Source organism: Azospirillum sp. TSO35-2 (assembly GCF_003116095.1).
Classification (GTDB): Bacteria; Pseudomonadota; Alphaproteobacteria; order Azospirillales; family Azospirillaceae; genus Azospirillum.
This window is the reverse complement of the sequence record NZ_LGRA01000013.1, coordinates 356,545-413,970: the sequence shown is the minus strand read 5'-3', so window position 1 is coordinate 413,970 and position 57,426 is coordinate 356,545. Positions and strand designations below refer to the sequence as shown.

Genomic DNA, 57,426 nt, shown 5'->3' with positions numbered 1-57,426 from the left:
GTTCCGGCCGATACTGTTCCCGGACGATCCGCTCGTGAAATATTTTGTTCCTTGCAACAAAAGACGTTCCACGTCTTAATAGGGTTATGGAACTCCGGCACATCCGCTATTTCATCGCCGTGGCTGAGGAACTCAACTTCACCCGCGCCGCCGAGCGGCTCCGCACGGCCCAGCCGTCCCTGAGCCAACAAATCCGCGATCTTGAAGAGGAGATCGGCACGCCGCTTCTGGAGCGAACCAAGCGCCGGGTCGCCCTGACCGCCGCCGGACGGGCCTTCCTGGACGAGGCGCGTCTGGTCATGGCGCAGACCCAGCGGGCGCTGACCATGGCGCGCCGCGCCGCCGAGGCGGAGCAGACGAAGCTGACCATCGGCTTCCTGCCGTCGGCGGAGGTGAAGATCTTTCCCAGCGTCCTGTCCGCCATGCGCGCGCAATATCCCGACGTGACGGTCGAACTGCGCCACATGACCACCGCCGAACAGCGCGAGGCGCTGGAGAACGGAACGATTGACGTCGCGTTCATGCGGCTGCCAGTCGATGGCGCCGCCATGATCCATGACGTTGTTCTGACGGAGAAACTGGTCGTCGTTCTGCCGGAGCGCCACCCGCTGACGGCGCTCGACCGGGTGCCGCTGGCGGATCTGGCGCCCTTTCCCTACCTGCGGGTGGCGCCGAACCACGCCGGCAATCTCCACGACATCACCGAGGGGCATTGCCGGGTCATGGGCGTCCAACTGCGGCCGGTCCAGGACGTCGAGAATGTGCTGACGCTGCTGACCCTGGTCGGCATGGGCATCGGTTTCGCGCTGTTGCCCGACTACGCCGAGCATCTGCTGTTCAAGAACGTCACGACCCGGCCGCTGGCCGACGCCTCCCCCCTGGTCGGGCTGGCGATGGCGCGCCGGGCCGACCGCGATTTCCCCGCCCTGGCCGGATTCGTGGCGCTGGCGAAGCGGGTGACCGACGTCAAATAAGACGTTCTGCGTCTGAATAAGCAAGTGATTATGTATTGGCGCCCACGCGCCGTCCTTCCCCATTCTGGCGCCGTCCCCAAAAACGCCCATGGGAGGAAGGTTCATGTCCCATTCCGCGACCGGATCGTCCGCCGCGACACAACCGGAACTGCGTTCGCTTTGGTCGGCCGTTGCCGGTGGTGAAATGAGGTTGCGCTACGTCGACGCCGGGGGTGTGCGCACCCGCGTGCTGGAGGCGGGCAGCGGCCGGCGCACGCTCATCCTGCTGCACGGCATCGCCGGGCATCTGGAAGCCTACATGCGCAACATCCTGCCGCACGCCGACCATTTCCGCGTGATGGCGATCGACATGCTGGGCCACGGCTTCACCGACAAGCCCGACCGCAATTACGAAATCGACGATTACGTCGAGCATCTGAAGGACTTCATCGACGCCATCGGCGAGGAGCGGGTCCATCTCTCCGGCGAATCGCTGGGCGGCTGGGTGGCCGCCCGCTTCGCCGCCCGCTATCCCGAGCGCATCGACCGGCTGGTCCTGAACACCGCCGGTGGCATGATCGCCGACCCCAACGTCATGGAGCGCCTGCGCACGCTCAGCCTCGCCGCCGTCCGCGCCCCCGACCGCGAGGCGACGCGCAAGCGGCTGGAGTTCCTGATGCTCGACCCGTCGATCGTCACCGAGGACCTGGTGGAGGCCCGGTTCGGCGTCTACCGCCTGCCCGGCATGGCCAAGGCGATGGAGCGCATCATGTGCCTTCAGGACCTGGACACCCGGCTGCGCAACCTGCTGACCGAGGACGAGCTTGGCCGCATCGCGGCGGAGACGCTGGTGCTGTGGACCACGCACGATCCGACGGCCTCGGTGGCGGTGGGGCGGCGGCTGGCCGATCTGGTGCCGAACAGCCGCTTCGTGGTGATGGAGAATTGCGGCCACTGGCCGCAGCACGAGGATCCGGACACCTTCAACCGCCTCCACATCGATTTCCTGAAGGGCTGACGTCATCATGAGCGAAACCCTTGATGCCGCCTCCCCCGACGCCCTCGCCCTCGGGGAGCGGGTGACGGCGGCGGCCGACCGGCTGCTGGCCGCCCAGTCCGCCGGGACGCCCTGCCCGCCGCTCGACGATCTGCTGGCGGCCGGCGATCTGGCCGCGGCCTACGCGGTGCAGGAGGTCAACACGCGGCGCGCGCTGGAGCGCGGCCGGGTTCTGGCCGGCCGCAAGATCGGCCTGACCGCGCCGGCGGTGCAGAGGCAGTTGGGCGTCGACCAGCCCGACTACGGCATGCTGTTCGCCGACATGGCGGTGCCGGACGGGATCGAGATCGCCCGCTCCCGCCTGATCCAGCCGAAGGTTGAGGCGGAGGTGGCGTTCATCCTGGGCCGCGACCTGGCGTCGGAGCACATCACCGTGGCCGACGTGATCCGCGCCGTGGATTTCGCGCTGCCGGCGATCGAGATGGTGGACTCGCGGGTCCGCGACTGGAAGATCGCCATCACCGACACGATCGCCGACAACGCCTCCTCCGGCCTCTATGTGCTGGGCGGGCCGCCCCGGCGCCTGGACGGGCTGGACCTGCACGGCTGCGCCATGGAGATGACCAGCGGCGACACCCTGCTGTCCGCCGGCCGCGGCAGCGCCTGCCTGGGGCATCCGCTGAACGCGGTGCTGTGGCTTGCGCGGACCATGGCGCGCGCCGGCCGGCCGCTGAAGGCCGGCGACACGGTGCTGTCGGGGGCGCTGGGGCCGATGGTTCCGGTGCAATGGGGATCGGTCGTGGAGGCGCGCATCGCCGGCCTCGGCTCCGTCCGCGCCGCCTTCGCCGCCGATTCCGCCGCCGATGCCGCCAGGAAATGAGAACGAAGATGACCAAAGCGAAAATCGCCATCCTCGGTTCCGGCAACATCGGCACCGACCTGATGATCAAGGTGATGCGTCACGCCCGGCATCTGGCGATGGGCGTCATGGTCGGCGTCGATCCCGACTCCGATGGCCTGGCCCGCGCCCGCCGGATGGGCGTCGCCACCACCCACGAGGGGCTGGACGGCCTGATGCGGATGCCGGAATGGGCCGACATCAAGGTGGTGTTCGACGCCACCTCGGCCTACGCCCACAAAAAGCACAGCGCCGCCTGCATCGCGGCCGGCAAGCAGGTGATCGACCTCACCCCGGCGGCCATCGGCCCCTATGTCGTGCCGCCGGTCAACCTCGACATCCATCTCGACCAGCCCAACGTCAACATGGTGACCTGCGGCGGGCAAGCGACCATTCCGATGGTCCATGCGGTCCGGCGCGTCGCCAGGGCGGTGCCCTACGCCGAGATCGTCGCCTCGATCTCCTCGCGTTCGGCCGGCCCCGGCACGCGGGCCAACATCGACGAGTTCACCGAGACCACGGCCCGCGCCATCGAACAGGTCGGCGGCGCGGCGCGCGGCAAGGCGATCATCGTGCTGAACCCGGCGGAGCCGCCGCTGATCATGCGCGACACCGTCTTCGTGCTGTCGCAAGGCGCCGAGCCGGAGGAGATCGAAGCCTCGGTCGAGGCGATGGCCAGGGACGTGCAGAGCTATGTGCCCGGCTACCGCCTGAAACAGAGGGTGCAGTTCGAGCGGTTCGGCAACAATGATCCGGTGCGGATTCCCGGTTACGGCGAATTTTCCGGCATCAAATCCTCGATCTTCCTGGAGGTCGAAGGCGCCGCCCATTACCTGCCGGCCTATGCCGGCAATCTCGACATCATGACCTCCGCCGCCATGGCGACGGCCGACCGCTGGGTCGAACGCCGCACCGCCGGCTGAAGGGAACCCCGGACCATGAGCAAGCTCTACATTCAGGACGTCACGCTGCGCGACGGCATGCACGCCCTGCGGCACCAGTATGACCTGTCGACCGTGGTCGCCGTCGCCAAGGCGCTCGACGCCGCCCGGGTGGACGCCATCGAGATCACCCACGGCGACGGGCTGGCCGGCGGCTCCTTCAACTACGGCTTCGGCAGCCACACCGACCTGACCTGGATCGAGACGGTGGCCGGCGCCGTCTCGCACGCCAAGGTGACGGTGCTGCTGCTGCCCGGCATCGGCACGCGCGACGATCTGAACGCCGCCTTTGCCTCGGGCGCCCGATCCGTTCGCGTTGCCACCCATTGCACCGAAGCCGACGTGTCCCGCCAGCACATCGAACACGCCCGCAAGCTGGGCATGGACACCGTTGGCTTCCTGATGATGTCCCACATGATCCCGGTGGACCGTCTGGCCGAACAGGCCCGATTGATGGAATCCTACGGCGCCGAATGCGTCTATGTCGTGGATTCGGCGGGGGCCCTGCTGCCCGAACAGGTGAGCGAGCGGGTGCGCGCCTTCCGCGCCGTGCTGAAGCCGGAAACGCAGATCGGCGTTCACACCCACCACAACCTGACGCTTGGTGTCGCCAACGCCATCGCCGGGGCGCAGGCCGGTGCCGTGCGCATCGATGCCTCATTGGCGGGCATGGGCGCCGGGGCCGGCAACGCGCCGCTGGAGGCCCTGGTCGCGGTGCTCGACCGCATGGGGCTGGATCACGGCTGCGATCTGTTCGCCCTGATGGACGCCGCCGATGATCTGGTTCGTCCGCTTCAGGACCGGCCGGTGCGGGTGGACCGTGAAAGCCTGTCGCTCGGCTATGCCGGGGTCTATTCCAGTTTCCTGCGTCACGCGGAACGGGCCGCCAGGACCTACGGCCTCGACACCCGCAAGATCCTGGTGGAACTCGGGCGCCGCAAGATGGTCGGCGGGCAGGAGGACATGATCGTCGACGTCGCCCTCGACCTGTCGAGGAGCCAGGAGGCGGGCGCGGCGTAAAGGGGCGGCCGGGAGGCCCGAGCGCCCGGGTTCTTTCGAACCGGGGCGCTCCGCAGGCTTGGTCGCGCGGGCCCGCCGCCACCGGGAGCCGGACTCTAGGCTCTTGGTCTTCCGTGTGATTCACGCTTCAAGCAGTCCCGCTTGAAGCGATCACGCCCTAACACTCCGGCAGGTTGACGGCCAAGCCCCCGAGGCTGGTCTCCTTGAACTTCGTGCTCATCTCCTCGCCGGTCTGGCGCATCGCCTCGATGCAGTTGTCGAGCGGCATGACATGCGTGCCGTCGCCGCGCAGGGCCAGCGACGCGGCGGCCACCGCCTTCATCGCCCCGATGGCGTTGCGTTCGATGCAGGGCACCTGGACAAGCCCGGCGACCGGATCGCAGGTCATGCCGAGATGGTGTTCGAGCGCGATCTCGGCCGCGTTCTCCACCTGCTCGGGCGTGCCGCCCAGCACGGCGCAGAGCCCGGCCGCGGCCATGGCGGCGGCGGAGCCGACCTCGCCCTGGCAGCCCGCCTCGGCGCCGGAGATCGAGGCGTTGTGCTTGATCAGCCCGCCGATCGCCGCGGCGGTCAGCAGGAAATCCGGAACCATCCCCCGTTCGGCACCGGCGCAATGGTCGAGGTAGTAGCGCAGCACCGCCGGTATGACGCCGGCCGCGCCGTTGGTGGGGGCGGTCACCACCGTTCCACCGGCGGCGTTCTCCTCGTTGACGGCCATCGCGTAGACGCTCAGCCAGTCGGAGACGACATGCGGCTGGCCGGTGTTGGCCCTGCGTTCGCGCAGCAATTGCTGGTGGATGCTCCTCGCCCGCCGCTTCACCTTCAGCCGGCCCGGCAACTCGCCCTCCGCGGCGAGGCCGCGCTCGATGCAGCCGTTCATCACCGCCCAGATGCGGTCGAGCTTTTCCGCCACCTCCCCCGCCGGACGCACCTCGTCCTCGTTCGCCCTCTTCATCGCGGCGATCGACAGGCCGCTGTCCCTGGCCATGCTCAGCATCCGGGCGGCGCTCTCGAACGGATAGGGCCAGCCGGCGACCACCGCCTTGGACGCCGCCGGCACCGTTTCCCGATCGGCCGCCGTGACGACGAAGCCGCCGCCGATCGAATAGAACGTCTCCGCGACGAGAACGGCGCCCGCCCCGTCCAGCGCCTGGAACACCAGCCCGTTGGCATGCCCCGGCAGCGGCGGCCCATAGTCGAAGATCACGTCCGCCTCCGGGTCGAAGGACAGCGCCGGCAGGCCGGCGGGGCGCAGCGTCCTGGTCTGCCGCAGTTCGGCCAGCTGCGCCTCGGCGACACCGACGTCGAGGTCCTCGGGCCGGTGGCCGAGCAGCCCGAGCACCACGGCGCGGTCCGTCGCATGCCCCTTGCCGGTGAAGGCGAGCGAACCGTGCAGCCGGACCCGAACCGCCGTGGGCACGGTTTCCGCCCGCGCCCGCAGCAGGTCGAGGAACCGCGCCGCCGCCACCATCGGCCCCATCGTGTGCGACGAGGACGGGCCGATGCCGATCTTGAACACATCGAAAACGCTGAGGAACATCGCGCGCCTCGTCGGGACACAGGAAGGGACGCGGTATGCCCGGCCGCCGCGTCAGCCGTAGATCGGGAAGCGCTCGCACAACTCCCGAACCTCGCCATGCACACGCCGCTCGACCTCGGCGTTGCCGTCCGGCCCGGCGGTGGCCAGGGCGTCGACGACGGTCAGGATCAGCTCGCCGATGCGCACGAACTCCGCCGCGCCGAAGCCGCGCGTCGTGCCCGCCGCGGTGCCGAGCCGCACGCCGGAGGTCACCGCCGGCTTCTCCGGATCGAACGGGATCGCGTTCTTGTTGCAGGTCAGCCCGGCCCGCTCCAGCGCGCGCTCCGCGTCGCGGCCCTTCACCCCCTTCGGCCGCAGGTCGACCAGCACCATGTGGCAGTCGGTGCCGCCGGACACGATGTCCAGCCCGCCCTTGACCAGCGTGTCGGACAGCGCCCTGGCGTTGGCCACCACCTGCCCGGCATAGGCCTTGAACTCCGGGGTCAGCGCCTCGCCGAACGCCACCGCCTTGGCGGCGATGACGTGCATCAGCGGCCCACCCTGGTTGCCCGGGAACACAGCGGAATTGAACTTCTTGGCCAGCGCTTCGTCGTTGGTCAGGATCATGCCGCCGCGCGGACCGCGCAAGGTTTTGTGCGTGGTGGTGGTCACGACATGGGCGTGCGGCAGCGGGTCCGGATAATGGCCGGTGGCGACCAGCCCGGCGTAATGGGCCATGTCCACCATCAGATAGGCGCCGACCTCGTCGGCGATGCGGCGGAACGCGGCGAAGTCGATCACCCGCGGGTAGGCCGACGCGCCGGCGACGATCAACTTCGGCTTGCTCTCCAGCGCCTTGGCGCGCAGGGCGTCATAGTCGATCCGCTGGTCGCTCTCGCGCACCTCATAGCTGACGATGTCGAACCATTTGCCCGACATGGTGACCGGCGAGCCGTGGGTCAGGTGGCCGCCATGGGCCAGCGACATCCCCATCACCCGGTCGCCCGGCTGCAGCAGCGCCAGGAAGACCGCCTGGTTCGCCTGGGCGCCCGAATGTGGCTGGACATTGACGAAGCCGGCGCCGAACAGCGCCTTGGCGCGGTCGATGGCGATGGTCTCGACCTCGTCGACGAACGCGCAGCCGCCGTAATAGCGGCGGCCCGGATAGCCCTCGGCGTATTTGTTGGTGAGGATCGAGCCCTGGGCGGCCAGCACGTCCGCCGAGACGATGTTCTCCGAGGCGATCAGCTCGATCTCGTACTTCTGGCGGTTCAGTTCGCGTTCGATGGCCGCCGCGATCGCGACGTCGCCGAGATCGGATTTCGGCAGAAACTGATGACGGTTCATCTGTGGTTCTCTCGATCAGATGCCGAGCGCGATTTCGCGGCTGACGGCTTGCAGAATTCCCCAGACATGGTCGGCGAAGGAGCGCCAGACCTCGATCCGGAAGCGGTTCTTGTCCTCGCGGATCAGGACGATCTGCGCCTTGTCGAAGATGGTGCGGCAGCCGGTGCCGACCGCCATCGCCTCGACATCGAAGGCGATGGCGGAGCGCAGGGCGAGCGCCGCCGCCTCCCCCTCCACCAGGATCCCGACCTCGCGATGACCGACATCGACCAGGCTGTGCGGGTCCTGAAGGGCGGCGAAGGCATCGGCGATGCCGTCGCTCTCGCCGACCGGCGCCGTCAGAACCCACTCGTCGGGGCCGAGTTGCAGCGCCGTCCGTCCGCCGGTCTCCACCATCCCGCCAATGCGGGTGGGGAGCGGCGCGCCGAAGGCCGTCCCGGCCGACGGCGCGGATGCCGGGTCGATGCGCAGGCTGAAGCGGGCGACATCCTCGGCCACGCGGATGGTCAGCTTGCTCGTTTGGTCGCCGGTGATCGTCTTGCCCAGCAACGGGTGATTGGCCAGAAGCACGGTGGGCCTCCTATGCGCTGAGACGCGTGTTTTCGGGATCGACGAACACCATGCCGGTGATCGTCGCGGCATGAACCGTGTCCGGCATCGGCACATGCACGGTCTGGCCCTGCAGGGAGCGGCCGCCCTGGATCACCGCCAGGGCGATGGACCGTCCCAGCTCCGCACTCCAGTAGGACGAGGTCACATGACCGACCATCTTCATCGGGACCGGCTGGTTGGGGTCGAGGACGATCTGCGCGCCCTCCTCCAGCACCGTCTTCGGATCGGTGGTCAGCAGGCCGACCAGCTGCTTGCGGTCCTTCGCCAGCATGTCCGGCCGCGACAGCGACCGCTTGCCGACGAAGTCCGGCTTGGTCTTGCCGATCGCCCAGCCCAGCCCGGCGTCGTCGGGCGTCAGCGTGCCGTCCGTGTCCTGCCCGACGATGATGTAGCCCTTCTCGGCGCGCAGGACATGCATCGTCTCGGTGCCGTAGGGGGTGATGCCGAACCGCTGCCCGGCCTCGAACAGCCTCTCCCACACCGCGCGGCCGTAGCGGGCCGGCACGTTGATTTCGAAGCCGAGTTCGCCGGTGAAGGAGACGCGGAACAGCCGGGTCGGCACGCCGCAGATCTTGCCGGTCGCCACCGCCATGTGCGGGAAGGCGCCCTCCGACAGGTCGATGCCCTCGACGAACGGCTCGATCAGCTTGCGGGCGTTCGGACCTTGCAGCGCGATCACCGACCACTGCTCGGTCGTCGAGGTCAGCCAGACCTTCAGGTCTGGCCACTCGGTCTGCAGGTAATCCTCCATCATGTTCAGCACGCGCGCCGCGCCGCCGGTGCTGGTGGTGACGTGGAAGCGGTCATGCGCCAGACGCCCGATCACGCCGTCGTCGCGGATGAAGCCGTCCTCGCCCAGCAGCAGGCCGTAGCGGCAGCGGCCGGGCGCCAGCTTGGTCCAGGCGTTGGTGTACATGCGGTTCATGAACTCGGCGGCGTCGGGACCGACGATCTCGATCTTGCCGAGGGTGGAGGCGTCGAAGATGCCGAGCGACGAGCGCACCGCCTTGCATTCGCGCGCGACCGCCGCGTGCATGTCCTCGCCGACCTGCGGGAAGTACCAGGCGCGCCGCCACAGCGACACCGGCTCGAACGCCGCGCCGTTCTCCTCGGCCCAGGCGTCGATCGGCGTCTTGCGCGTCACCTCGAACAGCGCGCCCTTGTTGTAGCCGGCGAAGGTCCCGAAGCTGGTCGGCGTGTAGGGCGGGCGGAAGGTGGTCAGGCCGACGGCGGGGATCGGCCGCTTCAGCGCATCCGACGCGACGGCCAGGCCGTTGATGTTGGACGTCTTGCCCTGGTCGGTGGCCATGCCGGTCGTGGTGTAGCGCTTGATGTGCTCGATCGACTTGAAGCCTTCGCGCACCGCCAGCCGGATGTCCTTGGCCATCACGTCGTTCTGGAAATCGACGAAGGCCTTGGCATGGCCCGGATCGCGGTCGGTCGGCAGCTCGCGGCCGGTCACCCCGGTGAAGGAGAGCTCACCCTCCACATGGTACACGGCCGGTTCGGCGCCGAACCCGGCATCCGCCGCCGCCGCGGCACCCGCCGCAGCCCCGTCCTCGAAGGCGGCCTTCAGCCCGAAGCGGCCCTTGCCGGCGCCGGCCAGACGGCACTCCTCCATGCCGCGGCCGGGCAGGAACATCTGGCCATCCTCGTTCCAGGTCAGCGAACCCTGGGTGTGCGAGAACAGGTGGACGCTCGGCGTCCAGCCGCCCGACATCAGCAGCGCGTCGCAGGCGATGGTCTCCGCAGCCCCGACTTTGCCGCCGTTGGTGACCGGATTGACCCGCACCGACGAGACGCGCAGGCGGCCTTTGGTCCCGGTGACGGTCCAGCCGATCAGCGTCCTGATGCGCAGCGCGTCGGCGGCGGCGGCCAACTGGCTTGGTACGGTCCCGCGGACGTCGACGATGGCCGCGACCTCCACCCCCGCCTGGGCCAGATCGAAGGCGGCGTGCCAGGCGCTGTCGTGCGTGGTGACGACCACCACCCGGTTGCCGACCTTGACGCCATAGCGGTTCAGGTAGGTGCGCGCGGCGCCGGCCAGCATCACGCCCGGCCGGTCGTTGCCGGCGAACACCAGCGGCTTCTCGATGGCGCCCTGGGCCAGCACCACCTGCTTGGCCCGCAACTTCCACATCCGCTCGCGCGGCGCGCCTTCGGGCACGATGGCGAGATGGTCGGTCAGCCGCTGGCACAGGCCGACGAAATTCTGGTGGTAATAGCCGATGGCCGTCGTGCGCGGCAGCACGGTGACGTTCGGCATCGCCGCCAGCGCGGCGTTGGCGTCCTCCAGCCAGTCCCAGGCCAACTGTCCGTTGATCTCGGCGGCAGGCTCCGACAGCAGCGAGCCGCCAAGCTCCGCCTGCTCGTCGCACAGGATGACCGACGCGCCGCTGCGGCCGGCTTCCAGCGCCGCTGCGAGCCCGGCCGCCCCGCCACCGACGACCAGCACGTCGCAATGGGCGAAGCGGCTGGCGTAGGTGTCGGGATCGGGGGCGGTCGGCGCCTTGCCCAGGCCGGCGGCGTTGCGGATGACCGGCTCGTAGACCTTGTCCCAGAAGCTCTTCGGCCACATGAAGGTCTTGTAGTAGAAGCCGGCCGAGAACAGCATGGAGAGCGCGTCGTTCACCGCGCCGATGTCGCGGGTCAGCGACGGCCAGCGGTTCTGGCTCTCGGTCTTCAGCCCGTCAAAGACCTCCAGCACCGTCGCCCGCGTGTTCGGCTCGGACCGCCCGTTGCCGCGGTCGGTCCCGACCAGCGCGTTCGGCTCCTCCGACCCGGCGGTCAGGACGCCGCGCGGCCGGTGGTACTTGAAGGACCGCCCGACGAGATGAACGCCATTCGCCAGCAGCGCGGATGCCAGGGTGTCGCCCTCGCAACCGGCATAGTCCACGCCGTCGAACGTGAAGCGGATCTGGCGGCTGCGGTTGACCCTGCCCTTGCCGGCAATGCGGAAATTGGTCATGGACGTGCTTCCTTGACGCTGGCGGCAAGCGCGATCTCCTCGTCGCTCGGACGCGGAGCCCCCGCCTTGTAGGTCATGGCGAATTTGTCGGTCACGGTGTCGCGCACCGCGTTGAAGAAGCGGCCGCAGCCGTGCATGTGCCGCCAGCGTTCGAAATGCCGGCCGCGCGGGTTGGTGCGGATGAACAGGAAGTCGCGCCAGTCGTCGTCGGACAGGGCGGAGGGGTCCGCCGGTCGCGCGATGTGCGCCTCGCCGGCATAGGTGAACTCCACCTCGGGGCGCTCGGCTTCGCAATAGGGGCAGCGGATGAGCAGCATGGTCGTGTCCTCAATGCGCGACGGCGGCGGCCGCCGCCTCGTCGATCAGCCGGCCGGTCTTGAAGCGCTCCAGCGTGAAGGGCGCGTTGATCGGATGCGGCTCGTCGCGGGCGATGGTGTGGGCGAAGACGTTGGCCGACCCCGGGGTGGCCTTGAAACCACCGGTGCCCCAGCCGCAATTGACGTACAGCCCCGGCACCGGCGTCTTGCCGATGATCGGCGAGCGGTCGGGCGTGACGTCGACGATGCCGGCCCATTTGCGCAGCATCCGCATGCGGTTGAAGATCGGGAACACCTCGCAGATCGCGGCGACGGTGTGCTCGATCAGCGGCAGCCCGCCGCGCTGGCTGTAGGAGGTGTACTGGTCGGTGCCCGAGCCGATGACCAGTTCGCCCTTGTCGGACTGGCTGATGTAGGCGTGCACCGTGTTGGACATGACCACGCAGGGGAACACCGGCTTCACCGGTTCCGACACCAGCGCCTGCAGCGGATAGCTTTCCAGCGGCAGCCGGACACCGGCGGTGTCCATCACCACCGACGTGTTGCCGGCGGCCGACACCGCGACCTTCTTCGCCTTGATGAAGCCGCGCGCCGTCTCCACGCCGGTGACGCGGCCGGAGGCGTCGCGGCGGATCGCGGTCACCGGGCAGTTCTGGATGATGTCGACCCCGCGCGCCGATGCGGCCCGCGCATAGCCCCAGGCCACCGCGTCGTGGCGGGCGGTGCCGCCGCGCCGCTGCAGCGCCGCCCCCATCACCGGGTAGCGGGCGTTGGCGGCGATGTTCAGCGGCGGGCAGTATTCCTTGGCCTGCTCCGGCGTCAGCCACTCGTTGTCGATGCCGTTCAGGCGGTTGGAGTGGATGTGGCGCTTGAAGCTCTGGATGTCGTGCACCGTGTGCGCCAGCATCATGACGCCGCGCTGGGAGAACATGACGTTGTAGTTCAGCTCCTGGCTCAGCCCTTCCCACAGCTTCATCGCGTGCTCGTAGAGCATCGCGCTTTCGTCATAGAGGTAGTTGGAGCGGATGATGGTGGTGTTGCGGCCGGTGTTGCCGCCGCCGAGCCACCCCTTCTCCACCACCGCGACGTTGGTGATGCCGTGCTCCTTGGCGAGGTAATAGGCGGCGCCCAGGCCATGCCCGCCCGCGCCGACGATGACGACGTCATACTCCGCCTTGGGCTCGGCGTCGGGCCATTGCGGCTGCCAGTTCCTGTTGCCGGTCAGGGCGTTGGTCAGCAGCGAGGACAGTGAGAAGCGGGTCATGACGGCACCCCGATGTTCGACGTGCTGACAGTATCGTCGTCCTCACCGTTGTTGGACAGAATGGATGCGTCAACCTGATGTAACTGGTACGACAGTTGCGTCGCTGGAGGCCAATTTTGACGCCACCCCCGGGCCCGGACCGACCGCGGGGTGGACCGCCGGCCCCCGCTTGCCGGTCGGCTTCCGCCAATTCCGCTCGATCCCACCACGAACCGCGAACCCGTCAGGAAGACGCTGCTCCCGCCCTGTTTCGCAAAACCGGCAAGAGCCGGCCGTCACGCCGACTTGTCTTCCAGACCGCTGGGGGCCAGCCGGGACAGAACGCTGTCCAGCCACGCCGGCTTCCGGTTGTCGGCTTCGGCGGCTTCCTTGCGGCGCACGGCGCTCCGCACCATGATCCCGCCAAGATAGCGGACCGGTTCCGGTGGGAAGAGCTTGACCTTGCGGTTCACCAGACCGCAGCGGCTCCACTCGTCCTCCACCCCCAGCGCCAAGCTGGCCAGGATGCGCCCGCCGAGCCGGCTGGGGCCAACCCCGTTTCCGCTCCAGCCGACGCCGTAGACGATATGCGGCGCGTTCGGCAAATGGCCGAAGACCGGCAGGCTGTCGTAGGAACGATCGACCGGACCGCTCCAGCTGTGCTCGATGCGCACATCGGCAAGATGCGGATAGGTGGCACGGAAGTCGGCTTCGGTCACCCGGTTCAGGGCCTCGTCCTGGTCATAGCGCGGGCCGATCCTGCTCGAAAAGCTGATCATCCCCGTACCTTTGCCGAAGGCGATGCGGCCGTCCCGGGTGGTCCGGTAATAATCCACCATGAGTTGCGAGTCGGTGATCGACTCACCGCCGGTCCAGCCGATCGCCTTCAGGCGTTCCGGGATCGGCTCGGTGGCGATGATCGTGCTGGTGACGGGCAGGATCGTCCGCCGCAGGTCGGGAATTTCCGCTGCCCACGCGTTGTGCGCCAGAACCACGCGCCGCGCCGTGACGCAGCCTGCGGGGGTGCCGAGTCGGGCCGGAACACTGCGTTCGAACCGAAGGACCGGCGTGTTCTCGAAAATCGTCACGCCGGACCGGATGGCCACCCGGCGCAACCCTCGGACCAGGCGCGCGGGTTGGACCGTGGCGTTGCTCGCCTCGATCGCGCCTTCGAGATGTTTCGGCGACCCCGAACGCCGCGCCAGCTCGTCCGGTGCGACGGTTTTGAAGACGTCCCGGCCCAAGCGGGCGCAGAGCGACTGCACCCCGTTCCACGCGCCGCGCTGGACATCGGTCGTGGCGGTCCACAGCCAGCCGCTCTGCCGGAAATGCGCGTCGATGCCATGCTCGGCGCAGAACGCCCCGAGTTCGGAAATGTTCGCTTCCGAGGCTTGGGCGAGGCGGAGCGCTTCGTCGACGCCGCAGAGGGCGGTCAGGGAGCTGATTTTCGGCCACCATGACATGACGAAGCCGCCGTTGCGACCGGAGGCCCCGCCGCCGCAGACGTCCCGCTCCAGAATGACCACCGAGCAGCCGGGGTCGAGTTCGCGAATGCGCAGGGCGGTCCAAAGCCCGACAAAGCCGCCGCCCACGATCGTGACATCGCAGGTCAGCTCACCGCTCAAGGGCGTGGTTGGTTTCAGATCGTCCGCAACATCCTTGAGCCACAGAGAGCGATGCATGGAAAACCGTCCGTCGAAGTCGGGTTGCCAAAACGAGGCCTGATGAGGAAGAGGTTGATCACAGCCAAGGCGTTTTTGCAGCACCGATCATCAGGAGCTGTCGAGCCACAGCCCTCATTCCGCCGCACGGAAATGCTGGGCGAGCGCCGCTTCAAGCAGGCGCGGGGTGACCGGCTTGTGGAGGAGCCCGAGACCATGAGCGACGGCGTCGCTCTGTGGCTCGGCACCGATCTCGCCGGTCACGATAATGCCCGGTATGTTCCGGTCGTACATCGCGCGAATGCGCACCACGGCTTCCGTACCAATCCGTCCCCCGCGCAGGCGGTAATCGACGATCAGGACGTCGGGTCGCCGTCCGGCCTTCGTCAGACGCTCCAGCGCCCGGTCCGTAGAATCTGCCGCCAGCACCTCGTACCCCCATTCGCGAAGCATGGCCTCCAGCCCCATCAGGACGATGACATCGTCGTCCACGACGACCGCCAGTCGCTGGTGTGCCCCATTCACCGGAGCCGGCTTGGCCGGCGGTAAGGCGGCAGGCTCGGCCGACATCGCGGCGTACGGCACGGCGACGCTGAACAGCGAGCCGCCACCCGGACAGGACCGCACATCCACCGGGTGATCCAGGAGCTTCGACAGCCGGCGCACGATGGCGAGCCCCAGCCCCAGCCCCTGTGCCCGGTCCCGCTCGGGATTGCCGACCTGGTGGAACTCCTCGAAGATGCGGCCGAGCTGATCCGCGGGAATGCCGCAGCCGGTGTCGCGAACCTCGATCCGCAGCCGGTCCCCCTGTACGGTGCAGTCGATCAGGACGCGGCCGGATTCGGTGTAGCGAATGGCATTCTCGACCAGGTTGCGCAGCATGCGGCCGAGCAGGACGCGGTCGCTGCGGACCGTCGCGCCGCAGGGCATCACCTGCCACTCCAGCCCTTTGCCGTGCGCGATCGGCGCATAGGCGTCGTCCAGCGGCCCCAGCACGTCCGACACACGGAACTCTTCGACCTGTGGCGCAACAATACCGGCGTCAAGCCGGGAGATGTCGAGCAGGCCGTCGAGCAGGCTCTTCAACACGTCGAGGCCATGCTGCAGACGGTCGAGCCGTTCCCGGCCGGTCGCGTCGGCCAGATGCGGGCGGAGCGCCTCGGCGAACAGCAGAATCGACTGGAGAGGCTGGCGCAGATCGTGGCTCGCCGCCGCGAGGAAGCGGTTCTTCGAGCGGTCGGCCTCTTCCGCCGCTTCCCGGGCGCGGTGGATCTCGTCGATGTCCATGGACCCGCCGAACCAAGCGACGATGCGACCGCCCTGGCGGACGGGATGAGTGCGGCTGAGATGCCACCGGTACGCTCCATCGGCCCGCCGCAAACGCAACTCGTATTCGTGCGCCTCACCGGCGGCGATGGCCCGCGCCCGCGCCGCCTGGATGCGCTCACGGTCGTCAGGATGCAGATCCTCCATCCGCGAGACCTCGTCCGTCTCCCGGCCGGTGTAGGTGCGGAAGGCGGCGTTGACGAACTCCAGGGTGCCATCCGGCCGGTTCACCCACATCTTCTGCGGCGCGTGCTCGACCAGCGCGCGGAAGCGCTCCTCGCCGGCCCGCAGCGCGTCCTCCACCTCCCGCCGGCGGGTGATGTCGCGCATGATGCCGGTGAAGAAGCGCGTGCCGCCGACCGTCCACTCGGCGATGGCGAGTTCCAGCGGGAAGGTGGTGCCGTCCTTGCGGCGTCCCTCGACCTCGCGGCCGGCGCCGATGATCTTGCGGACGCCGGTGCGCTGGTAGGTGGCGATGTAGCCATCATGCTCGGAGTGATAGGGCTCCGGCATGAGCATCGTGACGTTGCGCCCGACGACCTCGGCCTCCGTGTATCCGAAGATGCGCTCGGCGGCCGGGTTGTAGGACTGAATCAGGCCATGCCCGTCGATCACGACCATGGCGTCCACGGCGGTCTCGACCACGGCGCGGTGGCGGGCCTCGCTGGCCTGCAGCGCGGCGGCGGCCTCTTCCCTGGCGCGGGTTTGTGCCTCGAGATCCTTGGCCATGCGATCGAACGCCCGCCCCAGCACGCTCAGCTCGGAGCCATCGTCCGGCAGGCCCGTGCGGGCGGACAGGTCTCCCGAGCGCCAACGCTCGGTCGTTGCAACCAGCGCCTTCACCGGACGGTGGAGATAGCGCCGGGCGAGCAGGTACGCCGCCGACAGGCTCAGCAGCAGCACCGCCGCCATCCACATGAACGAGCGTCGCAGGGCGTCGTCGATGCCGGCCATGGCGGCGTCGTGATCCACGCCGATGGCAACGAAGATGTGCCGGACACCGGCGGCGAGCGGCACATAGGCGAACACGCGCCGCTTTCCGTCAAGGCCGAGCAGTTCGGCGGTGCCGATCGCGTCGGCGTCAAGCAATGGGCGGAAGCGGTCCGGCAGGGCTGAGCCGATGCTGCCCGGCAGCTCCGGCACGCGCGCCAGGACGACGCCGGCGTCATCGGCCACGAGAATCGCGGAGTTGGGTGGGAGTGGGTGCGCGGCGAGATAGCTCGCCAGCCAGCCGAGATCAATGAGCGCCGTGACCACGCCAACCGTAGCGCCGTCGTCACGGCGGATCGGCAACCCAAACGGCATGGACGGCGTGCCGCTCGGGCGCCGTCGGATGAACTCGCCGACGGTAAAGCCGCCGCCCTGCAGCACCGCGCGAACATGCGCACGATCGGCGATGGTTTGACCGGGTCGAGCCTTGTCGGTGGAGCAGAGGATGATGCCGTCCGTGCCCGTAAGGTTGATCGTCACGTAGTCCGGGATCCGCCGTCGCGTCCGCTCCAGCAGGTCCTGGCATCCGCGCGCATCCAGGTCCCGCGCCACCTGTGTCTCGGCCAGCAGTGCCAGCGTCTGCCTCACGCCCTCGACCAGGCGCTGTTGCTCACCGCCGAGCAAGCCGAGGAGCTGCTGGGCGCTGCTGTGGATCTCCCATTTGCGGTCGCGACGGAGGTCGAGTTGATTCCAAACCTCGATGGCGGAGATCGGGAGAAGGGCCAACAGGACGAGCAAAAGCATGCGGACCAGAAGGCTCATCGGGGCTTGTCCCTCGTCTCGGCACTCTGGCGCGTGGTGCCTCGCCTGCACCTTGTTCCCGTTCGGCGCGCACTCGGAACGCCAGGGCCGTTAAAAACAGACGGCTCCTCAATTCCGAACACAAACAGCGACAGACGAAGCGCTCCCGCATTGCCCAGCATTACTCCGACCAGCTTGCACTGTTGCACCTTGCCGATGTCCGGCCTTTTCCGGCCATTTGGCGCAAAGAAGCATCTTCCGACTGCGTTGCTCCCATCGCAATGGCTCAAAAGGGGTCACTTTCCACGACCGTCGAACAGACGCTTCTGCGCGTTGCGAATATGCCTGCGCATCGCCTGCTTGGCGGTTCCGGCGCTTCGGCTACGGATCGCCTCCAGAATGATCCGGTGATCAGCGCACATGGTGACAATGATCGAGCTGTCCGAATACTGGCGCTCGAACTTCGCATAGTGGAGGGTTTTGCGCTTCTTCCACAGCATGTCGGTGATTTCAACGAAGACCGGATTTCCCGTCATCGCACCGATCATCGCGTGGAACTGCTGGTCATGCTCATGGAAGGTCTCCATGTCGCCGGCCGCCGCATCCACTTCCATCCGTTCGACGATGCGCGTGATGTCCTGGAGCTGCGCATCCGTCGCATTTTTCGCGGCGAGCGCCGCGATCTCCCCTTCGATCGTCTCGCGGGCCTCCATCAGGGCTTCGACGCCGATGTCCTCGTCCGCCGTGTCTTCGACCGCGCCCCCCGCACCGTCAGGAAGGGTCGGGCGCACATAGACACCGTGTCCGGTCCGGATCTCGACCCAGCCGTTGATCTCCAGCGCGATCAGCGCCTCCCGCACCGAGGAGCGGCTGACGCCGAGTTGCTTGGCGAGATCGCGTTCCCCGGGCAGCAGCTGGCCCGGGGCGAAATGGCCGTCGCGAATGAACTGGATCAGCACGTTCGATATTTGGCGATACAGACGCTCGACCTTGACCGTCGGCAAGTCCATGACACAGCTCCGGGACGACTCTTGCTTGCACACAGTGCGATGATCGCGCCGTGCCCGCTCGGCGGCAGTGCGGCGCGGTGACGCATCCAACACCATGAGCGGCGCAAAATCCAAGCGCCATCAAACCGTTTCGCCAGACGGCCGCCGAAACCGGCCCATTCGGTCCGAAAAGCCCTCTTGCGAGCGGGCAAAGTCTTAGGCTAACGTTTGCCTAGTGGTCAGGCCAGTGGGCCACCGGACCGACAATCTCGCCGGACCTGCCACATCACCCTTCCCGCTTGGCCGGCTGCCGGCCTGCACGCTTTCCATGAGACCGACGATGAAGATGACCTTCCGCTGGTACGGCGATACCGATCCGATCCCGCTCAGCCACATCCGGCAGATTCCCGGCATGACCGGCATCGTGTCGGCGGTGTACGACGTGCCGGTTGGGGAGGTCTGGCCGGTCGCCAACATCCAGGCGCTCAAGACCAAGATCGAGGCGCACGGCCTTGCGCTGGAGGTCATCGAAAGCGTCCCCGTCCATGAGGACATCAAGCTGGCCAAGCCGTCGCGCGACCGGCTGATCGACAACTACTGCGCCACGATCCGCAATCTTGCCCAATGCGGCATCAAGGTGATCTGCTACAACTTCATGCCGGTGTTCGACTGGACCCGCACCACGCTCGACATGACGCTGCCGGACGGCTCGACCACGCTGGCCTTCGACACCGAGACGGTCGAGAAGATCGACCTCAGCCAGGGCATCTCGCTGCCCGGCTGGGACGCCAGCTACCGCCCGGAGGAACTGAAGGCGCTGCTGGCCGACTATGCCGCGGTGGACGAGGAAACGCTGTGGCAAAACCTCGAATATTTCCTGAAGCGCATCATCCCGGTGGCCGCCGAGGTCGGGATCCGCATGGCGATCCACCCGGACGATCCGCCCCGTCCCATCTTCGGCCTGCCGCGCATCGTCAAGGACCGCGCCGACCTCCAGCGGTTGCTCGCCATCGTCGACGATCCGGCCAATGGGCTCACGCTGTGCTCGGGGTCGCTCGGCGCCTCGTGCAAGAACGACATCCCGGCCCTGGTGCGCGAGTTCGCCGGCCGCAAGCGCATCCATTTCGCCCATCTGCGCAACGTGAAGATCAACGAGGCCGGCGACTTCCACGAGACCAGCCACCGCTCCGCCGACGGCTCGCTCGACATGGCGGAGATCGTCAAGGCTTATTACGAGGCCGGTTTCGACGGCTATGCCCGGCCCGACCATGGCCGCATGATCTGGGGCGAAACCGGCAAGCCGGGCTACGGCCTGTATGACCGCGCGCTGGGAGCCGTCTACCTGAACGGCCTGTGGGAAGGCGTCGCCAAGGCCGAAGGCCGGAACTGAGGAGCCTTGCCATGGACAACCCGTTCAACCCCACAGACCTCCAGGGCAAGGTCGCCGTCGTCACCGGCGGCGGCGGCGTCCTGTGCGCCGGCTTCGCCCGCGCGCTCGCCGAAGCCGGCGCCCGCGTCGCCATCCTCGATCTGAAGGCCGAGGCCGCCGAACAGGTGGCGGCGGCCCTGCGGGCCGAGGGTCGCGAGGCCATCGGCATCGCCGCCGACGTGCTGGACCGCGCCTCCCTCGACCGGGCGGCGGCCATCGTGCTGGAACGGTTGGGCCCCTGCGACCTGCTGGTCAACGGCGCCGGCGGCAACCATCCGCGCGGCACCACCACCAAGGAATGGCTGGAGGACGGCGACCTCGACGATCCGTCCCTGACCAGCTTCTTCGACCTCGACCCGGTCGGCGTGAAGTTCGTTTTCGACCTGAACTTCCTCGGCACGCTGCTGCCGACCCAGATCTTCGCCCGCCAGATGATCGGCCGTCCGGGCTGCGGCATCATCAACGTCTCGTCGATGAACGCCTTCCGTCCCTTGACCAAGATCCCCGCCTACAGCGGCGCCAAGGCGGCGGTCAGCAACTTCACGCAATGGCTGGCGGTGCATTTCGCCAAGACCGGCATCCGCGTCAACGCCGTGGCGCCGGGCTTCTTCCTGACCGCGCAGAACCACGCCCTGCTGATCGATGCGGCGACCGGCGCGATGACGCCGCGCGCCCGCAAGATCGTCGACCACACCCCGATGGGCCGCTTCGGCGAGGCGCACGAGCTGACCGGCACCCTGCTGTGGCTGGCCAGCGCCAAGGCGTCCGGCTTCGTCAACGGCACGGTCATTCCGGTCGATGGCGGCTTCGCCGCCTATTCGGGCGTCTGACCGCCCTTCCTTCGCGTTCGTCTTAAAGGGCCGACGCCCGGCGGCCGTTCATTCCCGGGCCATCCCCCAGCACCGCGTTTCCCGTACCCTGGGCTTTCCGATCGCGGAATACCCCCCGAGAAACGCCACGGCACCGCCCGCAATCGGAGGAAACGATGAAGATCAAGGGATTGAGATGGTGGATCATCGTGTTGATCTGCCTGGGAACCGTCGTCAACTATCTGGCGCGCAACTCTCTCGGCGTGATGGCCCCCATCCTTAAGACCGAGATGAACTTCACGACGCAGGAATATTCCTACATCGTCGCCGCCTTCCAGCTCGCCTACACGGTGATGCAGCCGGTCTGTGGCTACATCGTCGATTTCCTCGGGCTGAAGATCGGCTTCGCCCTGTTTGCCCTGCTGTGGTCGGTGGCCAACTGCCTGCATGGCTTCGCCACCGGCTGGCTGTCGTTGGCCATGTTCCGCGGCATGCTGGGCCTGACCGAGGCGGCGGCCATTCCGTCCGGCATCAAGGCGGTCGGCGAATGGTTCCCGAAGCAGGAACGCTCGGTCGCGGTCGGCTGGTTCAACGCCGGCACCTCGCTGGGCGCGATGCTGGCGCCGCCGCTGGTCGTCTATGTCCAGATGCAGCATGGCTGGTCGGCCGCCTTCATCGTCACCGGCGCTCTTGGCTTCGTTTTCGCAGCGCTATGGTGGCTGTTCTACCGCTCGCCGAGTGAACATCCCAACATCACCGCCGAGGAGCACGCCTACATCGTCGCCGGCCAGAATCCGCCGGCGGTCGGCGCCGACGGCGCCCGCGTGAAGCCCAAGGTCAAGGAAATCCTGAGCACCAAGCGCTTCTGGGGCATCGCCATCCCCCGCTTCCTGGCCGAGCCGGCGTGGCAGACCTTCAGCTTCTGGATCCCACTCTATCTCGCCACCGAACGCGGCATGGACATCAAGCAGATCGCCCTGTTCGCCTGGATGCCCTTCCTGGCGGCCGATTTCGGCGGCATCCTCGGCGGCTATCTCTCTCCCTTCTTCATGAAGCACTTCAAGTTCTCGGTGGTGAATTCGCGTCTGGCCGGCATCGTCATCGGCGCGATCTGCATGATCGGCCCGGGCCTGATCGGGCTGGCCAGCGACGCCTACACCGCCATCGCCCTGTTCTGCATCGGCGGCTTCGCCCACCAGATGATCTCGGCCCTGATCAACACGCTGAGCGCCGACGTCTTCGAAAGCCACGAGGTGGCGACCGCCAACGGCCTGACCGGCATGGCGTCCTGGACCGGCGGCCTGACCTTCTCGCTGATCGTCGGCGCGCTCGCCACCACCATCGGCTACGCTCCGCTGTTCGTCTGCCTGACCGTCTTCGACCTGGTCGGCGCCTGTGTCGCCATCGCCCTGCTGCGCGACCGCGGCGACAAGGCCCCGGTGGCGGCGGCCGCCGCCCGCTGACCGCGCCCCCCGCGCGCGGCGCCTCCGGTGCCTGATCCCGGCGATCCGGCACCGGCGCAACGGGCTGCCGCGCTCCTTCTCCGCAAACCCTTCGAGACCCATCATGTCCCAGCCGACTCCGACTGCCACGTCACTCTCCTCCCCCCCGGCCTTCACCCTGGCGGAGCGGGACGGCGCCCACCTGACCCTGCGCGCGGCGGAGGGCGGCCATGTCGCCCATCTGTTCGTGCTGGAGGACGACATCATCCGCGTCATGGTCCTGCCCGGCGGAAGGCTGCGCAGCCCGCGCGGCTGGACGGTGGCGCCGGGGGCCGAGGATGTGCCGGCGGAGGGCCGAGACCGCTTCGACCTGACCGGCTTCTCCTGCCCGGCCTTCACGGTGGAGGAGAGCGCCGGCACCCTGGTGGTGGCCACCGCGCGGCTGCGCCTGACCGTCGCGCTGGCCGGCCTGTTCTGCCGCTGGGACACCCTGGTCCGCGGGACGTGGCATGCGGTGGCCGCCGACCGCGCCACCCAGAGCTACAATTTCGGCTGGTGGGACGAGCGGGTCTATCACTATCTGAAGCGCGACGCCGCCGACGAGATGTATTTCGGCCTGGGCGAGCGCGCCGGGACCAGCGACCGCCACGGCCAGTCCTACCGGATGAGCAATCTGGACGCGATGGGCTACAACGCCCGGACGACCGACCCGCTCTACAAGCACATCCCCTTCTACATCACCTGGAAGAAGGCGGCGCAGGTCCCGCTCGGCATCTTCTATGACACCCTGTCCGACTGCAGCTTCGACATGGGCCGGGAGCTGGACAACTATCACGGCCATTACCGCTATTTCGTCGCCGATGCCGGCGACCTCGATTACTACGTCATCGCCGGCTCGGCCCCGGCCGACATCACCCGGCGGTTCACCTGGCTGACCGGACGGCCCGCCTTCATGCCGAAATGGAGCCTGGGCTATTCCGGCTCCACCATGACCTACACCGACGCGCCGGACGCCCAGGACCGGATGAACGAGTTCCTGGCCAAGTGCGAGGAGCACGACATCCTCTGCGACTCCTTCCACCTGTCGTCGGGCTACACCTCGATCGCCGACAAGCGGTACGTCTTCCACTGGAACCGCGACAAGTTCCCCGACCCGGCCGCCTTCGCCCGCCATTATCGCGACCATGGCGTGCGGCTGTGCGCCAACATCAAGCCCTGCCTGCTGCGCGACCACCCGCGGTTCGATGAGGCGGTGCGCGAGGGGCTGCTGGTGCGCGATCCCGACGGCAGCCCGGCGATGGTGCAGTTCTGGGACGAGGCCGGCGCCTATCTCGACTTCACCAACCCCAAGACGCTCGACTGGTGGAAGGCGCGGGTCCGGGAGTCGCTGCTGGAGCCCGGCATCGCCGCCACCTGGAACGACAACAACGAGTTCGAGATCTGGAACGACCGCGCCCAGGCGGCCGGTTTCGGCACGCCCTTCCCGGCGCGCGAGGCCAAGCCGCTGCACACGCTGTTGATGATCCGCGCGTCCAAGCAGGCCCAGCGGGAGTTCGCGCCGGATGTCCGGCCCTTCCTGATCTCCCGCGCCGGGGCCGCCGGCATGCAGCGCTATGTCCAGACCTGGTCGGGCGACAATTACACCAGTTGGGAAACGCTGAAATACAACGTGCGCATGGGCACCGGGCTGGCGCTGTCGGGCGTGTCCAACACCGGCCACGACATCGGCGGCTTCGCCGGCCCGGCCCCCGATGCCGAGCTGTTCCTCCGCTGGGTGCAGTTCGGCATCTTCCTGCCGCGCTTCTCCATCCATTCCTGGAACGACGACAAGACCGTCAACGAACCCTGGATGTATCCGGAGATCACCCCGGCGATCAGCCGGCTGATCAAGCTGCGCGCCCGGCTGATCCCCTATCTGTACGACCTGCTGTGGCAGTATCACGCGTCCTACGAGCCGATGATCCGGCCGACCTTCCTCGACTTCCCCGAGGATCCGCGCTGCTTCGACGAAAATGACGAGATGCTGCTCGGCCCGAACCTGCTGGTGGCGCCGGTGGTGGAGCCGGGGCGGCGGGACCGCGCGGTCTATCTGCCGGCGGGGACCGACTGGTACGACGCCTGGACCGGCGAGTGCTTCACCGGCGGCCGAACGGTGACCATGGCGGCCCCGTGGGACCGTCCGCCGCTGCTGGCGCGGGCCGGTTGCGCCATTCCGCTGAACCTTGCCGAACAGCACTTCAACCGCGGCGGCGACGAGCGGGGCTTCGCCCTGTTCCCCCATCGCGGCACCGGCACCTTCCAGGCCGGCTGCTACGAGGATGACGGCGAGAGCGAGGACTACCGCGACGGCGGGCATGGCCGCTGGACGGTGGCGGTCACCGCCGCGGCCGACCGGCTGACGGTGGCGCTGGGCAAGGAGGGGGCCCGTCCGCCCGCCGCCACGTCCCTGACCCTGCTGCTGCCGCCGCAGGAGCGCCGCGCGCTGGAGATCGTCGGCGGAACGGTGGCGTCCGATCGCATCGCCGATGGCTGGCGGACCGTCGCCGTCACGCTCGCCGGCACCTGATCGGTCGCCGTTCCACGTCACACCTGCTGCTGGTTCCGTCATGACGGTGTATCAAGGAGCCGTACGGCCGGGACCGGCAGCAGGAGGGGAGCGGATCATGGAAAACAGTCGCAAGGCGGCGGGGCCGGTATCGCTCGCCACCATCGCCGCCGCGACCGATGTGTCGATCTCCACGGTGTCGCGCATCGTCAACGGCCAGACCCACCGCGCCTCCCCCGAAACCGTCGCACGGATCCGGCAGGCGGTGGATGCGCTGGGATACAAGCCGAACCAGATCGGCCGCGCCCTGAAGCAGGGCAGAAGCCGTGTCGTGGCGATGCTGACGGCGAACCTCAACAACCCGGTCATGGCGATGATCGCCTCGGCGACCGAGGCGGCGTTGCGCGACATCGGCCATGTCATGACGCTGTGCGACACCCACGACCGCGAGGATCTGCAGGACGAGTACCTGCAGGCGATGCGGTCGCAATCGGTGGGCGGCTACATCCTCGTCACCAACATCAAGAGCCCGGGGCTGGCCGACTTCGTCGCCCGCGGCGAACCGGTCGTCTTCGCCTGCCGTCCCAACCCCTACGCCTCCGGCCCCGATGCCTCCCGCGGTTTCGTCGGTATCGACAATTGTGCGGCGGGGGCGGCGGCGGCCGACCGGCTGTGGTCACGCGGCTGCCGGACCGTGGCGGTGATCGTGCCAATGGAAGGCTCGGTGGTCACGAAAGAGCGCGAAGCGGGCTTCTGCCGCCGGATAGCGGAACTCGGCGTGCCGCCGGACCGGCTGGCGCGGGCGCAGGCGCCGGGCCTGTCGCATCTGGACGTCGGCTATGCCGCCGCGGAGACGCTCTTTGCCGGCCCCACCCGGCCTGACGGCATTCTCTGCGTCAGCGACCAGATCGCCTATGGCGTCTACCGTTCCGCCATGGAGCGTGGCATCCGCATTCCGGACGACTGCCTGGTCATCAGCATTGACGGCAGCGACCTCAACCGCTGGATCGCCCCCTGGCTCGACTCCATCCACGTGCCCTACGCCGAGTTCGGACGCCACATCGTCTTGCAATTGCAAACGATCTGGCGCGGTGAAACTCCCGGCGCCGCCATCCTGCCCTTTCAGGCCTGAGCCGGATTGCTGCACGGATCGCCGTGTTGCGTGATTCCGGGTCCGACTCCAACGCTGCGGAAATCCTTCGTTCTTCCAGAAAGCCTAAAGTCTATATGGGAGCAACGAGGGTATGCATGGCGTTGGATAGTCGTTCGCCGCCTTTGATACCCGACAGAACTCCGTTAAGATCATCGTCACCTTATGGAAAGTAATTTTTCCTTCGGCTGAAGCGTTCCCAACGTTCCCAACGTATTTCGTGGTAACAAGGGGTGATGGCCATGACAACGACCGTCGTTACCGATCTCACTCTTGCAAGCGCCACGGCCGACAACGTCGGTGGAAACTCGGACTCGGAAAGTCCGGTGCTTTCGGGTGACGGTACAAAAGCGGTTTTTGTCAGCCACTCAAGCAACCTTGTCGACGATGATGCGACGCCCAATGAACTCGATATCTACCTGAAGGATATCAAGACCGGTCAGATTACGCTGGTCAACCGGACACAAACCGGAAAGCAGGTGATCGGATGGCTCAGCGCGGCGACCATATCGGATGACGGGACAAAGGTGGCCTTCTCCAGCTATACGGATGATCTCCCACCGAGCAACAACAATGGGTTCTATGATCTTTATGTGAAGGACCTGACGACCGGAGCGGTGACTTTGGCTTCCCGTGCGGTGGACGGCGGCGATGCGAATGGGTCGAGCTTTGCCGCCGCATTGTCCGCGGATGGAACGAAGGTCGCTTTCCTCAGCCAGGCCAGCAATCTGGTCACCGGGGACACAAACGGATGGGGGGATATCTTCGTCAAGGATCTGACCACGGGCAAGACGACCCTGGTCAGTCAGGCGATGGACGGCTCTCCCGGGGATGGGCCCAGTTCCAATCCCGCGATTTCGGCGGACGGAACGAAAATCGCCTTTTCCAGCAGCGCCGATGATCTGGTCGCCGGTGACAGCAACGGCCGTGAAGACATCTTTGTAAGGGACCTGACCACAGGGAAAACCATCCTCGCCAGCCGTACGGCGGCGGGACGACAGGCATCAGGGGTCTTGGGCATACCATCCATTTCGGATGACGGAACCAAGCTGGTCTTTTCCAGCAACGACGATGATCTGGCTCCGGACGACGGCAACGGCACCGATGACGTCTTCCTGAAGGACTTGGTGACAGGCAAGCTGACGCTGATCAGCCGCGACCAGGACGGCCTCCCGGGAAACGGGCAGTCCATCCTGCCAACCATTTCAGGGGACGGAACACGAGTTGCCTTCACCAGCGTCGCCGCCCTCGTTCCCAAGGATGGCCCCGTCTCCGCGTATGACATCTATGTGAAGGATTTGACCACCGGAGCGATGATCCTGGCCAGCGAGACCGGTGACGGTGTCCAGGCGAACGGCTCCTCATTCGGAGGCGTCATCTCGGCCGACGGATCGCATGTCGGCTTTCAGAGCTTTGCCGAGAACCTCTCGCCCGACGATGCCAACGGGGGTCTGACCGACGTCTTCGTCGCGACCCTTGGGCCACTGGAAGGCCAGCGAATCAAGGGAACCAGCGGAGCGGATACACTGACGGGCGGACGGGGGGACGACACGATATCCGGTCGCCGGGGCGACGACCTCCTCTTCGGCAAGGGCGGGCGTGACGCGTTGGAGGGGGATCAGGGCAACGACACCCTATGGGGCGGCAGCGGCAACGACACCGTGAAGGGCGGTCCTGGCGACGACCGCCTGGACGGTGGGACCGGAGATGATGTGGTGAGTGGCGGTCCGGGAGCCGACAGTCTGCTTGGCGGCAGCGGCCGCGACACGCTCTATGCCGGCGTCGACGGCCAGACGGACACGATGGCCGGCGGACCTGGAGACGATGTCTATTGGATCATCGGATCCGGCAGCGACCAGCGGTCCAGCGACATCATCCGCGAGAATCCCGGGGAGGGCACCGATACGGCCTTCGTCAAAGGCTCCTATCAGCTGGCGGACAATCTTGAGAATGCCGTCCTGCTGGACAACTCCTCCCAGGGTCCATCCCAAGCCCGGACGTTCCTGAGCGGAAACAGGCAGTCCAACGACCTTCGCGGCAACGCGGGCGCAAACGATATCTTCGGCGCCACGGGGAACGATACGATCCGCGGCGGCGGCGGCGACGACAGTCTGGGCGGCTATGATGGCGATGACCGCCTGTTCGGTGGCTCCGGCAACGATCGCTTGAGTGGTGAAGCGGGCGACGACGTGTTGGCGGGTGGCTCGGGAAACGACAGGCTCGGCGGCGGACTGGGCAACGACCTGCTGATCGGCGGGGATGGCAACGACAGCATTGGCGTGCACGATCCTTATCAAGGGGCCCTTGCCGGACGCGACACCCTCGTCGGGGGCGGGGGCGACGACTGGATGGACGGCGGCGGGGCGCCCGGCCGGTGGGGCGCCGTCGATTTCAGCGACGCCGCCGACCTGTTCCTCTTCGGCAGCGGCGGCCAAGGCTTCGGCCATGACACGATCTCGGGCTTCAACGACGACAATGACCGGATCGAGTTCCACGGCTACCACCACGCGGATCTTGCCGGTCCGGTGACGGTCACGGACATCAAGCCATACACCTATTACCCGGACGGCTATTCCTGGGCGGCCGACATCGCCTTCAAGGATGGCTCCACCCTCCATGTCACCGGGGTGTCGCGCGGCCTGCCGACCTTCACCGAAGGAAGCGATTTCACCTTTCCCGGCTCCAGGCCATCAGGAACCAAGGCCCTGTTCTCGGCCGACGACCCCGCCCACGGCCGTGAACTCTGGGGCACCGACGGCAAGGCGGCATACCTCATCAAGGACATTGCGCCCGGACCAGCCTCGTCCCAGCCCACCGGCTCGGTGGCCATCGACGACACGCTGTTCTTCACGGCTGACGATGCAACCCATGGCGCAGAATTGTGGAAAAGCGATGGAACCGCCAAGGGAACCGTTCTGGTGAAGGACATCCGCCCCGGTGGCGGCTCGTCCAGCCCGAGCGACTTGATGGTGATGGACGGTGAACTCTATTTCACCGCCGATGACGGGGTGCATGGTCGCGCCCTCTGGAAGAGTGATGGGACCACCAGGGGAACCCGAATGGTCTCCAACTCCATCGGCTCCATCGCTGGCCTCACGGATGTGGACGGCACCCTGTTTTTCGATGCACGGGATGCCGCGCATGGTGTCGCTCTCTGGAAAAGCGACGGCACCGCCTCCGGGACCGTGTTGGTCAAGGACTTCCTTCCCGGCAACAGCGACCCGGGAGGGCCGTTTGCCCACGATCCACGGCACCTGACGGCGGTCGGCGACCGACTTTTCCTTACATCCGGGACGGGCGAGTTCGAAACGTACCTGTGGGCGACGGACGGCACGGAAGCCGGCACGATTCCGTTGAAGGGCGGCATGGTCACCGACACGCGTGGGGGCTTCGACAACGACCTGGAGGCGATGGGCGGGACGCTCTACTTCAACGCCGACTTCTCGTTGTGGCGGTCGGACGGCACGGTCGCCGGCACCAGGGAGATCAAGAGCTTCGCGCCGATGCCGGGATGGAACCCCAACAGCCTTACCGCGGCCGGCGACACCCTGTTCTTTGCCGCCAACGACGGTCAACACGGCATGGAACTGTGGGCCTCCGACGGAACCGCACCGGGCACCCACCTGGTCGCGGACATCAATCCGGGGGTTCCCGGAGCCTCGATCTCCGACATGACCGCCGTGGGCGGGGACCTGTTCTTCAACGCGGACGACGGCAAGAATGGGCGCCAGCTCTGGATGAGCGACGGCACCGCCGCCGGCACGCGCATGGTCAAGGATGTCGCTTCAGGCCCCGATTGGACCGCGGCGGGCGATTTCAGCGCCGTCGACGATCGGCTTGTCTACAGCGCGCTCGATCGTCAACAGAACCGGGTCCTCTTCTCGTTCGATCCGGCGTCCTTGAGCGTTGATCGGATCGGCAGCGCCGATCTCCTGCACACGTCCTACGACCCCAAGGATGTCGTTCCGATTTGAGCTGAGCCCACCGGACACCGTGAAGTCGACGGTGGACTGTTGTCAGAGAGCTGGGTCACGCTCGGTGCCTGTTTGCAGATGTTCCGGGGCCAAAGGCGTTGATGAGGCGGCCTGCCGGCTCTGTGGTTCTTTCCGAAGTCGGGACAGGCCCGCCTCACGATGGCGTCTGAAAGCTCTGGTCTTCCGAACCCAAGGCCATTCGATACTCCTCGCGGTGGATCGCCGTCATCGGAAGCCCATCCGCCCCGATGGCGCCGCGATACATGCCGGAGCAGTTGAAGGGCAAGGCCACCCGGCCGTCGCGGTCGATGGCGATCAGGCCGCCGGAGCCGCCGATCACGCCCAGTTCGGCCACCACGTCGCCGGCAGCGCGGTCCAGGGTCTGGCCGGCCCAGCGCATGCGGGCGTCGATCTCGTGGGCGGCGCAGCGGCGGATGAAATGCTCGCCATGGCCGGTGGCGGAGACGGCGCAGGTGATGTTGTCGGCGAAGGTGCCGGCGCCGATCACCGGGCTGTCGCCGACACGGCCCTTGGCCTTGGCGGTCATGCCGCCGGTGGAGGTGGCGGCGGCGAGGTTGCCGTCGCGATCGCGGGCGACGGCGCCGACCGTGCCGTGGCGGCGCTGGTCGGCGCCCCCATCGGAGTTATCTTCCGGGGCGCCGGAGCGGCGGCGCTCCAGCTCCGCCTGCAAGGCGTCCCAGCGCGGCTGGGTGAAGAAATAGGGAGCGTCCTCCATCGGCAGACCCTGGCGGCGGCAAAGGTCCAGCGCGCCCTCGCCAATCAGCAGGACATGCTCGCTGTGCTCCATCACCGCGCGGGCGGCCAGGATGGGATTGCGCGGGCCGAACAGGCCGGCCACCGCACCGGCGGAGCGGTCGCGGCCGTCCATGATGGCGGCGTCCATCTCCTGCGTGCCCTCGGCGGTGAAGACGGCGCCGCGGCCGGCGTTGAACAGCGGCTCATCCTCCAGCGCCATCACGGCGGCGGTGACGGCGTCGAGCGCGCTGCCGCCATCGGCCAGCACCTCGTGCCCGGCGGCGAGCGCCCGGCGCAGGCCGGCGTGATAGCCCTCGGTCAGGAGCGGGGTCAGCGCGCTGCGCTTGATGGTGCCGGCGCCGCCATGGATGGCCAGCGCGAAAGGCTGCGGGTGGGAAAGGGTCATGGGTGCGGGTCTCAGCGCAGGGTGGCCGACATGGCCGACAAGGTGTTGATCCAGCCGAGCACGCCGGCCATGCTGTCGGCGGCCAAGCGGATCGTGACGGGGTCAAGGCGCTCCGATACCGGGATCAGCGATGCCAGATCGGCCAGCGCCGGGCTGTTCATCTCGATCTCCAACCGGTAGGGCGCCCCTTCGTCCCGCGGCGGGACGCGGAACGGCGGGATGCCCGATGCCCGGTGGACGGCGCGGGTCGCCGCCGCGCGGATGCGGTCGCGGGCGACCGACGGCGCCACGGCGCGGGCGGCGCGCTGACCCAGCGCCTGCTTCACCACCACCCGTTCGGCTTCCGGGAACAGCGGCGCCATCTCCGCCGCGAAGCGGTCGTCGCCGGTCAGCAGGATCACCGGCACGCCGATCTCCCCGGCATAGGCGCCGTAATTGCCGGCCTCCCCCAACTCCAGGCCGTTCACCGTCACGCGCCCGAAGGCGAAGCTGTTGGTGGTGTGGGCGAGGATGCCGTACTGGCGCGCCGACGTGTGGAAGCCGACGCACATCACGCCGGCGGCGTCCGGTTCCAGCCCGGCGAACATGCCGATCGGCTTGGGCCGGCCGAGGATCAGCTCGGCGGCCGGATGAAGCTCGTCCGGCAGCAGGTTGACCATCGGGCCATGGCTGTCGTTGACCAGGATGTCGCTCGCCCCGCCTTCCAGCGCCCCTTCGATGGCGGCGTTGACCTCGGCGGTCATCAGGCGGCGGGCACGCTCATATTCGGCGTTGCCCGGCGTCACCTGCTGTTGGGAAACGACGCCGGCCACCCCTTCGATGTCGGCGGAGATGTAGATCTTCACTCTGTGCTCCCGAATGTCAGGGCGTCGGACAGGCAAGGCCGGGTGGCGCCGTCGCGGCCGACCACCGGCATGGCCGCGGCCAGCGCGTCCAGAACCGCTTCCTGCGTCGCGTCGGCCATCGCCTCGAACAGCGCGTCGATGCGGCGCTCGTTCAGCGTGCGCAGGGCCACGATGTCGGCCCGCTCGTCGTGGTCGATGCGGTTGGCGGTGGTGAAGCCCAGCGCGATGTCGCCGCTGCCGTGGCCCCAGAAGGACCCGACGCGCGCCAGCCCGACCCCGGCGCGGCGGATCACCCGGCGCAGCTGGCGGTGGTCGAGCGGCACGTCGGTGGCGGCGATGACGATGACGGAGCCCTTCTCCGGCGCGTCGTCCCCGGCCGGCGGGGCGACGCGGCGGCCGTCGGGCAGGCGCAGTTCCCCCGGTCGGCCGAAATTCGCCAGGACCAGCACGCCCAGGTGATGGCGCTTGCCGTCCAGCTTCAGCCGGCGCGAGGACGTGCCGATGCCGCCCTTGAAGCCGAAGCAGGACATGCCGCGCCCGGCGCCGATCGACCCGACCGCGACCTCCGCCCCGTCCGGCTGGTTCAGCGCGGCGGACAGGGCGGCGGCGGCGTGCGCCTCGGTCACCGCCAGCGCCTGGATGTCGCTCAGCGGGCCGTCGTTGCACTCCATCACCACCGGGTTGACGGTGGCGGTGGTGCGGCCGATGTCGGGGTTGGCGGCGATGGCGTGGCGGACCAGCGCGGTGGACGCGGTGCCGACCGACAGGGTGTTGGTCAGCAGGATCGGCGTTTCCAGCGCGCCGAGTTCCTCCACCTGCATCAGCCCGACGCTCTTGCCGAAGCCGTTCAGCACGTCGGCCGCCGCGACCGGCTTGTCGCGGTAGAGGTTGCCGGCATGGGGCAGGATGGCGGTGACGCCGGTCTGGATCGCGCCCCCTTGGAAAAGGTTCTCATCCAGCGTGGCATGGCCGACGCGCACGCCCGGCACGTCGGTGATGGCGTTGCGCGGCCCCGGCGTCAGCCGGCCGCAGGCGAGCCCGAAGGCCCGCGCGCGCTTGCCGCCGTCAGCGGAGTTTGGGGTCGAGGGCATCGCGCAGTCCGTCGCCGAGCAGGTTGAAGGCCAGCACCGTCAGGAAGATGGCGAGGCCGGGATAGAAGGTGACATGGCTGGCGACGCCGATGTAGCTGCGCCCGTCGGCCAGCATCGCGCCCCATTCCGGGCTGGGCGGCTGGGCGCCCAGGCCGATGAAGCTGAGGCTGGCCGCCGTCAGGATCGAGGTGCCGATGCGCATGGAGACATAGACGATCACGCTGGGCAGCGTGCCGGGCAGGATGTGGCGCACCATCAGCAGCCGGTCGCGCACGCCGATGGCGCGGGCGGCGTCGACATAGACCGCGCGCTTCAGCGACAGCGTGCTGCCGCGCACGAGGCGGGCGAACACGGGGACGCTGAAGATCGCCACCGCATAGATGACGTTCTCGATGCCCGGCCCCAGGATGGCGACGATGCCGATGGCGAGCAGGATGCCGGGGAAGGCCAGCAGCACGTCGCAGACGCGCATGATCAGGCTGTCGATCCAGCCGCCGCGGAAGCCGGCGACCAGCCCCAGCGCCACGCCGGCCACCCCGCCCAGCAGCACCGACAGCAGCCCGACCGACAGCGAGATGCGGGCACCCCACAGGATACGGCTGAAGATGTCGCGGCCATAGGCGTCGGTGCCGGCCCAATGGTCGGCCGACGGGCCTTCCAGGATGCGGTCGTAATCGAAGCCCGCCGGGTCGTAGGGGGCGATCCACGGTGCGCCGGCCGCGGCGAGCGCCAGCAGCAGCAGGCAGATGCCGGCGACCATGGCGGTGCGGTTGCGCCGGAACTTGCGCCAGAACTCGCGCAGCGGCGAACGGACGGCTTCGTGGCTCACGGCCACGCTCGTTGCATCGGTCGTGGTCATGAGTAGCGAATCTCGGGGTTGGCGAAGGCGTACAGCACATCGACCAGCAGGTTGATGATGATGAACTCCAGCGAGAACAGCAGGATCTCCGCCTGGATCACCGTGTAGTCGCGGTAACTGACGCTGTCCACCAGCAGCCGGCCCAACCCCGGCCAGGAGAACACCGTCTCCACCACGATCGACCCGCCGAGCAGGAAGCCGAATTGCAGCCCGACCATGGTGATGATCGGGATCAGCGCGTTGCGCAGCGTGTGCTTCCACACCACCAGCCGGGCCGGCACGCCCTTGGCCCGCGCCGTGCGGACGTAATCCTCGCGCGCGATCTCGATGAAGGCGGAGCGGGTGAAGCGCGCCATCACCGCGGCGACGCCGAGGCCCAAGGTCAGCGACGGCATGACGTAATGCTGCCAGGTGCCATAGCCGCTGGTCGGCAGCCAGCCGAGCTTGACCGAGAACAGGTCGATCATCAGCAGGCCGAGCCAGAAGGACGGGAAGGCGATGCCCGACACCGCCACCACCATGCCGACATGGTCCTGCCAGCGCCCGCGCCTGGTGGCCGACGCCACGCCGATCAGCAGCCCGGCCAGCGTCGCCCACACCATGGCGACGACGGTGAGGTAGAGCGTCGGCATGAAGCGTTCGCCGATCTCCTGCGACACCGGCCGCTTGGACTTCATCGACCGGCCGAACTCGCCCTGCACCGCGTTGCCGAGGAAGCGGCCATACTGCACCCACAGCGGCTGGTCGAGGCCGAGATCCTGGCGCACCAGTTCGACGTCCTGCTGGGTCGCATCCGGGCCGGCGACCAGCCGCGCCGGGTCGCCCGGCAGCAGATGGACGAAGCCGAAGACGAAGACGGAGATCACCAGCAGAACCGGCAGGATGCCGGCAACACGGCCGACGAGATATTTCAGCATGGGGCGGAGGTCCTGGAAGAGATGTCGGCTTCGAATGCCCCCTCCCCAACCCTCCCCCGCTCTCAGCGGACCTATGGTCCGCCTGTCGCGTCAGCACAAAGCAAAGCTTTGTGCGAGAGCTTCGCGGGAGAGGGAGTTAAGCGCAAGAGCGGCGGAGTTCCCTCTCCCACCGAAGGTGGGGGAGGGTTCGGGAGGGGGCAACGTGGCGCCAGCCACAATGAAGACCGGCGCCACACTCACATCATTGCAGATCAGCCTCTTCCATCTGCAGCCCGCCGTCGGCCACGTAATAGAAGCCGCTCAGCTTCTTCGACTTGCCGGCCAGCAGGTTCTCCACGCCGAGGAAGATCCACGGCGCGTCCTTCCAGATCTGCTCCTGGGCGACGCGGTAGGCCTCGGCGCGCTTGGCGTCGTCGGCGGTGCCGATGCCGGTCTCGATGGCGGCGTCGACCGTGTCGTTCTTATAGTACGCCACGTTGAAGAACTTCGGCGGGAAGCCCTTGCCCCACAGCAGCGGGCGCAGGCCCCAGTCGGCGTCGCCGGTCGAGGCCGACCAGCCGCCATACTGCATCTGCACCGTCGCGTCCTCCGGCTTCTCGACGCCCCAGACGCGGGCGGCCTCGACGCCGGCCTCCAGCGGGGTGACGGTCAGCTTGACGCCGATCTGCGACAGCTGCTGCTGCACGAACTGCATGCCGCGGATCAAGTTGGTGCTGTTGCGGCCGAACATCTCGGCCTCGAAGCCGTTCGGGTAGCCGGCTTCGGCCAGCAGCGCCTTCGCCTTGGCGAGGTCGTAGGTGTATTGGTTCGGCTGGGTGACGTGGAAGCCCAGCTTGGACGGGATCGCCGAATCCAGCGGGGCGGCATAGCCGCGATAGACCACCTTCATCCAGGCGTTCTTGTCGACGGCGTAGTTCAGCGCCTGACGGACGCGCGGGTCGTTGAACGGCTTCTTCATGGTGTTCAGCGCCACATAGCGGGCGATGATCGACGGGGCGTCGATGATCTCCAGCGCCTGGTTGCCTTCCACCATCTTCACCATCTCCGGCGGCAGCGGATAGATGAACTGCGCCTCGTTGGTCTGGAGCATGGCGATGCGGCTGCCGTTCTCCGGCACGCTCTTCAGCGTGACGTGGTCGATCTTCGGCAGGCCCTGCTTCCAGTACGTGCCGTTCTTCTCGACCTTCAGCGTGTCGGCTTCCCAGCTGACGAACTTGTAGGGGCCGGTGCCGACCGGGTGGCGGCCGATCTCCTTGCCGTAGGTCTCCAGCGCCTTCGGGCTGATGATCATGGCGCCGGGGTGGGCCAGGTTGTTGTTCAGCGCGCCGAAGGGCTGCGCCAGCTTCAGCGTGATCGTGGTGTCGTCGACCACCACCGTCTCGGCCAGCATCGCCAGCAGGCTCTGGCGCTTCAGCCGGTTGGCCGGGTTGGCGAGGCGGTCGAAGTTGATCTTCACCGCCTGGGCGTTGAAGGGCGAGCCGTCATGGAAGGTGACGCCCTTGCGCAGGCGATAGGTGTATTCGGTGGCGGTGTCGTTGACCGTGAAGCTTTCCGCCAGCAGCGGCACCAGCTTCATGTCCTTGTCGAAGCCGAACAGGCCCTGCATCATCGTGCGGCTGGCCGACTGCGACAGGGTGTCGTTGATGTCGGCCGGGTCCAGACCCGTGATGTTGTCGGGGAGGCCGACCACCAGATCCTTGGCGGCGAAGGCCGGGCCGGCCAGCGCGGTGCCGGCGAGCAGGCCGGCCAGCAGGGGAAGAGCGAAGCGCGTCACGTGATGTCTCCCTTTCTTGATTCAGAAATCGCCGCCAACGGCGTGGCGCGCGACGAAATGGCCGTCGCCGACCGGCACCAGCGGCTGCACCACCGGCTCGTCGCCGATGCTGCGGATCGGGCTGGGGATCTCGCCGGTCATCAGCCGCAGGTCGCGGGTGCGGCGGCTGGGATCGGCGATCGGCACCGCCGCCATCAGGCGGCGGGTGTAGGCATGCTGCGGGTTCTCGAACACGGCGCGGCGGGGCCCGAGTTCGACGATCTGGCCCAGATACATGACGGCGACGCGGTGGCTGACCCGCTCCACCACCGCCATGTCGTGGCTGATGAACAGGTAGGACAGGCCGCGCTTGGCCTGGAGTTCCATCAGCAGGTTGACGATCTGCGCCTGGATCGACACGTCGAGCGCCGCCACCGCCTCGTCGGCGATGATCAGCTTGGGGTCGCAGGCCAGCGCGCGGGCGATGCAGATGCGCTGGCGCTGGCCGCCGGAGAACTCGTGCGGGTAGCGGCGCGCGTGCTCGGGCCGCAGGCCGACCTGGGTCAGCAGTTCGGCGACACGGTCCTCGATGGCGCGGCGGCGCGACACGCCCGGCTTGGAGGTGGGCACATAATCATGGACCAGCATCGGCTCGGCGACGCTGAAGCCGACGGTCATGCGCGGGTTCAGCGAGGCAAAGGGATCCTGGAAGATGTACTGGATCTTCTCCTTCAGCGTCGCCTGGCCGTTGGAATCCAGCGTCGTGGTGTCGACGCCGTCGAAACGGATGCTGCCGGAGGTGGCGGACTGAAGCCCCATGATGGTGCGGCCGGTGGTCGACTTGCCGCAGCCCGATTCACCGACCAGCGCCAGCGTCTCGCCGGGACGGACGGCAAAGCTGACCTTCTCCACCGCATGGACCCGCGCCTTCAGCGAGCCGAAGATGCCCTTGCGGACGTCGAAGCGGGTGGTGAGGTCGCGCACCTCCAGCAGCGGGGCGTCGGTGGCACGCACCGTGTCCTGCACCGGCGGCGGGGCCGGCGGCGCGGCCTCCGCCCTGGCATCGTCCACCACCAGCAGCGGGAAGCGCACCGGCAAATCCTGGCCGCGCAGCGCGCCCAGCTTCGGCACGGCGGACAGCAGCGCCTTGGTGTAGGGGTGCTGCGGCGCCTGGAAGATGCGCTCGACCGACCCCTCCTCCACCTTGCGGCCACGCCACATCACCACAACGCGGTCGGCCACCTCCGCCACCACGCCCATGTCGTGGGTGATGAAGATGACGCCCATCCCCATCTCCTCCTGCAACAGGCGGATCAGCCGCAGGATCTGCGCCTGGATGGTGACGTCGAGCGCGGTGGTCGGCTCGTCGGCGATCAGCAGCGACGGCCGGCAGGACAGCGCCATGGCGATCATCACGCGCTGGCGCATGCCGCCGGACAGCTGGTGCGGGTGACGGTCGAGCAGCCGGGCCGGTTCGGGAATGCGCACCTTCTCCAGCATGCGCAGGGCTTCCGCCCGCGCCGCCTTGCGGTCGAGACCCTGGTGCAGCATCACCGCCTCGGCGATCTGGTCGCCGATGGTGAAGACCGGGTTCAGCGACGTCATCGGCTCCTGGAAGACCATGGCGATGTCGTTGCCGCGCATGTTGGTCAGCGCTTCGGCCGGCGGGGATGCCAGGTCGCGTTCGCGCCCGTCGCGCCCCTTGAAGCGGATGCGCCCGCCGACGATGCGGCCGCCGGCGTAATCGACCAGACGCATCAGCGACAGCGAGGTCACCGACTTGCCGCTGCCGGATTCGCCGACGATGGCGACCGTCTCGCCCGGCGCCACGGTGAAGCTGACATCCTCGACCACGCGCAGGGGGCCATGCTCGCCGTCGAAGGCGACGCTCAGCCCCTCTACGGACAGCAGGGCCGGCGGGGTGCCGACCGCCTTTGCAGCGACGGCAGGGCTCATCGGCCAAGTCTTTCGGCGAAGAGCGCGAACAGGCGGCGCCACACCATGCCCGGTGCGCCGGTGCCGACCGGCTTGCCGTTCAGCGTCGTGACCGGCGTGATCTCCTTGGTGGTGCTGGCGATCCAGATCTCGTCGGCGGCCTCAAGCTCCGCCGCCGGGATGTCGCGTTCCTCCAGCCGCAGGCCGGCCTCGGCCGCCAAGCGCAGGATGACGGTGCGGGTGATGCCCTGAAGGATGCGGGTGTCGTTGATCGGCGTGGCGATGGCGCCGTCCTTGACCACGAAGATGTTGGTGGCGGCGCCCTCGGTCACCAGGCCGTCGCGCAGTTGCAGCGCATCGACCACGCCGGCGTCGGTCGCCGCCTGCTGCGCCAGCACGCTGCCCAGCAGCGCCACCGTCTTCAGGTCGCAACGGCCCCAGCGGATGTCGGGGATGGTGATGGCGGCGACACCCTGGTCGCGCCACGCCGCGGGCGGGCGCTTCAGCGGGCTGACCATGCCGAACACCGACGGGGTGACCCCGGCCGGGAAGGCGTGGCCGCGGCTGGCGGCGGCGCCGCGGGTGACCTGGAGATAGACGGTCAGGTCGCCGTCGATGCCGGAGGAGGCGGCCAGCCGCTCCATGATGCCCATCCAGTCGCCGGCCGACAGGGTGCAGTCGATGCGCAGGTCGGACAGGCCGCGCTGCAGACGGGCGATGTGCGCCTCCGGCTCGAACAGGCGGCCGTTGTAGGCGGCGGTCACCTCATAGAGACCGTCGGCGAACAGGAAGCCGCGGTCCAGCGGCGACACATGGACCTCGTCCAGCGGCAGGTAACGCCCGTTCCAATAGGAGATCGTCATCGCTTTCCAACTTCTCTGGGGCGTGGAGGACAAGTGCCGTTCACTCTGTCGGGCGGTTCGATTTCGGCACGACGTGGAGGTAGGGCAGGATGCGTTCGGCGACGTCGGCGGCCTGGCCGACGCTGTCGGGACCGGAGCGGGACAGCGCGGTGCCCAGCGCCACGATCAGCGCCATCAGCCCGGTGGGGGAGCTGTGGCGCACGCCATGGTCGGCCCCGGCCAGCAGCGTCACGTCGGCCAGCGGCACGATCGGGCTGTCCGGCGCGTCGGTCAGCGCGATGGCCTTCGCCCCGCGCTCCCGACACAGCTGCAGATGCTCGATGGTCCGGCGCGAGTAGCGCGGCGAGGTGATGGCGATCACCAGATCGCCGGGCTTCACCGTCATCAGCCGGCGGATGGTGCGTTCGGTGCCTGCGAACTCGATGGCCTCGCGGACGTTGTCGACGCAAGGCTCCAGCACGTCGGCCAGGAACAGGGCGAGATAGGCGCTGTCGCCGAGACCGAGCGCCACGACGCGCCCGGCCTCACGGATCAGGCGGATGGCGGCTTCACACTGCTCCGGCTGGAGCAGCTCCATGGTGCGGGTGATGTTGCCGGCGTCGCTGGCCAGCGATTCCCGCATGATCTCGGCGTTGGAGGTGTCGCGTTGCACGGCGACGCGCAGCTTCTCCACCGGCGCGAAGGTGGACTCGAAGGCGCGCAGCAGATCCTCGCGGAACTCCGGATAACCCTCATAGCCGAGGAAGCGGGCATAGCGGTTGACCGACGCCACCGACACCTCCGCCGCCGCGGCCAGTTCGCCGATCTTCAGGGTGGCGGTGCGGAAGGGATAGGCCAGCGCCCAGGCCCCGACCTTGGCGAGAGCCGCCGGAAGCTGCTGCTGGCAGTTCTGCATCCGGATCAGCAGCGATCCCGTCTGAATGGGTGGCTCCATCCCCCGACATCCCTTCGCAGCGGCAGCGCGGCCCTATGAGCATATAGTTACAGAAATTTTTAGTTTCTGTAAATCTGTTTTCATATATGCGCGTATGCCGAGCGTCGGGTGTGCAGCCTGTCCGTAGGCCGGTTGGCATCGGGCAGCCCGCCCTGTGACGATCCTTGTGAATGAAGGGGGCGCCGTCGATGCACGGATCTGCGGCGCCGCCCACAACGTCAGCCCAGCCCCTCGACGAAGCTGGAGATCAGGCCCGCGAGGAGGTCGGGAGCTTCGAGTGGAGAGAGGTGTCCTGTGCCGGGGAGCACCTGCAGTGTTGCGTGCGGGATGCGTGGCATCAGTTCGGCCTTCAGCGCCTCGGGCGTGTCGACATTGTCGAACTCGCCGCTGATGACGAGCGTCGGACAGTCGATGTTGCCGACCATTCCGGAGATGTCCTCCAGACTGGCCGATGCCGGCCAAGCCCTCTTCGCCTGTGGCGCCCCGCGCAGGCTGTCGGCGACGACCTGGGCACGATCGGCGGGGCTCAGCGGCTTGCAGGCAAGCACCCGATCGATTGTCGCCTCGACGGATGCGGGTGAATCGTAGGCGCGGGCCATCATGTCGCGGGCGACTTGCGGAAGCGCGATCGGTGTGGGCGGCGCCGGGGCCACAAGGATGAGACCGGCAAGCCCATCTGGCCGCTGCGCCGCGATCAGCTGGGCGACCTTTCCGCCCATCGAATGACCGACGAGGACATAACGCTTCAGGTCAAGCGCGTGAATGACGCCCAGCGCATCGTCGGCGAGGTCGTCCAGCGCATAGCCTGTGGCCGGCGCTTCGGACTCTCCCCACCCGCGATGATCGGCAGCGAGCGTCCGATGGGCGGAGGCGAGTCTGGAGGTGACATGGCGCCACGTACGGGCCGAGCCGCCCCAATAATGGAGGAAGACGAGTGCCGGTTCGCCGCGGCCCTGCTCCTCGACGTTGATTTGGATACCGTTCGACGCGACCTTCATGAAAAGCCCTTTCATCATCTCCGGCAGAGGCTCTGCCGTCTGACGTGAGAGCTAAGCTTTGTGCAGCTGATCTATAATCAATCATCTGTTATCAGCATTCGATAACGCATGGATCGAATGGACTGCATATGGATCGCCTGACCAGCATGGCCGTCTTCGTCGCTGCGGCCGAGGACGGCAGCCTGATCGCGGCCGCGCGCCGTTTCGGCCTTTCGGCCTCGATGGCGGGCAAGCACGTCGCCGCGATCGAAGCGGACCTGAACGTCCGCCTGATGCAGCGCAGCACGCGCAGCCTTGTCCTGACGGAAGCCGGGCGAGCCTATTATGCCCGATGCAAGCGCCTGCTCGAGGACTATGACGAGGCGAGGCGCGAGGCGTCGGACGCCCGGACGGCGGTGCGCGGCGTGCTGCGCCTGGCGGCTCCCATCACCTTCGGAGAGATGTGCCTCGGCGGCGTGATCGGCCGGTATATGGCGCGCCATCCCGAGGTGTCGATCGAGGTCATGCTGAACGACCGCTACGTCGATCTTCTCGCCGAGGGCGTCGATGTGGCAATCCGGATCGGGCAGCTTCGGGATTCCGATCTGGTCGCGCGGCGCCTCGCCCCATGCAAAATGATCTTTTGTGCCTCACCGGCTTTCATAGAGCAGCATGGCGAGCCGCGAACGATCGACGACTTGCGCCGCGCGCCGCGCCTGGCTTTCAGCGACGCCGTTTCCGTGGGCGACTGGAGCATCGCGGAGCAAGACGGCACGCGCCATGCGATCGACGGTCCGGTTCGGATGCGCGCCAACAACATGAAGATGCTGCTTGCCGCGGCCCTAAGTGGAACCGGCATCACCTACGGTCCTGGCTTCGTGTTTGACGAACCGATCGCTGACGGCAAGTTGGTGCCGCTGCTGCCGGGGTTTGCGACGACCCAGCTGGCCATCCATGCGGTCTACCCGACAAACCGCTATGCAACCCTCAAGCTTCGAAGTTTCGTTGATCATCTGGTCTCCGAGTTTTCCAAATAGCCTTTCAAGATCGCTGCGTCTTCGTAAGCGATGCTCTCGAACCTGCGGGGCAGCAGGGCTAGAAGCCCGATGGACAGCAGCGTAGCGCCGACGAGAACCCACAGCGGCTGCGAATAGCCGCCGAAGCGGGCCGCCGCGAAACCCAGACCCGCCGCGGCCAGTCCGCTGCCCAGTTGGAACGCGCTGAAGATGATGCCGTAGAGGGCGCCGAAGGACCGCTGGCCGAAATAGCGGCTGGTCAGGTAGGAGATCAGGTCGAATTCCGCCCCGACCGCAAGGCCGACCAGCGCGGCGCTGAGATAGGCAAGCTCGCCCGTCGCCCCCAAAGCGTAGAAGCTGAGGCCGAGCACCGGCCCGATGAAGAAGGCGATGGCGACGTGGGGGGCAAACAGGCGGTCCATCAGATAGCCGCCGGCGATGCGTCCGACCAGGATGGCGAAGCCGAAGGCGGACTGGACGAAGGCGGCCTTCTGCGGGGAGATGCCGCGGTCGATCAGCATGGGCACCTGATGCTGGATCATCGCCGTGGTGACGCCTCCGACCAGGAAGAAGACCGCGACGATGCACCAGAAGCTCGGCAGCCGCACCGACTGGCGGAAGGTGAAGCCGCTGCGCGCCCCGCGTCCGCCCAGCGCGGCCTGCCCGTCGGTCTCCCCGTCCGGCTGCAGGCCCAGCTCGGCCGGCGTGTCGCGGAAGCGCAGGGCGATCAGCGGCAGCGTCGTCACGAGCACCAGTCCACCAAGCCAGATGTAGGCCATGCGCCAGCCATAGGCGGCGATGATCGACTGCGCGATGACCGGCAGGATGATGGTTCCCAGCCCCACCCCGGCCAGACCGACGCCGATGGCCAGCCCACGCTGGCGGTCGAACCACGCGACGAGCGCGCGTGAATAGGACATCGGCCATGTGATGATGCCGACCAGCGTGATCAGCGCCCACATCCCGTAGAACTGCCAGATGCTGCCGGCCAGCGTGCTCATCGTCATGACGCCGAGGCCGAAGAGCAGGATGGAGGGGATCAGCGTGCGCCGGACACCGAAGCGGTCGATGACCAGCCCGTGCAGCGGCGACAGCAGCACCGACATGCAGGTGATGGTGGTGACGCCCAGCGAAAGCTCGCCGCGCGTCCAGCCGAACTCCAGCTCCAGCGGACGGACGAAGACGCCGAAGGTGAACAGGCTGATCGCGCTGGCGCCGAACGCCAGCCCGACGACGGCGCAGACGACAATCCACCAGCCATAGAAGACTTTGCCGCCCGCCGCCGGAAGCGGGATCGCGGTCGCAACTCGGTCAGAGCACATGGTTCCTCCCATCGGAAATCATGGTTCGTTGCAGTGGCATGCGGCCCGTCGATCTTCTGCGGATCGCTGGCTCGGGCGGTGCGGGGTGCCGGGGAATGGGAATGGCGGTGACGGTGTCGAGGCGCCTCGCCATCACGCTCAGCTGAGCGGATGGACGGACGGTCTCGTCCTGCTGCCCGATCAGCCGGATGCCCAGGGACCGCCGGGCGAGAAGCGGATGGCCCGCTCGACCTTGAAAGCGGCGGGCGGCGGCGTGTCCGGCACACCGCGCCGCGCCCTGCCCCGCTCTTCCTGGAACCGTTCGGACCCGACTGGAAACGTCATCGCCTTTCCCCCGGCCGCCGCGCGTCCATCCCTAACGCGATCAAAATAGATCATGATCGTTTTTTCCCGTCAACAGGCAATTCGGCTGACGAATTGTTTTGTTCGTAAACCTATGGACCGACGGACCGACGGGTTGTGAGGTGGGGGCTAGTCGTTATAATGAGCGCGATCGGTTTCGATCAGCGCATCATGCCGGCCATGGTCGAGAGAAGCAGGGGAGAGGACCAGATGAAGCGATCGGTGACCGCCGCCGCCGCGCAGGCCGACCGGAAGCCGCCGATGGGGCTTCGCGAACGCAAGAAGCTGGAAAAGGACCACCTGATCCGTCAGGCCGCACGCAGGCTGTTCGTCGAAAAGGGATTCGATGAGACGACCCTGCGCGAGGTGGCGCGGGAAGCGGATGTCGGCTTCGGGACTGTCTTTGCCTATGCCACCGACAAGACCGGCCTGCTCGCCATGGTCTATGTGGACGAGTTGAGAAGCATGCCGCCCCTGTTCGACCGCGTGGCGCCGGACCTGCCGCTGGCCGACCAGATCGTCGCGGCGTTCGGCATGCTCTACATCTTTTGGTCCAGGCATCCGCAATTGAGCAAGCTGGTCCTGCAGCAGCTCGAATTTTACGGCGACAACCCGCATGTCGAACTGATCGTCGAGCGCCGGGCCCAGACGAAGGGGGAGCTGGCCATGTGGCTGGCTGCACAGCAGAGCGCAGGGCGCATTGCCGCGGACGTCGACGTCGTCACGGCGGCGGACACGCTGTTCGCGATCTACACCTCCTGCATCCGCGAATGGATCGTCACCGCTCCCGGCGATCCCCAGAAGGGGCTGGACCAACTGCGCCGGCTGATCGCGCTGCCGGTGACGGCAATCGCCACGAGGCAGGAGCCGGATGCGACGCTGTTGCACCGAGGCGGCGGGAGCTGATGCTGACAAGCGACGATGCCACCGGTTTATCCATCATGAAGAAGGTTTTGGTCGGGCGTTCCGGCGGAGGGCGGCCGGTGGTATGAGACTGATCCAGCGGAGCTGGAGACGGACGGTCATGGACAAGCAGGACAGCGTGCCCGATCTGGATGCAACGATGTTGTCGGAAGACCTGCGGCGTACCATCGGCAACTTCGTGCGTGCGGTACGCGGTGACGCCAACACGCCGAGAACGGCGCAGTCCGAGACGCTCGGCTACCTGGAACGTGGTGGCGCCATGAACATTGCAACGCTGGCGCAGCTGAGAAATGTGAAACACCAGACGATGCGCCTGATCGTGGCACAGTTGGAAGAGGCCGGCCTTGTTCAGCGCAGTGCCAATCCTGCCGACCGCCGCAGCCAGCTTTTCGCGCTGTCAAACGCCGGGCGCGAGGAGCTGGCGCGGGAGCGCGGCGCCCGCGGTTCACGCATTGAAACGATGATCCGCACGCAGCTCTCGCGCGAGGAACGCGAGCTTCTCCGCGCGTCGATCCGTCTGCTGGCGCGGATGAGCGCTGCGCCTGAGAGCTGATGCGTGATCGGGGGTTCAGCCGCCCTTGAGCTGCGCCAGGACGCTCGGCAGAGTGTTTATCCCCCAATGCTCGGCGTAGCGGCCGTCGGCGACGCGGACGATGTCGATGACGTCGATCTGGATTGGCTGTCCGGTCGCTTCAATCCCCATGAACGGGCCGGTGTGGACGCCGGTGATCGTCTTGCGCGTCGTCACCTTGTTGCCGTCGGCGATCTGGTCATGGATCGTCACCGACAACTCCGAAAGCGCCGGCCGCAGGACGTATTGGAAGGTATTCCACAGGCTCTCCGGACCGTCCGGCGCACCCGAGGGGGCGGACCGGTTTACAAAGTCGGGAGCCATGAGCGCTTCAAACGCCTCGCGGTTCCCGGCAACGATCACCTCGGTGTTGAAACGGCGGACCACATCCTTGTTGGCTTGCGTCACATGCCCCTCCTTCTGTTACCAGCACGCCTGACGGCGGCCAAGCCCGGAATTTATACAGTATCACTGTATAATATCGGACGGTCAAGGAGCATGCGCTGGGCGTCTTGCCGAACGATGGGCGCGCACCGCCGTGGAGTCGATCATCACCTGGGCCGGCGGGCCACCCGCTACGGCCAAGGCATGGAAGATGTCTTCCCACAAACCCTTGGCCGCCCAACGGACGAAGCGGTTGTAGAGCGTCTTGCGCGGGCCGTAGACCGCTGGAGCATCCGCCCAGCGCCCGCCCGACTTCAGCATATGGACGATCCCGCTGATCACACGGCGATCATCCACCCGCGGCTTGCCTCGGATGTCGCGCGGAAGGTGCGGCTCAAGCCGCCCAAACTGCTCCACCGTCAACCAAAACTGACCGTCGCTCATCGCAAAGCCCCTTTCCAGGGCGTTGAATCACAACGACTCCCTGCGGAAAAGGCTCTTTATGGGTCCGGACCCTAACTGTTTGGTTGCGGAACGTTGTCGGGACGTGAGCTGTTGGGCTATTTGGGAATACTGCGCGTGGTTCGAGCGACGCCTTATAACGTCATGCGTCCGCGCGCCCGAACTCGGCGCAGACCTGTCCGTCGAAGCCATGATGAGCAAAGCCGACCCGGCCGTGCGCGCCGCCATCGCCTTATCCGCCGAGCCTTCGGGCGTGCTGGCCAAACGCTACGGCGTGAGCACCGAAGCCATCCGGAAATGGCGGCGGCGGGGCGTGCAGGATTGCCAGGACCATTCCGCCCGCCCTAAGCCATCTACGGTGGCGGGCCTCCGAGGAGGAGCGCGCCATCGTCTGCGAGCTGCGCCGGGGAACCATCCAGTCCTTTACACCTGCGCCACGCTGTCGAACACATGCGCATCCTCGGCCACCCAGTCGATGCGCGCTCGTCCGCCCACCGCCAGCCCCTCGGCACCGGTGCGGCCAAAGGGAACGCGGATCGCCATGCTCTGCTTCCAGTCGGTCTCGACCGAGAAGTGGGTGTTGTCGCCGAGGAACGTGATGTCGCGGACGGTCACCGCCATGCCGGTATCGCTCCCCTCGCCAGTGCAGGCCCGAATGCGAACGCGTTCGGGTCGCAGCATCAGCGTTCCGGCTGCGCCCGCCTTGACGCTGCCGTGGGAGCGGACGCCGCCGACGACTGCACCATTTGGCAGCACGATCTGCGCGTGATGCCCGTCCACCCGGTCGATCCGGCAGGACAGGAAATCGGAGTTGCCGACAAAGCCGGCGACGAACTGGGTGGCCGGATTCTGGTACAGCTCGGTGCTGGTGCCGATCTGGTCGATCCGCCCCTGGCTGAACACGGCGATCCGGTCGGACAGGCGCAGCGATTCCTCCTGGTCATGGGTGACGTAGAGGATCGTCACCCCGGTTTCCTGGTGGATGCGCTTGATCTCGAACTGGATTTCCTCGCGCAGCTTCTTGTCCAGCGCCGACAGGGGCTCATCCATCAGCAGGACCGGCGGGTTGTAGACCAGCGCACGGGCGAGCGCGACGCGCTGCTGCTGGCCGCCCGACAATTGGCTGGGCAGGCGGTCCTGCACCTTTTCCAATCGCGCCAGCCGGATCATCTCGGCCACCTTCGCCTGGATGTCGACCGCCGGCATCCGGCGAACCCGCAGCGGGAAGGCCACATTCTCCGCCACCGTCAGATGCGGGAACAGGGTGTAGCGCTGAAAGACCATGCCAATGTTGCGCTTGTGCGAGGGCACGGACAGGAGCGACTTTCCCTGAAGGAGCACGTCGCCTTCTGTGGGGTCGAGGAAGCCGGCAATGACGTAGAGCGTTGTGCTCTTGCCTGAGCCCGACGGCCCCAGGAAGGTGATGAACTCGCCGCGACCGACTGTCAGGTTCACGTCCTGGACTGCGACTGTGCCGCCGTAGGATTTCTTGATGTTACGGATATCGAGGAAGGGCATCATTTCGTTCTCCCACGGAACCAGGCGGCGACGAGCATCAGCGCCAGCGTGAACAGAAGAAGCAAGGTGGAGGCCGCCGCAACCACCGGGGTCAAATCCTGCCGCAGCGTTCCCCAGATGTGGACGGGAAGCGTCTGCAGGGTCGGGCTGGCCATGAAGATCGCGATCACCACCTCATCCCACGAGGTGAGGAAGGCGAAGACGGCGGCGCCGAACAGGCCTTCGCGGATCGCCGGGAGGGTGATGCGCAGCTTGGCCTCCCATGGGTTGGCCCCGCACAGGACTGCCGCGTCCTCGATGGACTTGTCGAAGCGTTCCAGCGCGTTGCAGATCGAGGTGATCGCCAGCGGAAGCGCGATGACCGTGTGGGCCAGGACGAAGCCGAACAGAGTCCCACCCAGGCCCAGGCGCAGGAAGAAGGCGTAGAGCGCCACTGCCACCACGATCACCGGCATGATCATCGGCATCAGGAACATCGCCCGTATCGCCTCACGCCCCGGAAAGCTGCCGCGCACCAGCCCGAAGCTGGCCAGCAGGCCAAGACTGACCGAGAGGATGGTCACCAGCACAGCGCATTGCAGGCTGGTCAGGGTAGAGTCGATCCAGCGGGAATCGGCGAACAGTTCCTCGTACCAGCGCAGCGTCCAGGACGGCGGCGGGAAGACCAGCCATTGTGAGGAGCCGAAGGACAGCGCGACCGTGAACAGGATTGGGAGGAGCAGGAAGGCCGCAACGAACAGGCCGATGCCGACCAGCACCCATTTCAGCCCGCCCAGCCGATGGAAATCCAGCAGCATGTCACGCCCTCCCCGCTTGTGTGCGCCGGAACAGCCGAAGTTGCAGCGCGTAGAGCGCCAGAGTCAGGACCAGCAGCGCAAAGGCAGCAGCCCCGCCCATGCCCCAGTTCAGCAGCGACTGAATCAACTGGGCGATCAGTTCCGCCGCCATCATGTTCGACGTGCCGCCGAGCAGCGACGGCGTAACGAAATAGCCGAGCGACATCACGAAGGTCATCAGCCCACCGGCCGCGATTCCCGGCAGCGATAGTGGCAGCAGCACGCGACGGAAGGCATCGAGCCGCCCGGCTCCGCACAGTGCCGCGGCACGCAGCAAGTCGGGCTCGATGCCGCGCATCGTCGTCACCAACGGAAGGATGATGAAGGGCAGCATGATGTAGGTCATGCCGATGGTGACGCCGACCAGATTGTTCACCAGCGTCAGGGGCTCGTCGATGATGCCAAGCCCGATCAGCGTCTTGTTGATAACGCCGGTCCGTTGCAGCAGCACCATCCAGGCGTAGGTGCGGGCCAACAGGTTGGTCCACATCGACAGAATGATGATCCCGAACAGCAGGTCGGCCCAGCGTTTCGGCAGGATCACCAGAAGCCAGGCGATGGGGAAGCCGACCAGAACCGTGATCGCCGTCACCACGCTCGAAACCAGAAAGGTGTTGAGGAAGACCCGGCCATAAGTCGCCGACTCCACCAGCTCCCGGTAATTCTGGAGCCCTAGCTCCGGCTCCGTGACGCTGCGCAGCAAGAGGAGCAGGACCGGCAGGACGAATACGATCAATAGCAGGACAAGCGCCGGAAGGACGTAGGAGAAGCCGCCGCCGCGGCGTCGTCGGCGTTGGGGGGGGCCACCGCCACGTTCCACGATGGACACTGAAGTCATACCGATTTCCTCGTCTGGCCGAATACCTCACCTGACCGGCTGCATCCGGTCGGTCTGCACCCGGCAGGGGAACTGGGAAGCTGGGGGCGCCGGCTCCCCAGTTCCCCGCCGCTTAGTCTGTGGTCACGGCAAGGCGTCACTTGCCCTGCCAATCGTACCAGCGCTTGGCGATCTCATCGCGGTGCTCCGCCCAGTAGGCCATGTCCAGATTGATCTGGCTCTGGGTGTGCTCATCCGGCAGCGTCGCCCGGACTTCGGGCTTCAGAAGGTCCTTGGACCCGATGTTGGTCGGGGCGTAACCGGTCAGCAGGGCAAAGTCGGCCTGCGCCTGGGCGCCGGTGGCGAAGGCGATGAACTTCATCGCGGCTTCCTTGTCCGCCACTCCCTTGGGCACGACCAGCGCGTCCGCCGCCGTCAGGTTCTGCTCCCACGAAATCCCGACATCGACGCCTGAGCGTCGAATGGCGTCGATCCGGCCGTTCCAGAACATGCCGATCGGGGCCTCGCCCGAAGCCAGCAGTTGCTGGGACTGCGCGCCGCCCGACCACCAGATGATCTGCGGCTTGATGGTGTCGAGCTTCTTGAAGGCGCGGTCGAGGTCAAGCGGATAGAGTTTGTCCGGCGCTACGCCGTCAGCCAACAGCGCCAACTCCAGCACGCCCGGCGCCGACCACTTGTACAGGGTACGCTTACCGGGGAAACCGGTCAGGTCGAACAGGTCACCCCAATTCTTCGGCGCCTTCTTCTTGAACTGGTCGCGGTTGTAACCCAGGGCGAAGGAGTAATAGAAACTGCCCACCGAGTAGGGAGTGACAAAACGCGGGTCAAGCTTGCTCTTGTCGATGATGGAGAAGTCAAGCGGTTCGAGCAGCCCATCCTTCGCCGCCTTGACAGCGAAGTCGTTCTCGACGTCGACCACCGTCCAAGCCGGCTTGCCGCTCTCGACCATCGCCTTCAACTTGCCGTAGTCGGTCGGACCGTCCTGGAGCACGTTGACGCCGGACTGCTTGGCGAAGGGCTTGGCCCACGCCTCCTTCTGGGCGTCCTGGGTGGTGCCGCCCCAGCTCGTGAACACCATGTCCTTGGCATGCAACGGCACAGACCACAGAATTGCGGCGCTGAACAGGGCGCCCACAGACAAAAGCTTGCTCATTTCTTTTCCTCCCTACATCGATGATTTGTGCCGGTGCTTCCGGACTTTGAAGCTGACTTCCTGTTGGGCACACTTCAGCTTAGCGGCGAGAACGGCGCTGGCTTCAGTATCTTGCTGTCCATCTCCTCGATCAACGCCTGGATCTTGGGCACGAACTCCTGCCAGGCCGGATCGGCCGCCAGGGTGGCGCGGCGGGTCTCGCGGTCGTTGAGGTCGGCATAGGCCCAGACATGGACGATCTCGTTGAGGCGACCGATTTCCGAGAAGAAGTAGCCGACCAGCTTTCCAAGATGGCGCTGCTGGATCGCGATCCCCTCCTCCTCCACAAGCCTCAGATACGCGGGAACTGTTCCCGTCTTCAGCCGGTAGGTTCGCATTTCGTAGACCATCACCGGTTCTCCTCAGCGCATCACGAAGGGATCGGCGATCGGCTCGTCGGACGTGCGGATCCAGACCGACTTGGTGCGCGTGTAGTCGAGGACCGCCTCCAGCCCGCCTTCCCGTCCCAAGCCGCTCAGGCCGTAGCCGCCGAATGGCACGATGGGCGACACGGCGCGGTAGGTGTTGACCCAGACCACGCCGGCGCGAATCCGCCGGATCATCCGGTGGGCGCGGGTGAGATTGTTGGTGAAGACGCCGGACGCCAAGCCGAACTCGCTATCGTTGGCTTTGGTGACGGCGTCCTCTTCGCCGTCGAAGGGAATGACGCTGAGGACCGGGCCAAACAGCTCCTCCCGCACGCAAGCAACAGTCTGGTCGGCACAGGCAAGGATCGTCGGCTCATAGTAGAAGCCGCCGCCCGGTCCATCGTGCCGCCGCCCGCCGGTCACCAGTTTGGCTCCTGCGTCCAGGCTGCGGGCGACCACATCTTCGATGTGCGTAACCTGCCTGGCGGTCGCCAGCGGCCCCATCTCGGTTGCCGGGTCCTGCGGGTTGCCGATGCGGATCGCTTTGGCCTTGCGCGTCAGGACGTCGAGCAACCGGCTGTGGACCGTGCGCTCCACCAGAAGACGTGAGCCGGCAACGCAGCTTTGCCCGGAGGCGGCGAAGATGCCAGCCACCACGGCGTTCGCCGCGCTCTCCAGATTGGCGTCGGAGAAGACGACGACCGGCGATTTGCCGCCCAGCTCCAACGTGGTGTAGGCGAGATTGGCCGCCGTGTTGCGCACCACATGCCGGGCGGTGGACGGTCCGCCGGTGAAGGCGACGCGCGAGACCAGCGGATGGCTGGTCAGCGTCCGGCCGCACTCATCGCCGAAGCCGGTGACGATGTTCACCACGCCCTTCGGGAAGCCGGCCTGCTCGACCAGCCGGGCAAATTCCAGCAGCGGGGCCGGGCCATCCTCGGACGCCTTCAGCACCACCGTGCAACCGGCGGCCAGCGCCGGTCCCAGCTTCACGGCGGAGAGGAACAGCTGCGAGTTCCACGGCACCACGGCGGCGACGACGCCGATCGGCTCGCGGCGCAGAAAGGCTTCCATGTCGGGCTTGTCGACCGGCAGATAGGCGCCCTCGACCTTGTCGGCCAGCCCGCCGTAATAGCGGTAATACTGGGCGACGTAGCCGATCTGCGCGCTGGTTTCGCGGATGATCTTGCCGGTGTCGCGGGTCTCCAACTCGGCGAGGCGGCCGCTGTGCTCGGCCACCAGATCGCCCAGCCGGTTGAGGAGCGCACCGCGGGCCGACGCGGTGAGGCCGGCCCAGGCCGGATCGCTCAAGGCGCGGTGGGCGGCGCGGACCGCCCGGTCGACGTCCGCCGCGGTCGCCGCCGGCATCACGGCCCAGGGCGATCCCGTCGAGGGATCGATGCTTTCGAAGCTGGCCTCGCCTGGTTCGAACACGCCGTCGATGTAGGCTTGGAAACGCGGCAGCGGCATGATCTTTCCCCCAGAGGTTGCTTTACGCAAAGGCGGGCATCACGTTGCGGATGAAGAGTTCAAGAGATTTCTTCTTCCGTTCGTGGCTGATGCCGGAGTCGATCCACATGCTGTACTGATCATAGCCCAGCGCCTTGTAACCGGACAGCCGCGCAATCACTTCGTCAGGCTGGCCGATGACCAGCTTCTCCCGCATGTTCTGCGGCGAGTACATCGGCATCTCCGCCTTTTCCTCGGCGGTCAACGGCTCGATGAAGCCCTGGCGGATCGGCCGTTGATTCTTGAACCAGGCACCGAAGGCGCAATAGAAGTCGCTCAAATCCCGCGACAGGCGGTCGGTCTCCTCGGCGGAGTCGGCGACGAAGGTGTGTTGCAGCAGCATGATCTTCGGGCGCGGAATGTCCGGATGCGCCGCGCAGGCGGTGTTGAAGCGCTCCATCAGGCTGGCGACCTCGCCATCACCCGACGCCAGCGGCGTGACCTGCACGTTGCAGCCGTTGGTCACCGCGAAATCATGCGAGTTGGGGTCGCGCGCGGCGATCCACAGCGGCGGATGGCTTTGCACCGGCTGCGGCGCCGCGGTCGTCGCCGGGAAGGACCAGAACTCGCCCTGGTGGGCGTAGTCGCCCTCCCACAGCTTGCGGACGGTCGGCACCAGTTCGCGCAGGCGCTGCCCGGCGGTCCAGGCGTCCAGACCCGGCATCAGCCGCTCATATTCGAAGGAGTAGGCGCCGCGCGCGATGCCGAGGTCCAGCCGGCCGCCGGTGGCGATGTCCGCCAGTGCCGCTTCGCCGGCGAGTTTGATGGGATGCCAGAAGGGTGCGATCACCGTCCCGGTTCCAAGCCGGATGCGGCTGGTCCGGGCGCCGAGATAGGCGATGTTGATGAAGGGATTGGGCGCGATGGTGAACTGCATCCCATGATGCTCGCCGATCCAGGCGGTTTCGAATCCGCCCTCCTCGGCAATCTGGACCAACTCCGTCAGCTCATCGAAAATCCGGGTGTACGACGTGGCCGCGTCGTTGCGTTCCATATGCAGGAAGAGAGAGAATTTCATGACGCCTCTCGCTGTTCGGACGTTGCTTGAATTGTTCTTGGATTCCGGTCAGACGGTGCGGGACAAAGGCTGCACGGTTCCCGAAACCTCATCGCCGACATAGACGCCGAACTCGTCCTCGCGCCGCTCGGCGACATAGCGCTGCAGCATGCTGCGCACCGCGTCGTTGGGAAGCTTCGCCCAGGGAATGGCGTCGAAGCCCACCAGCCGCGCCCCCTGTCCTGCCGCCGGACCGTCGATCAATTTACCGCGGTAATAGATCGACACACGGCGGTCGTTGTCCTCGTCGAACACGGCGAACAGGAAGCTGAGATCGACCGTGCTGCCCAGCGTCGCCAGCCGGTGCAGCAGCCCGTCGGACCGGCCGGGCTTGCCCAGGGCCTCGGCAGTCGGCAGGGCGACGCCGCCGTCCGGGGTCTCGACCAGCAGGATTTGACCGTCCCGCTCCAGGATCGCGCCCACCAGCGTCTGGCGGCCGCGCGTCTCCATCGCCTTCTGCTCCAGGCCGAAGGTGACGTAGGCGCCCCGGCAATAGCCCAGCGGGCTGACGGGAGCATGGCCACAGCCGCGCACACAACCGATCAGGATCACATGGTCGCCGGCATCCACCGTCTGATGCATGGAGCAGTCGAGCCAAGCGGAGGTTCCGGCAAAGACCGGATTGCCGGCCGGGCCGGCCTGCCAGTCCACCGTCGCGAAGCGGTCCTCGACTTTCGACGCGAAGGTTCGCGACACGCCTTTCTGGTCTTCCGCGAGGATGTTCACGGCGTAGCCGCCCGCAGCCTCAAACACCGGCCGGGTCGCTGCGGTCTTGGCGAGGCAGACCAGCACCAGAGGCGGATCCAGCGACACGGAGGTGAAGGAGTTGGCGGTGAATCCTCGCGGCTGGCCGTCGCCGTCGATGGTCGTCACGACGGTCACGCCGGTGGCGAAGGCGCCGAGCACGTTGCGCAACTCGCGAACATCGATGCTGTCCATGGCAGGCTTTCCTTTTCTAGCGTGTTGCGCGCCTCGATGCGTGTGTCGGGTCTTGCGTAGAGTCAGGTGGCGCCGTCGTCGATGAAGTCGCGCAGAGCGTCGTTGACCAGATCAGGCGACACCAGCGCCATCATGTGCCGTTCGCCGGGAAGCGAGAGCGCGCGTCCGTCCGGCGTTTCCGCCGCCATGCGGCGCGACATGGCTGGGGACGAATTGAGGTCGAGATCGCCTGTCAGATAGAGGACAGGCATGGTCAACCCGCCAAGCCGTCCGACATGCGCGCGGTCGCCGGAAGCGAAGACGCGGTAGGCGCGTGCGTAACCGATCGGATTGGCGTTCTCCAACCAACCCCGCACCGTCTCGGCCTTTGCGACCAGATCGGGAGCCGGCTCGTCGCCGAACCAGCGGCCAATCGCGCGGCCGGCAGCACTGCGCGGACCGATCCGGTCAATCTCCGCCGCACGATCGAGCACGGCGGCGCGCTGTTCGTCCGGGCGGTCGTAGACGGCGTTCAGCGCAACCAGCCGACGGACCCGGCGAGGGTGGGCGATGGCGAAGCCGAGGGCAACCAGCGCTCCCATCGAATGACCGACGATGTCGGCCCCGTCGATCCCAAGATGATCGAGCAGCCGGGCCAACTGAGCGACGAATGCGTCCAGTCCTCCGTCGGAGGATTCCAGACCACTCTCGCCATGCCCCAGCATGTCATAGACGATGACCCGGCGGGTGCTGGCGAACGCGGCTATTTGCGGCTCCCACACCTCCTTGCACAGACCAACGCCGTGGATCAGGACGAGGGGTGTGCCCTGCCCGATGTCGCGATAAGCGGTCACTCCAGCCATCAGGGAGGTCCCCGCCGAGAGGGCCGCCATTGCAGCGGCCCCCTTGTCCCGAGCGGGGTTAGGCATTGGTCCCGCCGAGATCCTTGAGATCCTGGTAGCGGTCGCCGATCCGGTGATGCGGACGCCCGCCGATCGATGCGCCAAGCGCCACCACCACCTCGTCGGGACCCGGCGCATCAAGGATCGAAAACTGTATGGTCAGGTAGTGCGAGCGCATTCCCTCGTCATGCTTATGCATCAGGGGGATCACAACCGGACAGTTGGCGCCACCCCGCGTGTTGGTGAAGCTGAGATAGCTCTTCGCCCCGACCGCGGTGCGGTAGTGGTTGCCAAAGCGCAGGGTGTGGATCAGGGCCGAGGCGTGTTCGAGTTCGCCCGACGTGCCGACGATCGCCGCCTTGCCGTAGCCCTCCACCGCCTCGCCACCGCCGGCCGCCTTCAGAATTTCCGCCGTCAGGAGTTCGCCCAACGCTGGGGCGATCGCATGAATTTCCGGCTTCAAATCGTCAACGAAGCCGCGGCCGGCCCAAGGATTCTTAAGGACCGCTGCCGCCGCGATCAATTTGAAGGGCTTCTCGGCCTTACGGCCACCTTCGATCAGCGTGTCTTCGACATAAAGGACGGTCTTGCGCAATTCCAACGCCATTTCGGGCTCCCCTGAGGCCTGGACGCCGTGCGTCCGGATGGTTTAGCGTCATCTCGTATTATGGTATACCATCATACGCGCCGGCCGGTCAAGCTGGTTTCCCGAATCATCTGTCTCGCGCACATTCTCCGGACCTGTCCCGGTTCCCGTTAGGGACTTGCCGACCAAGGGTCTTCGATGGGCGGAGACCGATCTGCGGCCTTGCACTCCATGGAGATTCCTGTCTTCTTGATATTATGGTATACCATAATATAGCATGTAGCGTACCGTCTCAGGCAATGTTTGAACCACGCGCGGGTTAGTGTTATGGCAGCGGGGATGGATAGCTGTGAGAGCAGGCCAATGAGCGATGGATCGCAGTCTTTGAAAGTCGATCGCGAGATCCGCACGCTGCGCGGCCTTGCGCTTGAAAAGCTGCGGTATGCCATCGTCAGCATGCAGTTCAAACCTGGCGATCGATTGGTTGAACGCACGCTTGTCGAGCAGCTGGGCGTTAGCCGCACCGTTGTTCGTGAAGTGCTGCGGCATCTCGAAACCGAAGGACTGGTCGAGAGCATCCCGCACCAGGGCCCAATCGTCGCAAGACTGACTGATTCGATCGCTGAGCAGATTTACGACTTGCGGTCAATTCTCGAAGCGGCGGCGGCCCGCGCATGCGCCGAGCGCGCGACAGACGCGGACTTTGCACGGCTGGGCGTGGCGCTGGAGGAAATCCAAGCAGGATATGAGCGCCACGACATCAAGCAGATTCTCGACGCTACGACACGCTTCTATGAGGTTATGTTCCTCAGTGGCGGCAAGGATGTCGCTTGGGGCATCGTGCAGACCCTAAACGCGCGGATTACCTATCTACGGGCGATGACGATCAGCTCGGCCGGCCGGAACAAGAAGGGGCCGGAAGAAATGGCGCAGATCCTTGCGGCGCTGCGCCTGCGGGATGCCGATCAGGCCGAGGCAACTTGCCTGGCGCATGTCAAAAAAGCCGGAGAGATTGCCCTCAAGGTACTGCATCAGGAAATCCCGATGAATCAGGAGATGACGATCCCATCTTGATTGGAGTTGCCCCGGCTCGGTAGACACCATCTGACTTGCGCAAGAGGTGTTGACCAATGCCGAAAACCCGCCCCCTTATCCGCCGGAATTCCGGCAGCATATGGTCGAGTTGGTCCGCTCTCGGATGGGCTTGCGGGCGGTTTACCAGCGCCCGAAGACGACAGTGCCACACCCTGAACACAAGATCTGGCCGTACCTGCTGCGCGACCTGACCATCGACCGCCCCGATCAGGTGTGGTGCAGCGACATCACGTACATTCCCATGCGCCGCGGCTTTCTGTACTTGGTGGCGGTGATGGACTGGGCAACGCGCAAGGTCCTGAGCTGGCGTCTGTCGAACACCATGGACGTCGCGTTCTGCATTGAAGCCGTGGAGGAGGCGATGACACACTACGGCCGG

Annotated in this window: 47 protein-coding genes and 3 pseudogenes; 17 read left to right on the top strand and 33 right to left on the bottom strand. The window is 66.9% G+C overall.

The annotated features are described in order from the left end of the window. Positions 1–86 precede the first annotated feature (86 nt). From TSO352_RS09220 to dmpG, 5 genes are all read left to right on the top strand, one after another. Positions 87–974 (top strand): LysR substrate-binding domain-containing protein, encoded by an 888-nt coding sequence (locus TSO352_RS09220; RefSeq protein WP_109107040.1) that lies wholly within the window; start codon positions 87–89, stop codon positions 972–974. 184 nt (positions 975–1,158) lie between these two features. Continuing rightward, positions 1,159–1,971 carry an alpha/beta hydrolase gene (locus TSO352_RS09215; RefSeq protein ID WP_199231544.1) on the top strand — a complete coding sequence of 271 codons (813 nt, stop codon included), beginning with the start codon at positions 1,159–1,161 and terminating at the stop codon, positions 1,969–1,971. A 7-nt stretch (positions 1,972–1,978) separates the two neighbouring features. Beyond that, the gene (locus TSO352_RS09210) at positions 1,979–2,830 is read left to right on the top strand and encodes a fumarylacetoacetate hydrolase family protein (RefSeq protein WP_109107038.1); all 852 of its coding nucleotides are present in this window, start codon (positions 1,979–1,981) and stop codon (positions 2,828–2,830) included. 8 nt (positions 2,831–2,838) lie between these two features. Next, positions 2,839–3,771 (top strand): acetaldehyde dehydrogenase (acetylating), encoded by a 933-nt coding sequence (locus TSO352_RS09205; protein ID WP_109107037.1) that lies wholly within the window; start codon positions 2,839–2,841, stop codon positions 3,769–3,771. Positions 3,772–3,786: 15 nt separating this feature from the next. Next, a complete protein-coding gene (gene dmpG / locus TSO352_RS09200) occupies positions 3,787–4,809 on the top strand; it encodes a 4-hydroxy-2-oxovalerate aldolase (RefSeq protein ID WP_109107036.1) in 1,023 nt (340 codons plus the stop codon). A gap of 157 nt (positions 4,810–4,966) precedes the next feature. Here the strand turns inward: dmpG and TSO352_RS09195 are convergent, their stop codons facing one another. The 9 genes from TSO352_RS09195 to TSO352_RS09155 form a co-directional block, all read right to left on the bottom strand. Beyond that, the gene (locus tag TSO352_RS09195) at positions 4,967–6,349 is read right to left on the bottom strand and encodes an L-serine ammonia-lyase (protein WP_109107035.1); all 1,383 of its coding nucleotides are present in this window, start codon (positions 6,347–6,349) and stop codon (positions 4,967–4,969) included. A gap of 51 nt (positions 6,350–6,400) precedes the next feature. Beyond that, entirely contained in the window at positions 6,401–7,675 is a 1,275-nt protein-coding gene (gene glyA / locus TSO352_RS09190; RefSeq protein WP_109107034.1) for a serine hydroxymethyltransferase, read from the bottom strand. Between the two features lie 15 nt (positions 7,676–7,690). Next, the gene (locus TSO352_RS09185) at positions 7,691–8,245 is read right to left on the bottom strand and encodes a sarcosine oxidase subunit gamma family protein (RefSeq protein ID WP_109107033.1); all 555 of its coding nucleotides are present in this window, start codon (positions 8,243–8,245) and stop codon (positions 7,691–7,693) included. 10 nt (positions 8,246–8,255) lie between these two features. Further along, complete coding sequence (locus TSO352_RS09180) at positions 8,256–11,255, bottom strand: sarcosine oxidase subunit alpha (RefSeq protein ID WP_109107032.1); 3,000 nt, start codon at positions 11,253–11,255, stop codon at positions 8,256–8,258. Beyond that, positions 11,252–11,572: a sarcosine oxidase subunit delta gene (locus TSO352_RS09175; protein ID WP_109107031.1), complete on the bottom strand. Its 321-nt coding sequence runs from the start codon at positions 11,570–11,572 to the stop codon at positions 11,252–11,254. Before TSO352_RS09175 ends, TSO352_RS09180 begins: the two co-directional genes overlap by 4 nt. A gap of 10 nt (positions 11,573–11,582) precedes the next feature. Further along, the gene (locus tag TSO352_RS09170) at positions 11,583–12,836 is read right to left on the bottom strand and encodes a sarcosine oxidase subunit beta family protein (protein ID WP_109107030.1); all 1,254 of its coding nucleotides are present in this window, start codon (positions 12,834–12,836) and stop codon (positions 11,583–11,585) included. A gap of 275 nt (positions 12,837–13,111) precedes the next feature. Then, complete coding sequence (locus TSO352_RS09165) at positions 13,112–14,497, bottom strand: FAD-dependent oxidoreductase (protein ID WP_109107029.1); 1,386 nt, start codon at positions 14,495–14,497, stop codon at positions 13,112–13,114. Positions 14,498–14,611: 114 nt separating this feature from the next. Further along, positions 14,612–17,554 (bottom strand): PAS domain S-box protein, encoded by a 2,943-nt coding sequence (locus TSO352_RS09160; RefSeq protein ID WP_109107028.1) that lies wholly within the window; start codon positions 17,552–17,554, stop codon positions 14,612–14,614. A 275-nt stretch (positions 17,555–17,829) separates the two neighbouring features. Continuing rightward, positions 17,830–18,543 carry a FadR/GntR family transcriptional regulator gene (locus tag TSO352_RS09155; protein WP_109107027.1) on the bottom strand — a complete coding sequence of 238 codons (714 nt, stop codon included), beginning with the start codon at positions 18,541–18,543 and terminating at the stop codon, positions 17,830–17,832. Between the two features lie 319 nt (positions 18,544–18,862). Between TSO352_RS09155 and uxuA the strand changes: the two genes are divergently transcribed. The 6 genes from uxuA to TSO352_RS09125 all read left to right on the top strand — a co-directional run bounded on the left by uxuA (position 18,863) and on the right by TSO352_RS09125 (position 29,871). Beyond that, positions 18,863–19,912, top strand: coding sequence for a mannonate dehydratase (gene uxuA, locus TSO352_RS09150; protein ID WP_109107026.1), 1,050 nt, complete (start codon positions 18,863–18,865; stop codon positions 19,910–19,912). 11 nt (positions 19,913–19,923) lie between these two features. Next, the gene (locus TSO352_RS09145) at positions 19,924–20,781 is read left to right on the top strand and encodes an SDR family oxidoreductase (RefSeq protein WP_109107025.1); all 858 of its coding nucleotides are present in this window, start codon (positions 19,924–19,926) and stop codon (positions 20,779–20,781) included. A 155-nt stretch (positions 20,782–20,936) separates the two neighbouring features. Further along, positions 20,937–22,223, top strand: a complete 1,287-nt coding sequence (locus tag TSO352_RS09140) for an MFS transporter (RefSeq protein WP_109107024.1) — start codon at positions 20,937–20,939, stop codon at positions 22,221–22,223. Between the two features lie 103 nt (positions 22,224–22,326). Then, positions 22,327–24,768: a glycoside hydrolase family 31 protein gene (locus TSO352_RS09135; protein ID WP_109107023.1), complete on the top strand. Its 2,442-nt coding sequence runs from the start codon at positions 22,327–22,329 to the stop codon at positions 24,766–24,768. A 97-nt stretch (positions 24,769–24,865) separates the two neighbouring features. Beyond that, positions 24,866–25,879: a LacI family DNA-binding transcriptional regulator gene (locus TSO352_RS09130; RefSeq protein WP_109107022.1), complete on the top strand. Its 1,014-nt coding sequence runs from the start codon at positions 24,866–24,868 to the stop codon at positions 25,877–25,879. A gap of 260 nt (positions 25,880–26,139) precedes the next feature. Then, positions 26,140–29,871, top strand: a complete 3,732-nt coding sequence (locus tag TSO352_RS09125) for an ELWxxDGT repeat protein (protein WP_158284558.1) — start codon at positions 26,140–26,142, stop codon at positions 29,869–29,871. A gap of 154 nt (positions 29,872–30,025) precedes the next feature. Here the strand turns inward: TSO352_RS09125 and TSO352_RS09120 are convergent, their stop codons facing one another. The 10 genes from TSO352_RS09120 to TSO352_RS09075 form a co-directional block, all read right to left on the bottom strand. Continuing rightward, on the bottom strand, positions 30,026–31,033 hold the full coding sequence (locus TSO352_RS09120) for an isoaspartyl peptidase/L-asparaginase (RefSeq protein ID WP_109107020.1): 1,008 nt from the start codon (positions 31,031–31,033) through the stop codon (positions 30,026–30,028). 11 nt (positions 31,034–31,044) lie between these two features. Beyond that, the gene (locus TSO352_RS09115) at positions 31,045–31,878 is read right to left on the bottom strand and encodes a M55 family metallopeptidase (protein ID WP_109107019.1); all 834 of its coding nucleotides are present in this window, start codon (positions 31,876–31,878) and stop codon (positions 31,045–31,047) included. Next, entirely contained in the window at positions 31,875–32,969 is a 1,095-nt protein-coding gene (locus TSO352_RS09110; RefSeq protein ID WP_109107018.1) for a P1 family peptidase, read from the bottom strand. Before TSO352_RS09110 ends, TSO352_RS09115 begins: the two co-directional genes overlap by 4 nt. Beyond that, positions 32,944–33,828 (bottom strand): ABC transporter permease subunit, encoded by an 885-nt coding sequence (locus TSO352_RS09105; RefSeq protein ID WP_109107017.1) that lies wholly within the window; start codon positions 33,826–33,828, stop codon positions 32,944–32,946. Before TSO352_RS09105 ends, TSO352_RS09110 begins: the two co-directional genes overlap by 26 nt. After that, positions 33,825–34,745 carry a glutathione ABC transporter permease GsiC gene (gene gsiC, locus TSO352_RS09100; protein ID WP_109107016.1) on the bottom strand — a complete coding sequence of 307 codons (921 nt, stop codon included), beginning with the start codon at positions 34,743–34,745 and terminating at the stop codon, positions 33,825–33,827. The genes TSO352_RS09105 and gsiC overlap by 4 nt, the downstream gene beginning before the upstream one ends. A gap of 241 nt (positions 34,746–34,986) precedes the next feature. Continuing rightward, the gene (locus tag TSO352_RS09095; protein WP_109107015.1) at positions 34,987–36,519 is read right to left on the bottom strand and encodes a glutathione ABC transporter substrate-binding protein; all 1,533 of its coding nucleotides are present in this window, start codon (positions 36,517–36,519) and stop codon (positions 34,987–34,989) included. A 21-nt stretch (positions 36,520–36,540) separates the two neighbouring features. Then, positions 36,541–38,454: a dipeptide ABC transporter ATP-binding protein gene (locus TSO352_RS09090; RefSeq protein ID WP_109107014.1), complete on the bottom strand. Its 1,914-nt coding sequence runs from the start codon at positions 38,452–38,454 to the stop codon at positions 36,541–36,543. Beyond that, complete coding sequence (locus TSO352_RS09085) at positions 38,451–39,296, bottom strand: D-amino acid aminotransferase (protein ID WP_109107013.1); 846 nt, start codon at positions 39,294–39,296, stop codon at positions 38,451–38,453. Before TSO352_RS09085 ends, TSO352_RS09090 begins: the two co-directional genes overlap by 4 nt. A gap of 40 nt (positions 39,297–39,336) precedes the next feature. Continuing rightward, positions 39,337–40,230, bottom strand: a complete 894-nt coding sequence (locus tag TSO352_RS09080) for a MurR/RpiR family transcriptional regulator (protein WP_109107012.1) — start codon at positions 40,228–40,230, stop codon at positions 39,337–39,339. 218 nt (positions 40,231–40,448) lie between these two features. Further along, a complete protein-coding gene (locus TSO352_RS09075) occupies positions 40,449–41,228 on the bottom strand; it encodes an alpha/beta hydrolase (RefSeq protein ID WP_109107011.1) in 780 nt (259 codons plus the stop codon). Between the two features lie 128 nt (positions 41,229–41,356). Here TSO352_RS09075 and TSO352_RS09070 point away from each other — a divergent pair, with 128 nt between their 5' ends. Next, complete coding sequence (locus TSO352_RS09070; RefSeq protein ID WP_109107010.1) at positions 41,357–42,244, top strand: LysR family transcriptional regulator; 888 nt, start codon at positions 41,357–41,359, stop codon at positions 42,242–42,244. Here the strand turns inward: TSO352_RS09070 and TSO352_RS09065 are convergent. After that, on the bottom strand, positions 42,217–43,545 hold the full coding sequence (locus tag TSO352_RS09065) for an MFS transporter (protein ID WP_158284557.1): 1,329 nt from the start codon (positions 43,543–43,545) through the stop codon (positions 42,217–42,219). The two genes, TSO352_RS09070 and TSO352_RS09065, sit on opposite strands and share 28 nt — an antisense overlap. Before the next feature lie 180 nt (positions 43,546–43,725). Continuing rightward, entirely contained in the window at positions 43,726–43,869 is a 144-nt protein-coding gene (locus tag TSO352_RS33190; RefSeq protein ID WP_158284556.1) for a hypothetical protein, read from the bottom strand. A 159-nt stretch (positions 43,870–44,028) separates the two neighbouring features. Between TSO352_RS33190 and TSO352_RS09060 the strand changes: the two genes are divergently transcribed. Then, positions 44,029–44,793, top strand: coding sequence for a TetR/AcrR family transcriptional regulator (locus TSO352_RS09060; RefSeq protein ID WP_109107008.1), 765 nt, complete (start codon positions 44,029–44,031; stop codon positions 44,791–44,793). A 118-nt stretch (positions 44,794–44,911) separates the two neighbouring features. After that, entirely contained in the window at positions 44,912–45,364 is a 453-nt protein-coding gene (locus TSO352_RS09055) for a MarR family transcriptional regulator (protein ID WP_109107376.1), read from the top strand. A 15-nt stretch (positions 45,365–45,379) separates the two neighbouring features. Here TSO352_RS09055 and TSO352_RS09050 read toward each other — a convergent pair whose 3' ends face one another. Further along, on the bottom strand, positions 45,380–45,790 hold the full coding sequence (locus TSO352_RS09050) for an ester cyclase (RefSeq protein ID WP_109107007.1): 411 nt from the start codon (positions 45,788–45,790) through the stop codon (positions 45,380–45,382). A 111-nt stretch (positions 45,791–45,901) separates the two neighbouring features. Continuing rightward, positions 45,902–46,210: pseudogene (locus TSO352_RS09045) on the bottom strand (transposase); the annotation flags it as partial. Positions 46,211–46,418: 208 nt separating this feature from the next. Between TSO352_RS09045 and TSO352_RS33875 the strand changes: the two are divergent. Next, positions 46,419–46,641 (top strand): annotated as a pseudogene (locus TSO352_RS33875) (IS481 family transposase); the annotation flags it as partial. A 10-nt stretch (positions 46,642–46,651) separates the two neighbouring features. On the opposite strand, the gene TSO352_RS09035 reads toward TSO352_RS33875, so the two are convergent. From TSO352_RS09035 to TSO352_RS08990, 10 genes are all read right to left on the bottom strand, one after another. Then, positions 46,652–47,749: an ABC transporter ATP-binding protein gene (locus TSO352_RS09035; RefSeq protein WP_109107006.1), complete on the bottom strand. Its 1,098-nt coding sequence runs from the start codon at positions 47,747–47,749 to the stop codon at positions 46,652–46,654. Then, entirely contained in the window at positions 47,746–48,543 is a 798-nt protein-coding gene (locus tag TSO352_RS09030) for an ABC transporter permease (protein WP_109107005.1), read from the bottom strand. Before TSO352_RS09030 ends, TSO352_RS09035 begins: the two co-directional genes overlap by 4 nt. A 1-nt stretch (position 48,544) precedes the next feature. After that, entirely contained in the window at positions 48,545–49,420 is an 876-nt protein-coding gene (locus TSO352_RS09025; RefSeq protein WP_109107004.1) for an ABC transporter permease, read from the bottom strand. A 136-nt stretch (positions 49,421–49,556) separates the two neighbouring features. Next, positions 49,557–50,573 carry an ABC transporter substrate-binding protein gene (locus TSO352_RS09020; protein WP_109107003.1) on the bottom strand — a complete coding sequence of 339 codons (1,017 nt, stop codon included), beginning with the start codon at positions 50,571–50,573 and terminating at the stop codon, positions 49,557–49,559. A gap of 74 nt (positions 50,574–50,647) precedes the next feature. After that, complete coding sequence (locus TSO352_RS09015) at positions 50,648–50,962, bottom strand: NIPSNAP family protein (protein WP_109107002.1); 315 nt, start codon at positions 50,960–50,962, stop codon at positions 50,648–50,650. Positions 50,963–50,974: 12 nt separating this feature from the next. Further along, positions 50,975–52,450, bottom strand: a complete 1,476-nt coding sequence (locus tag TSO352_RS09010) for an aldehyde dehydrogenase (RefSeq protein WP_109107001.1) — start codon at positions 52,448–52,450, stop codon at positions 50,975–50,977. A gap of 22 nt (positions 52,451–52,472) precedes the next feature. After that, a complete protein-coding gene (locus TSO352_RS09005) occupies positions 52,473–53,507 on the bottom strand; it encodes an LLM class flavin-dependent oxidoreductase (RefSeq protein WP_109107000.1) in 1,035 nt (344 codons plus the stop codon). 48 nt (positions 53,508–53,555) lie between these two features. Next, the gene (locus tag TSO352_RS09000) at positions 53,556–54,485 is read right to left on the bottom strand and encodes a flavin reductase family protein (RefSeq protein WP_109106999.1); all 930 of its coding nucleotides are present in this window, start codon (positions 54,483–54,485) and stop codon (positions 53,556–53,558) included. A 62-nt stretch (positions 54,486–54,547) separates the two neighbouring features. Next, positions 54,548–55,327 carry an alpha/beta fold hydrolase gene (locus TSO352_RS08995; protein ID WP_247871994.1) on the bottom strand — a complete coding sequence of 260 codons (780 nt, stop codon included), beginning with the start codon at positions 55,325–55,327 and terminating at the stop codon, positions 54,548–54,550. A gap of 58 nt (positions 55,328–55,385) precedes the next feature. After that, positions 55,386–55,973 carry an amino acid synthesis family protein gene (locus tag TSO352_RS08990; protein WP_109106997.1) on the bottom strand — a complete coding sequence of 196 codons (588 nt, stop codon included), beginning with the start codon at positions 55,971–55,973 and terminating at the stop codon, positions 55,386–55,388. Positions 55,974–56,315: 342 nt separating this feature from the next. Here TSO352_RS08990 and TSO352_RS08985 point away from each other — a divergent pair, with 342 nt between their 5' ends. Beyond that, on the top strand, positions 56,316–57,026 hold the full coding sequence (locus tag TSO352_RS08985) for a GntR family transcriptional regulator (protein ID WP_109106996.1): 711 nt from the start codon (positions 56,316–56,318) through the stop codon (positions 57,024–57,026). Positions 57,027–57,144: 118 nt separating this feature from the next. Then, positions 57,145–57,426: pseudogene (locus tag TSO352_RS08980) on the top strand (DDE-type integrase/transposase/recombinase); the annotation flags it as partial.

Coding starts and splice junctions, on each gene's coding strand:
- TSO352_RS09035 (WP_109107006.1), bottom strand. CDS start 47,749: ATGATGCCCTTCCTCGATATCCGTAACATCAAGAAATCCTACGGCGGC.
- TSO352_RS09015 (WP_109107002.1), bottom strand. CDS start 50,962: ATGGTCTACGAAATGCGAACCTACCGGCTGAAGACGGGAACAGTTCCC.
- TSO352_RS09110 (WP_109107018.1), bottom strand. CDS start 32,969: ATGCCCTCGACCCCAAACTCCGCTGACGGCGGCAAGCGCGCGCGGGCC.
- gsiC (WP_109107016.1), bottom strand. CDS start 34,745: ATGCTGAAATATCTCGTCGGCCGTGTTGCCGGCATCCTGCCGGTTCTG.
- TSO352_RS08985 (WP_109106996.1), top strand. CDS start 56,316: ATGAGCGATGGATCGCAGTCTTTGAAAGTCGATCGCGAGATCCGCACG.
- TSO352_RS09075 (WP_109107011.1), bottom strand. CDS start 41,228: ATGAAGGTCGCGTCGAACGGTATCCAAATCAACGTCGAGGAGCAGGGC.
- TSO352_RS09145 (WP_109107025.1), top strand. CDS start 19,924: ATGGACAACCCGTTCAACCCCACAGACCTCCAGGGCAAGGTCGCCGTC.
- TSO352_RS09125 (WP_158284558.1), top strand. CDS start 26,140: ATGACAACGACCGTCGTTACCGATCTCACTCTTGCAAGCGCCACGGCC.
- TSO352_RS09175 (WP_109107031.1), bottom strand. CDS start 11,572: ATGCTGCTCATCCGCTGCCCCTATTGCGAAGCCGAGCGCCCCGAGGTG.
- TSO352_RS09135 (WP_109107023.1), top strand. CDS start 22,327: ATGTCCCAGCCGACTCCGACTGCCACGTCACTCTCCTCCCCCCCGGCC.
- TSO352_RS09205 (WP_109107037.1), top strand. CDS start 2,839: ATGACCAAAGCGAAAATCGCCATCCTCGGTTCCGGCAACATCGGCACC.
- TSO352_RS09155 (WP_109107027.1), bottom strand. CDS start 18,543: ATGGACTTGCCGACGGTCAAGGTCGAGCGTCTGTATCGCCAAATATCG.
- TSO352_RS09000 (WP_109106999.1), bottom strand. CDS start 54,485: ATGGACAGCATCGATGTTCGCGAGTTGCGCAACGTGCTCGGCGCCTTC.
- TSO352_RS09055 (WP_109107376.1), top strand. CDS start 44,912: ATGGACAAGCAGGACAGCGTGCCCGATCTGGATGCAACGATGTTGTCG.
- uxuA (WP_109107026.1), top strand. CDS start 18,863: ATGAAGATGACCTTCCGCTGGTACGGCGATACCGATCCGATCCCGCTC.
- TSO352_RS09170 (WP_109107030.1), bottom strand. CDS start 12,836: ATGACCCGCTTCTCACTGTCCTCGCTGCTGACCAACGCCCTGACCGGC.
- TSO352_RS09070 (WP_109107010.1), top strand. CDS start 41,357: ATGGATCGCCTGACCAGCATGGCCGTCTTCGTCGCTGCGGCCGAGGAC.
- TSO352_RS09215 (WP_199231544.1), top strand. CDS start 1,159: ATGAGGTTGCGCTACGTCGACGCCGGGGGTGTGCGCACCCGCGTGCTG.
- TSO352_RS08995 (WP_247871994.1), bottom strand. CDS start 55,327: ATGGCTGGAGTGACCGCTTATCGCGACATCGGGCAGGGCACACCCCTC.
- TSO352_RS09060 (WP_109107008.1), top strand. CDS start 44,029: ATGAGCGCGATCGGTTTCGATCAGCGCATCATGCCGGCCATGGTCGAG.
- TSO352_RS09080 (WP_109107012.1), bottom strand. CDS start 40,230: ATGGAGCCACCCATTCAGACGGGATCGCTGCTGATCCGGATGCAGAAC.
- TSO352_RS09105 (WP_109107017.1), bottom strand. CDS start 33,828: ATGACCACGACCGATGCAACGAGCGTGGCCGTGAGCCACGAAGCCGTC.
- TSO352_RS09120 (WP_109107020.1), bottom strand. CDS start 31,033: ATGACCCTTTCCCACCCGCAGCCTTTCGCGCTGGCCATCCATGGCGGC.
- TSO352_RS09005 (WP_109107000.1), bottom strand. CDS start 53,507: ATGAAATTCTCTCTCTTCCTGCATATGGAACGCAACGACGCGGCCACG.
- TSO352_RS09180 (WP_109107032.1), bottom strand. CDS start 11,255: ATGACCAATTTCCGCATTGCCGGCAAGGGCAGGGTCAACCGCAGCCGC.
- TSO352_RS08990 (WP_109106997.1), bottom strand. CDS start 55,973: ATGGCGTTGGAATTGCGCAAGACCGTCCTTTATGTCGAAGACACGCTG.
- TSO352_RS09195 (WP_109107035.1), bottom strand. CDS start 6,349: ATGTTCCTCAGCGTTTTCGATGTGTTCAAGATCGGCATCGGCCCGTCC.
- TSO352_RS09020 (WP_109107003.1), bottom strand. CDS start 50,573: ATGAGCAAGCTTTTGTCTGTGGGCGCCCTGTTCAGCGCCGCAATTCTG.
- TSO352_RS09010 (WP_109107001.1), bottom strand. CDS start 52,450: ATGCCGCTGCCGCGTTTCCAAGCCTACATCGACGGCGTGTTCGAACCA.
- dmpG (WP_109107036.1), top strand. CDS start 3,787: ATGAGCAAGCTCTACATTCAGGACGTCACGCTGCGCGACGGCATGCAC.
- TSO352_RS09130 (WP_109107022.1), top strand. CDS start 24,866: ATGGAAAACAGTCGCAAGGCGGCGGGGCCGGTATCGCTCGCCACCATC.
- TSO352_RS09030 (WP_109107005.1), bottom strand. CDS start 48,543: ATGCTGCTGGATTTCCATCGGCTGGGCGGGCTGAAATGGGTGCTGGTC.
- TSO352_RS09025 (WP_109107004.1), bottom strand. CDS start 49,420: ATGACTTCAGTGTCCATCGTGGAACGTGGCGGTGGCCCCCCCCAACGC.
- TSO352_RS09090 (WP_109107014.1), bottom strand. CDS start 38,454: ATGAGCCCTGCCGTCGCTGCAAAGGCGGTCGGCACCCCGCCGGCCCTG.
- TSO352_RS09065 (WP_158284557.1), bottom strand. CDS start 43,545: ATGTGCTCTGACCGAGTTGCGACCGCGATCCCGCTTCCGGCGGCGGGC.
- TSO352_RS09165 (WP_109107029.1), bottom strand. CDS start 14,497: ATGCATCGCTCTCTGTGGCTCAAGGATGTTGCGGACGATCTGAAACCA.
- glyA (WP_109107034.1), bottom strand. CDS start 7,675: ATGAACCGTCATCAGTTTCTGCCGAAATCCGATCTCGGCGACGTCGCG.
- TSO352_RS09160 (WP_109107028.1), bottom strand. CDS start 17,554: ATGAGCCTTCTGGTCCGCATGCTTTTGCTCGTCCTGTTGGCCCTTCTC.
- TSO352_RS09210 (WP_109107038.1), top strand. CDS start 1,979: ATGAGCGAAACCCTTGATGCCGCCTCCCCCGACGCCCTCGCCCTCGGG.
- TSO352_RS09140 (WP_109107024.1), top strand. CDS start 20,937: ATGAAGATCAAGGGATTGAGATGGTGGATCATCGTGTTGATCTGCCTG.
- TSO352_RS33190 (WP_158284556.1), bottom strand. CDS start 43,869: ATGACGTTTCCAGTCGGGTCCGAACGGTTCCAGGAAGAGCGGGGCAGG.
- TSO352_RS09220 (WP_109107040.1), top strand. CDS start 87: ATGGAACTCCGGCACATCCGCTATTTCATCGCCGTGGCTGAGGAACTC.
- TSO352_RS09085 (WP_109107013.1), bottom strand. CDS start 39,296: ATGACGATCTCCTATTGGAACGGGCGTTACCTGCCGCTGGACGAGGTC.